This is a genomic window from Acinetobacter sp. FL (assembly GCF_040744925.1).
GTDB lineage: Bacteria > Pseudomonadota > Gammaproteobacteria > Pseudomonadales > Moraxellaceae > Acinetobacter > Acinetobacter radioresistens.
In genome coordinates this window covers 115,344-173,014 of sequence record NZ_CP160437.1, presented here as the reverse complement: position 1 = coordinate 173,014, position 57,671 = coordinate 115,344, and the positions used below count along the sequence as shown (strand labels likewise).

Here is a 57,671-nt window from a genome sequence, read left to right as displayed (position 1 = left end):
TTTATTAGCTTTTTTATTTTTTGTGATGTATGGCATTGGACAGATTGCTGTACAGCGGTTTCGCCTTTTGGAAAACCTGAATTTTTATCAGTCCATTGAGCTTAACCAGCTACAGAATATTAACCGGGCTATTTTGGAGCAAATTGAGGTAGGCTATTTAGTTTTAGATGAGCAGCAGCAGGTGATTTTAAATAATCCGGCAGCCTGTTCATTACTAGGTATTCCACCGATTTTTACTGATGAAAAGTATTTTCTACGTAAACTCCAGCCAGACCTGTATACGCTTATCCGGTTTAGTGACTTAAAAGATGGTGAAAGGTTCCTGTTTGAATCACAGCTTTCACCTTTCAGTGTCGATATACAGGTTCAGAAACTTCTTGTGCCTCATCAAGCTTTAACCCTGTTGATATTGCAGGATGCCCAGAAAATCAAGCAGCAGGTACAACAATTAAAGCTGATGGCACTGGGACAGCTTTCGGCCAGTATTGCCCATGAAATTCGTAATCCTTTGGCAGCTATTGTTCAGGCTAATGAATTATTAGCTGACAGCCAGCCAGAACAGTTGCAGATGCTCACAGGCATGATTGACCGGCAGTCACAACGTATTGACAAGATTATCCATGATACCTTGAATATGGCACGTAACAGTCCGACTGAGCCTGCTAAAATCAGGTTATCAGGTTTTCTTGCCCAAGTTTTAAATGAAGACCTGATCGATATAAAACAGGCTGTACAGCTACAGATTGAGCAGGATATCTGGATTTATTTTGATGAGCTCCAGCTACGTCAAGTGCTTATTAATCTGATCCGTAATGCATTAAGGCATAATTCAGCAGAGCAGTCTTTTATAATTATACGGGTACATGGCACAGAAGAACGCGGCTGGATTGATGTCATTGATTTTGGTCAAGGCGTAGCAGAGCGCGATATTTCACAATTGTTTAAACCCTTTTTTAGTACCGAAATCAATGGAACTGGTTTAGGATTATATTTATCTCACAGTTTTTGTGAGGCTAATCATGCAAAACTTACTTATGTCAAGCAACAACAAGGCGCATGTTTTCGAATCGAATGCTCCATTATTTATTAGAATTAACCAGGTTTTTCGAACATCATGACAAATCAGCAGGCACTTATATTATTGGTCGATGATGAGGAGGACCTTTGTACTTTAATGCAAATGTCTTTGGCCAAAATCAATATCAGAACCCACATTGCACATGGACTGGAGCAGGCAAAAAAACTTTTTCAGCAACATGCTTATGATGCCTGCCTGACTGATCTGAATTTGCCAGATGGCAATGGGCTGGAATTAGTCCAGTATGTTTCACAACTTTATCCTTGTACACCGATCGCCGTTTTGACCGCCTATGGCAATATGGAAATTGCTATTTCAGCACTCAAGGCTGGCGCTTTTGATTTTGTCAGTAAACCTGTCAATCAGGCCCATCTACAGCAACTGGTTCAAAAAGCACTCAATACGCCTCAATCGGCTCAGCAACTGGTTCAAGATGCTTTGGAAAATCGGATGTTGATTGGCACTTCTTTGCCAATCCAGCAGCTCAAAATTGCCTTGAAAAAAATTGCCCGTTCACAGGCACCTGTTTTTATTACTGGTGAATCCGGTACAGGCAAGGAAGTAGTGGCTAATCTGGTGCATCGCTTAAGTAACCGCAGTGATGGTCCATTTATTGCTATTAACTGTGGCGCTATTCCAGGCGATCTCATGGAAAGTGAGCTGTTTGGACACAAAAAGGGAAGTTTTACCGGCGCAAGTCAGGACAAACAGGGACTAATTTATTCTGCCCATGGCGGTAGCTTGTTTCTGGATGAAATTGCTGAACTGCCTCTGGCCATGCAGGTTAAATTACTCCGTGCCGTACAGGAAAAGAAAATCCGTCCGATTGGTAGTGATCAGGAAATTGATGTCGATTTTCGTGTAATTAGTGCCAGTCATCAGGACCTGGAAATACTGGTACAGCAAGGTAAGTTCCGGCAGGATCTCTTCTTTCGGATTCATGTCATGGATATTGTTCTGCCCCCCCTGCGTGAACGTGAAGATGACATTCTTCTGCTGGCTAAACATTTTATTCAGGAAGTATGTAAGGAGTGGGATATTCCCAATAAAATTCTGACCGAGCGCGGCCAGCAATTTCTGATGCAGCAATATTTTCCGGGGAATGTGCGTGAACTGCGTAATATTATCGAACGTGCGATCACATTAAGTGATAATGAATATATTGATTTAGCCCAACTACAAAGTGCACCTTTGCGCAATGTCCAAAATTTTGTAGCAGGCCAAATTAATCATGAACCGCTAACGGACCAAGTTATTCCGTTTACCCCTCACAGGAAAATTCCTGCTGAAGGCCTGGAGCAGTATCTGGAAAATATTGAAAAAGAAGTTCTGCTCACTGCACTGAACCAGACACACTGGAACCGGACTTTGGCTGCTAAAAAACTTGGAATGAGTTTTCGCTCTTTACGTTATCGACTTAAAAAATTTGGGCTGGATACCGATGATGAGTAGTCAGGGATATTTCTTTAATAGTAATTCTGCCACATTGTCCAGATAAGTTTCTTCTTTAATACTTGGACTCATCGGAAATAGCTGATCCGGTTGAATACCACGGCCTTCAATCATGTTGCCGTCTGGAGTGTAATAATGTGACACCGTCATCTGTAGTGCTGCACCATTAGGTAATGGAAATAACTTCTGGACTACACCTTTACCATAGCTCTTTTCACCAATAACCCAGGCTCGTTTCTGAGCTTTTAGAGCTCCTGTAAACACCTCAGCCGCAGAAGCAGAACGGTTATTGATGAGAATACCCATTTTCAGGTTCTGGAACTCATTGCCCGGTAAAGCCTGAAACTGCTGGCTGCCTTCTGAACGACTTTTGGTTGAAACAATAACGCCCTGATTCAGGAATAGATCTGCAGTCTCAACCGCAGCCGAGAGCAATCCACCCGGGTTATTGCGCAAATCAATCAGGACTGTTTTCAAACGTGGCGACTGGTTCTCTTCAATAAGTGATTTAATCTGGTTAGCAGTATCCTGCTGGAATACATGTACCTTGAGTACCAGAACCTGCTGGTTATGAATCAATATCGGCTCAATATCGGCTTCAATCTTCTTGTTACGGACCAAACTGATCGGTGTGGCGTTATTGCCCAGCTGCATTTCTAGCGTTGAACCGACAGTACCATATAACAGGTTATTGACCTGGCTGTGGTTCAGACTCTTAAGTTCCTGGTTATCAATACGCGAGACGGATACACCGTTGCGTAATCCCAGTTTGGAAGAGTCCGAGCCATCTTTTAAATCACGGATCCGCCACTGGCGATCATGCGCATCATAATTTAAGTTAAAATCAACTGAAGCAATATCTCCTTCAGTATATTGAATCAGTTCACGGTAATCCTCTGCTGAAAGATAGCGTGAGTAACGGTCCAGCCCACTGACCAATCCTCTAATTGCCTGTTGAAACAGTTCATCATCAGTCTTATCGGAAACATAGTTATCTTTTACAATTCCGTAAATCTCGACAAACTGCTGAATGGACTCAACCGGAATCTCAGCAAAATCTTCTTGTGTCACGGGTGAATTTAACTCAGGCACAAATGCATCATTAGCCGTATTTGCAGCCAGAATAGTACTACTCCAACACCCTAATAGGCCGGCAATTACTGCCCTGTATTTCCAGTGCTGGAGCATATGATTCACCTATCGTTGTTTAAGAGGTACTTAACTGAACCAGATTACGTCCCTGCATTTCTGCCGGTACAGGTAATTTCATAAGATTCAGCAAAGTAGGTGCAACATCGGCAAGTACTCCCCCTTCGCTAATCTCTGCAGAGGTCGGTCCGACATAGATGAAAGGAACCAGTTCAGTGGTATGCTGGGTATGGACCTGGCCACTTTGGTAGTCTTGCATCTGTTCAACATTACCATGATCAGCTGTCACCAGCATGTGTCCATGCTTGGCCATTACTGCTTCATATACCCGGCCAAGACAAGTATCTACTGCTTCAACCGCTTTTACTGCGGCATCAAATATACCGGTATGGCCGACCATGTCACCATTTGCATAGTTTACTACCAGCAGATCATATTCACCTGAATGTATAGCCTTGACCAGTTCATCCGTGACTTCATAGGCACTCATTTCAGGCTTAAGGTCATAAGTTGCCACATTTGGAGAAGGTATCAGGATGCGCTTTTCACCCGGATATTCTTCTTCACGGCCGCCACTAAAAAAGAAAGTCACATGAGCATATTTTTCAGTTTCGGCAATACGGAGCTGGGTTTTGCCCAGATTGGACAGATACTCGCCCAGAGAGTTAACCAGAGCATCCGGCATATAGGCAACCGGCGCATCAATAGTGGCCTGATAACGGGTCAGCATCACAAATTTGGATAATACTGGCACGACCTTCCGTTCAAACCCCTGAAAATTCTTTTCCACGAAAGCACGGGTCAGTTCGCGTGCACGGTCTGCCCGGAAGTTCATAAAGACCACTGCATCACCATCCTGAATTTTTACAGGCTCACCAATACGAGTAGCTTTTACAAACTCATCTGTCTCATCTGCTGCATAGGCCTGCTCCAGTCCTTCAGTTGCAGTCATTGCTACGCGCAGTGCTTCACTTTCAGTTAACAGACGATAGGCCTGCTCTACACGATCCCAGCGGTTATCACGGTCCATAGCATAATAGCGGCCAATCAGGCTGGCAATACGCCCCTGACCCGGGTATTGGGCAAATAAGGCATCCAGCTTCTGCAAAGATGGCTCGGCACTTTTTGGTGGCGTGTCGCGGCCATCTAGAAACGCATGCAGATAGACCTGTGCACCACGTTTAAGCGCCAGTTCACACATGGCCATAATATGGTCCTGATGTGAATGCACTCCACCTTCGGATAGCAGCCCCATAATGTGTACTGCACCGTTAGCTGTCTTCGCTTTCTCTACGGCATCAACCAGCACTTCATGTTCAAAGAATGCTCCGGTACGGATTTCCTTGGTAATACGAGTAAAGTCCTGATATAGCACTCGACCAGCACCCAAATTCATATGGCCCACTTCTGAATTACCCATTTGTCCATCTGGAAGCCCCACGTCCTCTCCAGATCCAGAAATCAGGCCATGCGGATGCTTTTGCTTCATAGCGGTCAGAGTGGGTGTTTTTGCCGCAAGAAAGGCATTGTCCTTAACCGCTTCACGATGACCTATGCCATCCATGATGACCAGTACGTGTGGAATTTTGCCTGTTGTCGCATCCGTCATGTTTTTACACTCTTTTCTGTTTGCAAATTCATCAGGCTATCTTAACCAATTTTGGCTCAAGACTCTATGTAGTCGAGATGAGTTTAGACGATCCCGTCTATCAGTTCCTTCAATTGGTCTAGCGTGCCCGATATAACAAATAACTACCACCGATAAACATCAGCAGAATCGGGAAAAAGACAAACCAGACTGGAGAAGGTGAATAGACCAGACTGGCATAGCCAAGAAAATCCTGCAGATAGTAAAAGCCGAGACCGATAAACAGCGCAATAACCAGCCGGAAGCCCATCGATTGCTGACGTAAAGGACCGAAAATAAATGAGCAGGCAATCAGTACCAAGGTAATCAGGGCAAATGGTGAAGCCAGTTTCTGCCAGAAGGCCAATTGATAGGTTTTGGGTACTTGACTGTATTCCTCCATATAACGTATGAAGCTTATTAGTTGACTTGGAGATAAATCTTCTGGGTCTAGTGTTACCATATGGACATATTTAGGTTTTAACGCCAGTGCAAGAGGCTGCTGTTCAGCAATATGCTGTACTGCATTCCCGGCTTCCAGAATGTCTACCTGTACAGAATTCTGTAAACGCCATTGGCCATCTTGTTCAAACTGGCCAGAGTCAGCATTCAGTAAAGCCTGCAAGCGGTAATCCTGATCGAAGTCGACTACCTGTACATTACGCAGATTTCCTTGCGAGTTAGCATAATCAATATAAATAAAGCGCTGGCCTTCCCGGCTCCAGTAGCCTTTGACTTCGCCCAGCTGTGCAACTGAACGGTGACTTTTTACACTTTCGGCACGCTCATTAGTTACAGGAATAACCCATTCACTCAAGGCAAAAGATAAAATCACCAGTAATAAGGCTGAACGCATTACCCAGCCAACAATCCGCCAGAGACTGATACCGGCGGCACGCATGATAATTAATTCACTGTTTGAAGCTAGCGTCCCTAAACCTAAAACTGCACCGATCAATGCCGAAATCGGTAGAATTTCATAAATATAACGTGGTGCGCTCCATAACACATACAATAGTGCCTGCCAGGCATTATAGCCTTCTTTCAGATTTCCAAGCTCCCCCAGATAGGTAAACAGGACCTGCAAAATAGATAGCACGACGGTTGCCCCCAGCATGGCGAGCGCTGTGGTTTTGGTAACATGTTTTGCAACAATTCTACGTGCCAGCATTAGGATCTTACTCGCTTGATCTGTTTCTTAAGTTTAGGGGCCAGTTTCTGCTTTCTGGAAAAGAGAGCGCCAGCAACAGCATATACTAGCAAAACTGCCGGATAGGCCCAGATTCCGATTTCATCCTTACTGGCCCGGGTTTTAATGGCCATCAGCGCTACAATTAGACTGGCAAAAATAAGCAAAGCCGGAAATAACTTCATGTAGCGTCCCTGGCGTGGGCTAACCTCAGAAAGCGCCATCGCCAGAATTAATGCGACCATAATGGCAAACGGTACAAATATCCGCCACCCCAGTTCACTTGCCACCACCGGGTCAGCCCGCTGCTCCCAGAGTTTACTGGTGGTAAGTGCAGCAACATCATCACTTTCAAAATTTGCAGTCTTGTCATTTTCCAAACGTAACCGGTAACTTTCAAACTCTGCCTGTGAATAGCGCGGTTGACCCGGATAAATCTCGTAACGGCGACCCTGCACCAGATCAACAACATTGGCGCTGTCATCCATCATTTCTACCCGGGTAGCTTCCTTGGCCAGAATCATGACATCAGGTTTACCCGGCTTTTCTGCCCGTTGATAAAAAAATATCTCTTTTAGGTTTTTATGATCTTCTGAAAGTGAACCGGCATAAATCGTATAAGGACCTGAAGAAATAAATTCTTTAGGCCTGACCAGATCAAAACCGGTACGCACAGCCTGACTGGTGGTCAGCTGCTCAAACTGGCGGATTCCCCATGGCGACATCCACAGCATCAATATGCTCTGTACCAGCATATAAACCAGTGTCAGGGGAATTAGAAGACGTGCTAGCCGGTTACGGCTAATACCACTTCCGTTCAGCACTGCCATTTCATGGTCAACATAAAGACGGCCAAAAATCAGCATTAAACCGATAAAAAATCCCAGTGGAAGAATCAGGGTCAAGAATTCCGGTAAACGGTAGCCAATAATACTCAGCAGAATACTGGCATCAAGCCGTCCTTGCGCTGCGACGCCGAAATACTTGATCAGACGCCCGCCCATCATGATCAGGGTCAATAAGGCAATGACCACCAGTGAAGTCGAAACTACTTGCTTGACGAGATAACGCCGGATAATCAAAGTTAATCTTCCAAAAAGGCCAATCGGAACTAGCGCTAGTTTACCCGAATGTTAAAAATATAAAACCTGTCACGGACTTGCTCATTGAAACGCTATCAAAGGAAATGTTTCAATGGTTTAATAAATCAAGCTATTGAATAGGCATGAAAGACATATGAAACTGACAATTAATACCTCTTCCTCTACTCTGACTTCCAGTCAACATCTGATCATTCTGACTGATGCTGAAAACCTTGAACAGCCTGCCACAGCCTACCAGTTCAATGAACTAAAGGCTTTAATAGACGCGACACAGTTCAAGGGTAGTTTGAATGAATGCCTGCCATTAATCGCTCAGACTTCAGCTCATCAGAATGCTGTACTGCTGGGGCTCGATAAGGTAAGTGAGTTCAAAACAGCCAAGTTAGCAAAAATCGCACAAACTGTTATTAAATCTACACAAAAAAAATTCAAGCACATCACTATTGATATTTCAGCACTACCTGATGAATTTCACTACCTTTTTGCTCTTGGACTGACTCAGGCGGCTTATCAGTTTGATGAATTTAAATCAAAGAAAAATGAGTTCCTGCTGGAACATATTGAACTGGTTGCACCTCAGAGCAGTCTGAGCCAGCAACAGTTAACGCTTTTACATGCCGTACAGTCGGGACAAAATTTTGCTCGGGATTTAGGTAACCGTCCGGGCAATATCTGCTTTCCTGAATATCTGGCTGAACAGGCACAGGCACTGGCGGCTCAATATCCTGATCTGTTAAAAGTTACTGTACTTAATGAACAGCAGATGGCTGATCTGGGCATGAATGCTTTTCTGGCTGTAAGTAAAGGTTCAGACCGTCCGGGCCGTGTCATCACATTGGAATATAAAGTGAAAACCGAAGAGGCACCAGTAGTGCTGGTGGGTAAAGGTGTTACCTTTGATACGGGCGGTATTTCACTTAAACCTGGTTTAGGTATGGATGAAATGAAATTTGATATGTGTGGTGCCGCTTCGGTATTAGGGACCATACGTGCACTGTGTGAAGCAAAACTGCCAATTCATGTTATTGGAGCAGTTGCGGCTGCTGAGAATATGCCTTCCGGACACGCTACCCGTCCGGGTGATATCGTTACCACCATGAGTGGCCAGACTGTCGAAATCCTGAATACTGATGCTGAAGGCCGTCTTGTACTCTGCGATACCCTCACTTATGTAAAACGTTTTAATCCTGCACTGGTGATTGATATTGCTACTTTAACCGGGGCATGTGTTGTAGCGCTGGGTAAAGTACTTTCTGGCCTGTTTACACCAGATGATGAACTGGCAGCCGAAATTACCCGTGCCGGAGAGCAGAGCCATGACCGTGTATGGCGTATGCCGGTTCTGGACGATTACCAGGAACAGCTTGACTCGCCATTTGCAGATATGGGCAATATTGGCGGGCCACAGGCCGGTTCAGTGACTGCAGCCTGCTTTTTGCAGCGCTTTACCACAGATTACCGCTGGGCACATCTTGATGTTGCCGGTACTGCGTGGTTATCTGGAGCAGCAAAAGGCGCAACTGGCCGCCCTGTTCCAATGCTGATGCAATTTTTAGCAAACCGTGCAGCGGCTAATGGCTAAGGTCAGTTTTTATCTGTTTGAAAAAAGTCAGGAACGGCAAGTAGAAAGTGCTTGCCGTTTATGCCGTAAGATCTTGCGGCAGCCTGCCAGAATCTGGCTATATTGCCCCGATCCAAGTATGCAGCAGCAGCTGGATGAAGCATTATGGAGTTTCGATACAGCCAGTTTTATTGGTCATGGCATTGACCAGGTTAATGCATCGGTGTGTATTTCTGCCGAGCTGCCTGCTGAATTAGACTGGCTGGTGTTTAATTTTTCTGACAAAGCGCTTGGTCCAGTTGAAGAATTTGGACATATAATTGAAATTATTGAAAACAATGAAACTGCCAAGCAAACTGGTCGGGAAAAATATAAAACTTACCGGCAACTGGGTATTCAACCCCGCACATTTAAACTGTAAATCAGCTTTATACCATATACATGAAATGATCTAGAGGAGAATCAGGTGGCCCTTAATATTGGTCAAGACTTTAAAAAGCGCTGGCTGGATACTCCGGAACCTGTCCGGCAAGTATATGAAGATGACCTCAAGCGAATCTGTGAATTACTGCGACCAGAAACTTCTATCCAGAACTGGCAGGCAAGAGAGCAGAGAGCTCAGCTTGAATCACAGCAGAGAATTGAAACTGCTTACGCTGAACTCAAAGCAGAACTGCTGGAACAGGCCCGTATTCGCAAACAACGGGCTCTAGAAAAATCTCTGGCGAAAAAACGCGCCGACCAGGCTGCTTATAATGCCGGGCTATATGAAGATGAAGCTCGTCAGTTTCATCAACAGACTGAGCAGCTGTATATTTTGAACCAGATGCTGAGTCAGGAAACACTGGAGTACAGTTCACGTTATCATAAAAATCCTGAGCTTCCAGCCATTGATTACGCCCAGAAATATTTTCTGAAAGTTCAGGATGAACAAATTCTCACTGAACTTGAAAGTGTACGCCTGCGTTTAGAGCTTGAAGCAGATACCCAGATCGAACAGGCGGTGAGTGCCTTTCGTGCCAGGTTACAGGCAGCAGCTCATGAAGAGATCGAATACATCCTGAAAAATACAAAGTTTAAAACATCTATCCAAGATTAGATGCTTAAAACCGGTAAGGCTGGTGAGCTCTCATAAAACTGGCATAGCAACAAGGTAATGCAATAGATATATACTGCCGGAATCGTGCTCATTACAGCAGTAGGACCAGTTATCAGATGCTCAGAAAGATTTATAGATGCACTCAACCAGCCCGCTCTCTGCTCATATTTCACAAATTTCTATGGGTGAACAGTGGACTGTCTCCGCACAGGATTGATTGATCAGCCGTGCAGATTTTCTCTCTATATCTGTATTTTTATCTCATGCATCTGAAACAGGCTGATTTAGACTGAAAGAAACTACCATTTTAAAAAGCCCAGCAATATATCCTGTACTCACTATGATCAAATTTTAATATAAAAAACCGGTCATAATGGCCGGTTTTTTATATTAAAAGCAAATTATTAAGCTTATTTCAAGAAACCATTTTCTGCCAGAAATGCCATACTGATAGAAGACTCAGGTTTCTGTTCAGCAGCTTTATCACCTAGCAACAAACGTTCAATGTAGCGTGCCAACACATCTACTTCCAGATTAACTTTGCTGCCTGTTTTCCAGGTACTGATATTGGTGCGCTCGGCAGTATGCGGTATCAGATTCAAGCTTAAGATATTACCACGCAGATGATTAATGGTCAGGCTGATACCGTCTACAGTGATCGAGCCTTTTTCGGCCAGATACTTGGCAATTTCTTTTGGAGCAGTCACTTCATAGTAAACAGAACGTGCATCTTCACGGACCAGGGTAATTTCACCAACCGCATCAACATGGCCACTGACAATATGGCCACCGAAACGCGTAGTCGGTAGCATAGCCTTTTCAACATTGACCGGTTGTCCGACTTTCCATTGCCCTAATGTAGTACGGTTTAAACTTTCTCGTGAAACATCCGCTGCATACCAGTTCTCGCCCCATTCAATCACGGTCAGACAGATACCATTGGTCGCGATCGAGTCTCCCAAATTTACATCAGACATATCAAGGTCAGTCTGAATCCGTAACCGTACATCTCCGCCTACGCTCTGCAGGCTCTGTACTTTTCCAAGACTTTCAATAATGCCTGTAAACATAGATCTCTTCTCTTAAATAATTTACCACAGGGCTAATTGCGTACTGACGCCGGAGGTATCTACACCACCAAGTTCAGCAAAATGATAAAGCTGGCTGAGCAGCTGACGTAAAGGCGGACCGGATTTGGCATGGGTATCGGTAATGACAATAAACTCAAGTACACGTGCCCGCTCTGACTGACGCTGCTTGCTGACCCGATAACGTGGTACATCCTGCGTGAGCAGTGTCACTTTGCCACGCTCCAGATTAGCCTTCAGCAAATCCTTGGCTTCTATATTACCATCAGTTGAATAACTGGTCAGAATATAGCGTGCATTAATCGTTGACAGCAGCTTTTCATAAGCTTTTTTAGCATGTTTGGATGAATTGTATGGACTTGGACGTTCTTTGCGCCAGGCACGGTCAATCCCACTTTTATAGCCTTTGGTATCCGGGCTCGGCAAGTCCACCTGGTCCCATAAAGTTAATGCATTTAATACATGATAGTTACTGCTATAGGCATGCTGGTTATAAGGCGGATCCAGATAGGCGACATCGACCTCGAAGCTACTCATCTGATTAGCCAGATGCTGGGCATCTACACACCACATTTCAGCAGCCGGCTTGTTCGGCTCACCTACTTCGCAGAAACGGCCAGGCGTTAGCCACAATAATGATTCAATTCGTTCCAGGGCTGTTTGGGTCTTTCCTCCCCAGCCCTGATGAAAACTTTTAAATACACCACTGGTATTACTGACAAAACTGGCAGAATAAAGTAAGGGCGCAAGCAGGGCACTCATCTCAACATCATCAATTGCACCTTGTGCCTGCCAGGTTGCAATCTGCTGGCGAATAGCGTCAATACGCATACCGTTGCGACGCTTAAAGAACAGTCTATCACGAGTCGGATCATAAACTTCGTCATTACGCGGACACAGATTATGGGTCACCCAGCCTTTGACTTCAGGCAAACGGTTTAAATAATCAATTGCTTTTTGATAGCCGCCCAGCTCTTTAAAAGCAGGCGCCTCTACACAGGACAAGATTGCATGATTCAGTGCATGACTATAAGGTTCCCAGTCATTGGCAATCACACGATAGCCATTTTGACGGGCCAGACGTGAAACCACTCCGCTACCAGCGAAGAAATCAGCAAAAATCGGGGCACGTTTATTGCCCTGATTCAGGGTACCAGTAATTTCAAGTGCTTCTAAAATCAGGTGGAGTAGTCGGCGCTTGTTACCCAGATAAGGAACCAGCTGATGAAAAAGATATTCATCTGTCGTGCGGGCGGCATGACGACGCTTGTGATAAACCGAAGACTCTGAATTCATACTGTCTCTTGAGTAGGGATTAACCTTAAGCGGAGATCATCACCTACAATTGTAGCATCTTCCAGCTTAAAACGAAGTTGCTCAGCCATACTGATAAATTCAGCATTAAACATCGCACGGGCAGATTGCCCCAAAAAAGTGGGTGCAACATAGCTGATCATCTCATCAACCAGTTTTTCCTGCAAGAAGGCAGAAGAAAGCGTTGCTCCCGCTTCAACCAGCACATCAAAAATCTGATACTGGTTACATAAGGTCTGTAATAACCCTTTTAAAGGCTGTAACGGTAATTGTATCACGCCTAAGTCGGCAAGTTCCTGCCGGAAGGGTCCCATTACCATAAGTTGTTCCGGACTAGCCAATATTCTGGCCGTTAACGGTAACTGCCCCTGACGGTCCAGTACCAGCCGTTTGGGCTGCACAACGGTCTGCAAATCAGTTCCGGGTAAACAACGTACATTCAGCTGGCAGTCATCAGCCAGCACTGTCTGTATACCGGTAATCACTACTCCTGAAATTGCACGCCAATGTTGCACATCCTGCCGGGCAGCTTTACCTGTGATCCATTTTGACTCACCTGAAGCCATTGCTGTACGACCATCGAGACTGGAAGCTACTTTGAGGCGTACATAAGGCATGCCTACAGCCATGGCTTTCAAAAAGCCGCAATTAAGCTGTACCGCTTCATTTTCACAGATACCACTCTCCACATCGATACCAGCTTGTTTTAAAATGGCTATACCCTTACCTGCGACCAGCGGGTTCGGATCAGGGCAGGCAATTACTACTTTTTTTAATTGATGTTTGACCAATGCTTCTGCACATGGAGGAGTACGGCCATAATGTGCACAGGGTTCCAACGTGACATATGCAGTTGCGTCTTGAGCCTGCTCACCCGCCTGACGCAACGCAAATACCTCGGCATGAGGCTGTCCCGCGCGTGGATGATAGCCTTCACCAATAATTTGGCCATCCTTGACAATTACACAGCCAACATTCGGATTGGGCTTGGTTGAATACTGACCGAGACGCGCAAGCTCAATGGCACGCCGCATATAAAAATAGTCTTGGTCAAGTCCGCTATTCACTACCTTTCTCCGCTTCTGTTAACGTTGCTGCATCTGTTCAATTTGGCGCCGAAATGCCTCAACATCCTGAAAGTCCTGATATACCGATGCAAACCTTACATAGGCTACATGGTCCAGTGCAAACAGAGACTGCATGACGATTTCACCGATAGTCTGCGATTTAACATCACGTTCACCCAAGCGACGGATTTGAAGCTGAATATCGCTCAGTACCGTTTCAATCTGCTCTTGAGTCACCGGGCGTTTTTGCAGGGCATGCATCAGGGAACGACGAAGCTTGGCCTCATCAAACGGTTCATTTTTTCCATTGGATTTAATGACACGCGGCATGACGACTTCATAACTTTCGAACGTCGTAAAGCGCTCACCGCAATTGATGCACTCTCTTCGCCGGCGGATCTGGCAGCCCTCGGCAGCAAGACGCGAATCAATGACTTTACTGTCTGCGGCATTACAAAATGGACAATGCATAGACTTGAATAGAAATGATCAACTTAACCTAGTGTAGCAAAAATTCTGCATGTTGCTGCACTTTCGCCAGTTCTGCCATAAAAAAACAGCCCCGTAGGGCTGCCTGTCATTATGTTTCCGCTTATTCGATACGTTCACCATGCTGGCTTAAATCCAGCCCCATACGTTCATCGTCAGAAGAGACACGCAGGCCAATCACCAGATCAATAATTTTTAGAATCACGAAGGTCAAGATGCCGCTATAAGCAATAGTCGCCAGCACACCCTCTACCTGTACCCACAACTGTTTCACCATGTCGGTAGGAACTGCATCACCCATAATCAGTTCACTGGCAAATACACCGGTTAAAATTGCCCCGACAATACCGCCTACTCCATGCAGGCCAAAGGCATCCAGCGAGTCATCGGCTTTGAGTAACCGTTTAAGAGCTGTAGTACCCCAGAAACATGATACGCCACCAATCAGCCCCATAATTAATGCGCCACTTACTGTCACAAAACCTGCGGCCGGAGTAATGACCACCAGACCAGCTACCGCTCCTGAAACAGCACCCAGTACTGAGGCCTTGCCACGTACAAATTTTTCTGCCACCAGCCAGGCGATTGTAGCTGCGGCTGCTGCCACCTGAGTCACGATCATAGCGTAGCTTGCTGCTCCATTTGCACCCAGTGCAGAGCCGGCATTGAAACCAAACCAGCCTACCCACAACAGGCTGGCGCCCAGAATAGTGAGAGTCAGATTATGTGGCGCCATAGATTCACGGCCCAATCCCATCCGTTTACCCAGCATATAGGCAGCCACCAGACCTGCTACACCAGCATTGATATGAACTACAGTACCACCAGCAAAGTCCAGCGCACCATCATTGGCTAACCAGCCACCACCCCATACCCAATGGGTAATTGGGGCATAGACCAGCACCACCCAGAATGCAACAAAAGTAATAAATGCGCCAAATTTCATCCGCTCGGCAATCGAACCGCTGATGATAGCTACCGTAATAATGGCAAAGGTCATCTGGAATACAATAAACAGAATTTCCGGGATGGTGCCTTGCACAGCAGACGGCCCGATTCCCATAAGCATGAGCTTGTCCAGTCCACCAACAAAGGCATTACCTTCGCTGAATGCCAGACTATAACCAATCACAATCCAGACTATACTTACTACGGCAGTAGCCACAAAGCTGTGTGCCATTGTACTTAAAACATTTTTCTTGCGGACCATACCGCCATAGAACAGAGCCAAGCCTGGAATTGTCATTAGCAGAACGAGTGCAGTAGAGATAAGCACCCAAGCGGTATCACCTGAATCGGCCTGCGCCTCTTCTTCGGCAGGAGCTATATTAGCCGGCTGTTCGGCCGGAGTTATTATTGTAGAGTCAGATGAAGTTGAAACCACAGTTTCAGTAACGGCGGAATCAGCTGGTGTTGGTTCGGCCCAAGCCGCTGATCCACCTAAAAGTGCGCCCGACAGACTGAGCGCAAGCAGCATTTTTTTCATTTGTGTCCCCCAACCTTTATTTCTGAGTTATCAGTTACTCAGCAAACTTTATGCCAACTTAGACAGCATCTGGTCCTGTTTCGCCAGTACGAATACGGATGACCTGTTCCAGATTGGTCACAAAAATTTTCCCGTCGCCAATTTTTCCTGTGCTGGCAACACGGGTAATAGATTCAATCACTGAATCCACCAGATCATCACTGATCGCAATTTCGATTTTTACTTTTGGCAGGAAATCAACAACATATTCTGCACCACGGTATAGTTCAGTGTGGCCTTTTTGACGTCCAAAGCCTTTGACTTCAGTGACAGTAATACCTTGAACACCGATGTCAGACAGGGCTTCACGCACGTCATCCAATTTAAATGGTTTTACAATTGCAGTTACGAGCTTCATTTCAGTTTCCTTCGGCTTGTTTCACCAGTAAGGTTTTATGTTCAATTTTCATGCCAAGAATCTCTAAAGGTTGGGGAAAATAGAAGTTTTTGGCATGAGACGTACGCTTGATTATACTTGATCAGCTTGAGTAAACTTTAAAAAATAAACATTTTTATATGTAATTTTAACTCGTTCAATATATAAAATTTTATATGTACTCAACAGGCTAGGGTATACCCCTCAGCAGTGTTAAAGTATGCCCATATTTATAATTTTCTGGATTCCCTATGATTGAAACCCTATTACAGGCCATTCTTGAGCAGATAGACCAACCTAAAAAAGATATTGAGAAAAATCTAAGGGCTTTATTAAATGAAGCTGTAGAAAAAATGGATCTGGTTTCTAAACAGGAAATGGAACGGCAGCGTGTTGCCCTACAAAATGCCAATTTGCGTCTCGAACAGCTTACGCAACAGGTCAATATGCTGGAAGAGACTTTAAAGAACAAAAAATAAGCACTTTAACAGTGCACTTGAAGACCATAATCAACAAAAATAAGATCATAACGGAACAATAAAATGTCTTTTGCCAAAATTTACACCCGGGGGGTGCTGGGGCTACATGCGCCTTCTATTGAAGTTGAAGTTCATGTGAGTCAGGGGCTTCCCTCCCTGACTATTGTAGGCCTTCCTGAAGCTGCGGTACGTGAAAGTAAAGATCGGGTTCGCTCGGCGATCATTAATAGCGGCTTTCAGTTTCCCACCAAACGCCTTACTATTAACTTGGCTCCTGCCGATTTGCCCAAAGATGGATCACGTCTGGATCTACCGATTGCCTTGGGGATTTTGGTTGCTTCGGGCCAGCTCCCTGAACAAAGTACAGAACAGATTGAATTTATTGGTGAACTGGCTCTAGATGGCTGCTTGCGTCCGGTAAGCGGCACACTGGCAATTGCCATGGCGTGTCAAAAAGTACAGCATCAGCTGATACTGGCAGAAGCAAATGCAATGGAAGCAGCGCAGCTCCCTGACTTTCAGGTCTACGGAGCACAGCACCTAAAACAGGTTTGCCAGCATTTACTACAGCAACAGCCATTATTACCGGTTAAAGGTAAACTATCTGAAGCTGCTCAAGATTATAAACTGGATTTGGCAGATATTAAGGGGCAACTGCGCCCACGGCGTGCTTTGGAAATTGCAGCAGCAGGCGGTCACTCTCTACTTTTTAAGGGCCCTCCTGGAACTGGAAAGACCCTGCTGGCTTCAAGGTTACCCAGCATTTTACCTCCGCCCAATGCCCAGGAAAATCTTGAAGTTGCCAGTATCTATTCAATTGCCAATGTTCAGCATCCCTTTGGACAACGGCCTTTTCGGGCTCCACACCATACTGCATCTGCTATTGCGCTGGTCGGCGGCGGCTCGCAACCCAAGCCTGGTGAGATCACTCTGGCACATTTAGGTGTTTTATTTCTAGATGAGCTTCCTGAATTTGACCGCAAAGTACTGGAGGTTTTACGTCAGCCACTCGAGTCTAAGGAAATTGTTATTTCTCGGGCTTCCCGGCAAATGACTTTTCCGGCCAACTTCCAGTTGGTAGCAGCTATGAATCCTTGTCCATGTGGCTATGCATTTAATCAGGATAACCGTTGCCAGTGTTCAGCGGATGCAATTAAGCGCTATCAGAACCGTATTTCCGGTCCATTGCTGGACCGGATTGATCTGCATATTGATGTGCCACCCTTGCAGGCGCATGAACTCCAGCAAACTACACCTGCTGAGAATTCAGACACAGTCAGGAAACGTGTCATTTTAGCTTATGAACAGCAGCTCCAACGCCAGAGTTGCCTTAACCAGCTGCTTTCCCCTAAACAGCTCGAACTGCATGCACAGCTGGACCAAAGCTCACTACGTATAATTGAAATGGCACAGCAACGACTCAATCTCTCTGCCCGTGCTTATCACCGGGTTTTACGTGTAGCCAGAACCATTGCTGATCTGGCACTTTCCAAAGAAATCCAGACAAGTCATTTAAGTGAAGCGCTTTCTTACCGCAGTCAGTCCTGAACTAAAAAAGCCAAGACAGATTCAGATCAGCTTGGCTTTTACTTCTGAGAATGCTTAAAAACTGTATTTTAAGCCAAGTACCACTTTATTCTTTTGTTTATCATCCATACGGTCATATCCACCAATAATATAATCCAGACTCATATTGGCTCCGGTATCTCCTAAAGGGTGACTTAAACCGACAGTAAAATGTCTGAAATTGAAATCTTCTGTCGTCGTAATAAATTCGTCATCATCACCATAGTAATAAGCGCCCAGAGCAAAATTTGCAGTAAAAGCTTGTGGTAAAGCCCGACTGTAAGTGGCTAGCAGATAGGTATCACCCTGATTACCCCAAGTGGTATTTTGGGTCAGCGTCTGGGCAGTAATACCAAAATCTTTATAATTTAAGCCAAGCAGTGTTTCAAAGCCGTCAGAGTCAACATCTGAGTTATAGTAATAATAGTAAGTACCGCCTATCGTGAAGCCGGTATCTTCATTGATTGAACCTTTATAACCCAGATAAAAATCATGCTCAAAAGAGTCACCACCCTCATAGCTTTCGGTCAGTGGATCGTAATCAGCCAAAGAATAGTCCAGACTGGAACCCCAATACCCCGCATAAAACCCAGATGGATGGCTATAATCCAGCCCACCTTGTATAGTTGCACCCGAGTTCTCAGGAACATTCGTCAGACCACGCAGGTTATAGCTGGAAAATACTCCGATATTTCCGGTAACCTCTCCCGGAAAAGGAAAAGGCCGGGTTTCTTCTGCGAGACTTAAGCCAGAAACTCCACTGATAACTGTAAAAAGAGCAGCTTTAAGAATATTTTTTGACATCTTGTATCCCCTTTAGAGAGTGGCGTATATTGTTTGGTTTGTTTTTAAAATTCACGCCTAAGACTTAGCAATAGTTATGCCAATTTATTGTTTTTAAGATGATCAAATAATAATAAATTAAAGTTTGCTATTCGACTGGGTCCTACTTAAAAAATCGAATAAATGTCTAAATAACAAAATCTACTTCAGTGGGCCTTATTATTTTTAATAATGTAAACAGAATACTGTGACTTTGGTTGTGAATTTTAATTCAGATAAAGCGATACACTTTTTATTCAAGACCATAATTCAAGTTAATAATAATGATTATTATTATATAAAAATACTTTTATTTAATTCTTTTCTTAAAATAATATTCTGATATTGAAAGTAAATTTTAAAATAAAACATCTTATAATGAGTTTTTTAAAAGATTACTTAAAGAATTATAAATGTAAATATTGCATAACTTTAGTGTAATAAAGATAATAAAAACGTTATTTTTTTATAAAATTTATATAAAATCTAACCTAATTTTGTGTTTTTTCTAAACAAAATAGTAATTTATCTTATTTATGAGGCTCCAATGCTAAAAGTCCAAAAACTTACTTTAGCAGTTCTAATTCATGCTATTGGCCTAACCTCAGTCTACGCTAGCGAACAAAGTGAAGCGAAAGGATTTGTCGAAGATGCTGAAGGATCAGTTTTATTCCGCAACGGTTATCTTTACCGTGATAAAAAAAATGGTGTTCATGACACAAGTTCATGGGCACAAACAGCCATTTTTAATTTAGAGTCTGGTTTTACTAAAGGTATCGTTGGCTTCGGGGTAGGAGCTGTCGGTGATTTATCATTTAAAATCGGGGATAATAAAAACTCTGCTAACAATATGATTCCTCGTGACAGTAATGGGGAACCTTATGACCACTGGGCTCGTGGTGGCGCAACTGTGAAAGCTCGTATGTCTAACACCACAGTCCGCTATGGTACTCAAGTTCTGGATTTGCCAGTACTGGCAAGTAACACTGCACGTTTGGTCCCTGAATACTTTACAGGTGTACTGGCAAACAGCAGTGAAATTGAAAATCTGGAACTGATTGCCGGTAAATTTACTAAAGACCAGATGTCGGATCAGATTTCTACAGACGGAAATAACCTTGATCGTGCAGTAGTTTGGGGCGCCAAGTACAAGTTTAATGACCAGATAAATACTTCATATTACGGTTTAGACTCTAAGGATAAATTAGAGCGTCACTATGTAAATGCTAATTACAAGTTGCCTTTAGCTAATGACAGTTCTATTACTTATGACTTCAGTGGTTATCACACTGAATGGGATAGAGATGCAGTAACTGGTTATACGACAGCAAGTAATCCGGCAGACCGTTCAAATAATATTTGGGCAATTTCTGGAACTTATAACCAGAACGCGCATACGGTAATGCTCGCCTATCAGCAAAATACAGGCAATACTGGTTATGACTATGCTTATAATGCTGATGGTTTCCAAAGTATCTATTTGCCAAACTCATACCTTTCTGACTTCATTGGAAACCATGAAAAGTCAGCTCAAGTTCAATACAATCTTAACTTCAATGACTACGGTATACCGGGATTAAACTGGACGACTGCATTTGTTTACGGCTGGGATATCAAAACTCCAACTACGGATGATGCTCAAGAACGTGAATTCTTCAATCAGGTAAAATATACCGTTCAATCTGGTTTTGCTAAAGATGCAAGCCTTCGTATCCGTAACTCGTACTATCGAGCAAGTGATGCATACCAAGGTATGTACATTGGTGATACTAATGAATGGCGTATATTCTTAGATGTTCCTGTGAAATTATTTTAATTTTTAGAACTATTTAAGTGAAAAAAACCTGCACATTATGCAGGTTTTTTATTGCGTACTTAATTATCAGAATAAGAACGCCGCGCCTAAGACAAATTATTTATTTGCTTCAGCATAGGCAGCAATTGAGCTCAACACTTCTTGTTTAGCTACATCTGCACCTTCCCAACCACTTAACTTAACCCACTTACCTGGTTCAAGATCTTTATAGTGCTGGAAGAAATGTTCAATTTGGCTGATCAATAAAGGTGGCAGATCGGTATATTCTTGAACGTCTTTATAAATTGGCGTTAACTTTTCGTGTGGTACAGCAACAAGTTTGGCATCTACACCGCCGTCATCTTCCATGTTCAATTTACCGACTGGACGGCAACGAATAACTGAACCTGGCTCAACCGGATATGGCGTAACAACCAATACATCTAGTGGGTCACCATCCAACGATAAAGTATTTGGCACATAACCATAGTTCGCTGGATAGAACATGGCGGTACCCATAAAACGGTCTACAAATAGTGCATCAGAGTCTTTATCAATTTCATATTTGATCGGTGCTGCATTTGCAGGAATTTCAATAATTACATAGATGTCATTTGGTGCATCTTTACCCGCTGGGATATTGCTGTAGCTCATAGCCGTACTCTTTAACAGTGAAGTCTTCAGATCCTGTCACTATTACGGACAGGATCAAACCGATGAAATTATAACGCCAGCTCACTAAAAATGAAGATTTATCTGAGCAATGCTTTAATCAACTAATCTTGATGGTAATAATCAGCAGAAATATTGGACAAAGTAGTGAAAGGCACCAGATGATCGAGCGTAACATGGCCAGATTGGCCAGGTAACAAATACCATAGATGACCCGTAACACCAGATAGGCCAAACCTAAGGTCATAATAATGCCCTGTGGTACGACCATGTACTCTGCCATTAACACTGCCGCAATAAAAAGCGGTAAACTCTCAAAACTGTTCTGCTGTGCCGCATTGGCCCTGGCAGCAACACCTTTGGTCTGGGCAAGAAATTCACGTGGATTCTGGTTATCTCTGGCTTTAAATCCACCAGCCATCTTGGCAATGCCTGTAAATACATAGGGCAACAGACAAGCTGCTAAAATGATATAAATGATCCCGCTTATGCCATGCATGAATATTGTTCTCATCAATTCCCAGTGAAAGATATATCATAGCATGGTGTTTTAGCGACAAATTTTGTTAAATATAGTGTTTTTATAAATCTGATGAGTGAACACGGCATGTTAGCACCTGATGAAAAAGATATGTTTGAAGTGCTGGAGAAACAGCAGCAGCATCAGCGTCAAGTTGACCGCGTTTTTAAGATCGTACTGCCTATTACTGCATTTTTACTGAGTGTTATCTGTGCCAATATGAACTGGGCATCCTGGCTGGGTACTTTTATTATCCTGACTATAGCCTTTTATGCAGTTGGTATTAAACGTTTACCACTCTGGCACTGGCTGGTCATTGTACTCATCTACTGTCTGATTGATAACTTTCTGACCTATAAAACTCTTCATATTTCAGGTTTAAGTCGTCAGTTTGGTACGATGTTTATTTTTCTCGGTATAGTGGGTATTGGACGGCCTTATTTTGACCGGTGGTTAATGAAAAAATAATTTTAGGACAATAAAAAAGCGCCCGAAGGCGCTTTTATTTTAAGCAGTTTTTCGTAAATCTTTACGCAGGATTTTACCAACATTTGATTTTGGCAATTCTTCCATAAACTCCACATAACGCGGGCGTTTATAACCGGTCAGATTTTCTTTAGCAAATGCCAGAACTTCTTCAGTTGTTAAGGAAGGATCTTTTTTAACCACAAACAGTTTAGGCACTTCACCTGATTTCTCGTCTGCTACACCAATAGCAGCCACTTCCAGTACTTTAGGATGTTTAGCAATCACTTCTTCAATTTCAGATGGATAAACATTAAAGCCAGAAACCAGAATCATATCCTTTTTACGGTCTACAATTTTTACATAGCCCCGGTCATTCATGATGCCGATATCACCGGTACGGAAAAAGCCGTCTTTAGTCATGACTTTTTCAGTTTCTTCCGGACGATTCCAGTAGCCTTTCATTACCTGTGGACCACGGATCGAGATTTCTCCCTGCTCACCCAAAGCAACTTCATTACCATCATCATCCAGAATAGCCACTTCTGTTAATGGCAGTGGGATACCAATCGTGCCGCTAAATTCTGTAGAGGCTGGTGGATTAGCAGTTGCCACTGGCGAGGTTTCAGACAGGCCATAACCTTCAATGATAGTAGTTCCGGTAACCCGTTTCCAGGCTTCAGCCGTAGATGGCAGTACAGCCATACCGCCCCCCATAGCCATTTTCATTTTGCTATGGTCAAGCTGCTTGAACTCTTCGTTATGCACCAGTGCATTGAACAGTGTGTTAACCGCCGGGAAGAATGATGGCTGATATTTACGCAGCTCTTTAATAACGCCTGGTAGATCACGCGGGTTAGGAATCAGAACGTTTGCTTGGCCTTTATACATGCCATACAGGGCACAAACCATAAATGCAAAGATATGATAAAGCGGTAGCGCACAGAAAATACGGTCATTTTTGTCCCCATCTGTTGCACCAAATTTGCTCTGAAAAATACCGTCACATTGCAACATGTTGGCAACCAGATTCCGATGTGTCAGTTCGGCGCCTTTGGATACCCCTGTAGTTCCGCCCGTATACTGAAGAACAGCAGTATCACTTAAGGTCAGATTGGGGCGCTTATAATTGCTTGGATTAGCTTTTACCAGTGCTGCATTAAACTTGATGTGCCCCGGAATATTCCATTCTGGAATCTGCTTGCGTACTTTGCGCAGGACAAAGTTTACCAGTGTGCCTTTCAAGGTACCCAGCATGTCGCCTACCGAAGCAACCACCACATGCTTGACTGGTGTTTTACCGATAATTGCCTGATAGACAGAAGCAAAGTTTTCTACAATAACCAATACTTCAGAACCTGAATCATTCAGCTGATGTTCAAGTTCACGCGCTGTATAAAGCGGGTTGACGTTGACTAATATGAGGCCGGCACGGAATACACCGAGTGCAACAACAGGATATTGCAGGACATTTGGCATCATAACCGCAACACGTGTGCCTTTTGCTAACCCCAAGCTTTGCAAATAGGCAGCAAACTTGCGGCTTGCTTCCTCAAGTTCATTAAAGGACATGGCTTTATCCATAAAGATAAAGGCGTCACGTGTACCAAACTTTTGGAAATTACGTTCGAAAATATCGACCAGCGAGGTATCTTCTGGGGGTAATTCTACAGTTTCCGGTATCCCTGTCTTTTGGTATTCAGCGAACCAAATCTTTTCCATAATGCCATTTTCTCCAATCAATATCCTTAGTCAAATATTTTTCAATGACGAGCCTATTTTTTAACTTGTTTATGCTCGATCATCGCATCCATCTTCACGAATACATTCACATATATAACGTATTTATGAACATGGATGCTAGTATTATCTTTGAATCAGGAGTCTATTTACTTTTTGATATCCTCTTGGCAGAAGTTGCCCTTTAGACGCTCTTTTTCCTAAGTATTTATCTAAATCGCCCGGTTTTATATTAAGAATTTTCTGACCTGCAATTACCTGAATTATTTCATTTAAATTCAAAGTTGTCATAGATAATAGCTGCTCGTCCTGCTCAAGTTGTATCAACTTGTTTCCTTTACCCTTGTTGAGACTTGGCAATTCTGACACGGGTAACACCAGCAAGCGGCCTGTATCAGTTAATAAGGCCAGATGAGAGCAATCTGGATTTATCAGTAACGGTAAAGCTTTGCCACCTTCAGGAATACTGAGAAATGCCTTACCGGCTTTGGCATTAGTATCTAGCTGTTTTGCCTGGGTTTTAAAACCATAACCCTTAGAACTAATCGCAATAATTTCCTGATCATCTTCTTCAACCAGTATCTGAATAAAGGAAACGCCATTCGCTGGAGAAAGTTTAGAACTGAGCGGTTCTCCCAGACCTCTTGCAGAAGGCAAACTGTTGATAGCCAGTGCATAACTCCGGCCGGTTTCATCCAGAATATAAACACGCTGGTTACTTTTACCAGAAGCATGACTTAAATACTGATCTCCAGCACGATAGTTAAGCTTTTCTGCATCGACATCTGCACCTTTAGCAGAGCGAATCCAGCCTGCTTCTGATAGAATTACAGTGACTGGTTCTGCCGGAATCAGGTCCTGCTCACGCATCTGAACCGCACCTTCACGCTCCACAATAGGAGAACGGCGCTCATCCCCAAATTTTTTGGCGTCTTCTTTTAATTCACCAATAATCAGATTCTTTAATGACTCAGGATTAGCCAGCTGTTCACGAATAAGAGCAGCACGTGCTGAAAGCTCATCTTGTTCCTGACGGATTTCCATTTCCTGAAGCTTGGCCAAGTGCCGCAGTTTTAATTCAAGAATTGCCTCAGCCTGGGTTTCATCAATTTTAAAGGTCTGAATCAGTACGGCCTTAGGATGATCTTCTTCACGAATAATGCGGATTACAGTATCAATATCCAGATAGGCAATTAAAAGTCCGGCCAATATATGCAGACGTTTTTCAATCTTGTTGAGATGATACTGCAGTCGGCGGGTAACTGTCTCTTTACGGATTCCAATCCATTCCAGCAGGATTTTCCGGATAGATTTAACCTGTGGACGCCCATCGGCACCAATCATGTTCAGATTGACGCGGTAACTACTTTCCAAATCCGTAGTAGCAAACAGATGGCTCATCACGGTGTCGGCATCTACCCGGTTAGAGCGCAGGACAATGACCAGGCGGGTCGGATTGACATGATCAGACTCATCCCGAAGATCACTAACTAATGGCAGCTTTTTGGCCTGCATCTGGTCAGCAATCTGGGTAATAATTTTGGAGCCTGAAACCTGATAAGGCAGCTCGGTAATAATAATTTCATTTTTTTCGACCGTATACACTGCACGCATACGATAACTGCCACGCCCGGTAGACTGGATTTTTAGCAGTTCATCTTTTGAGGTGATAATTTCAGCTTTAGTCGGCAGGTCAGGCCCTGGAATATACTCGGCCAGTTTGGCCTCGCTGGTATTCGGATTACGGATTAATGCAATAGTTCCCTTAATGACTTCACGCAGGTTATGCGGCGGAATATCTGTTGCCATACCAACCGCGATGCCTGTAGTACCATTCATAAGAATATTAGGTACGCGGGCAGGCAAGGTTACCGGTTCTTTAAGCGAGCCATCAAAGTTATCCTGCCATTCTACTGTGCCCTGCCCAAGTTCAGATAATAATACTTCACTATACTGGGACAGCTTCGCTTCGGTATAACGCATGGCTGCAAATGATTTTGGATCATCCGGTGAACCCCAGTTACCTTGGCCTTCAATAAACGGATAACGGTAGCTGAACGGTTGTGCCATCAATACCATAGCTTCATAACAGGCCGAGTCACCATGCGGATGATATTTACCCAGCACATCACCCACTGTACGCGCGGATTTTTTTGGCTTGCCACTGTGTTTCAGACCAAGTTCACTCATAGCATAAACGATACGGCGTTGAACAGGTTTAAGGCCATCACTAATATGCGGCAAGGCACGATCCATGATTACATACATGGCATAGTTCAGGTAAGCCTGTTCGGTAAATTCTGCTACTGAGCGGTTTTCTGTCGCATGATGCGCAAGGCTTGTCATAACAACCTATAATCCTAAATCAATCGTTTTTATCTGGGTTCTTATGCTATGCCGCACCTGCCAGATACACAAGAGTATGCCGGAATACAGTGCGACAATTTATGTCTTATGATGTGAAACTAAACGTTTTAAAATTTTTAGGCAACCGGAAAACCATGAGATAGCCCAACTTTACAGGCCAATTGACTCCAGTGTTTTACCCTTGGTTTCTTCACCCAGAATAATGATCACCAGCGCTACAGTAACCAGGACCAATGTAAACATCAGGAACACATGGTTAAAGCCATGGTCTGCTACCATCATTTGTGTCACTACCAGTGGCGCCAGTATGCCGCCCATGCGGCCAACGGCTGAAGCCCAGCCTGAACCAAAAGCCCGGATATTGGCCGGATACTGTTCCGGGGTATATGTATAGAGTACGCCCCATGCGCCGAGGTTGAAGAAAGACATCAGACAGCCCCAGAACATGATCATACTGACACTAGAAGCCTGACCGAAGAAATAGGCCGAGACTGCACAAAACCCAATAAAACCCGCCAGAGTGATTTTACGGCCTAATTTCTCGACCAGCCAGGCTGCCACAATATAACCTGGAAGCTGGGCCAGAATCATAATCAGGACATATTCAAAGGACTGGACAATACTATAACCCTGTTTAACCAGCAGGCTAGGTAACCAGGTAAAAATTCCATAATAAGAGTAGACAATCCCAAACCAGATTAGCCATAACATCAGACTGCGACGCGCAAACTGCCCTGACCAGAGCTGTTTGAACGAAACACTTTTCTGGCTAGCAACCGGTTGAACCTCTAGTGTTTCTATTACCTCTACACCACACTGGCGTTCCAGTTGCTGTACTAATATATGCGCCTCATTAATCCGGCCACGGTTAATCAGATAAGGGACAGACTCCGGTACTTTTTTAAGAATAATAAAAATATATAAAGCAGGCAGTCCACCAATTAAGAAAGCCACATGCCAGCCAAAGCTGGGAATAATAAAATAGGATATCAGAGCTGCTACCAGCCAACCTAAACCCCAAAAGCTTTCCAGCAGTACAATAAAACGGCCACGCACATGTGCCGGTACATATTCACTGACCAGTGTTACTGCAACCGGTAACTGCCCTCCCAGCCCCAAGCCCACAATAAAACGAAAAATCAGCAACCAGGTAAGATTCGGTGCTACAGCACAAAGTGCGGTAGCCACGCTATAAACTCCCAGCGTAGTCGCGAATACTGTACGTCGTCCGAAACGGTCAGCCAGCCCTCCTGAAAAGACAGCACCAATAGCCATTCCTACAAAGCCGATACTGACAATCCAGCCACTCTGTATCGGTGTCAGTGCCCAGTCCTTGACCAGAGTTGCCATGATAAAAGCAATAATTCCGGTATCCATGGCATCAAACATCCAGCCCAGACCCACTACCCATAACAGGGTATAATGAAATCTGCCAATCGGCAGGCGCTGTACTCGTGAGACTAAATCCATGCTGCAGTACTCTGGTAATTCAAGTTTTGATTGATGGTCAGGACAAATCTTTAGAGGATGCTGAACTATCATCTTCATCTTTATAAATAAATTTTGGCATTTCCAGACCAAAATAAATAGCAATCAACCGCAAGGTAAAGCCAAATACCAGAGTTGCAATCACTGTCAGTTCAAGCGATAAACCCAGATTCAGACAGCTCCAGTAGCAGATCACTGCCACAAAAGAGATACTGGCATACAGTTCACGGCGGAATACTAGAGGCACGTCGTTACATAGAATATCTCGCAAAATACCACCAGAGACCCCGGTAAGCACTCCTGCAACTGCCGAAACCACGAAACCATGTCCCATTTGCAGGGCAATCTGACAGCCAATAATAGTAAAACCAATAAGGCCCAAGGCATCCAGAACCAGAAAGATATTCCGTAAATGACGCATCCATTTAGCAATCAAAATAGTAAAAAAAGCTGCTGCACAGGTCAGCACCAAATATTCAGGATGTTTCACCCAAGTGAGAGGATAATGACCCAATAGCACATCCCGGACCGAACCTCCTCCTAATGCAGTCACGCAGGCAATCAGCACTACACCAAACCAGTCCATGCTGCGTCGCCCGGCAGATAAAGCGCCAGTCATGGCTTCGGCTGTAATTGCAATAATATAAATTATAGTGAGAAGCATTGCCCTGTGTTCCGTCCAGGCTAAAAATAGCGCTATTTTAAGTTAAAGTTGCCAGAAAAGGGGCACAGCATTGCTTAAATTTTTTACCTGAACCACAAATACATGGCTGTTTCATGGTAACCGGCATATCAACCGTCGGGTCCAGAAAAAACCATTGTCCAGCCTGCTGCACAAAATACGATATTTCATGATGAAGTTGTGGCTGCTCGCCATCATGATAATGAGCTCTAAATTCGACTTCAGCATGATGTTTGGTCAGCTTTTCTTTAAAGTTGATTACTTCAAGCCCTAACCAGCGATTTGTCTTACTCCACTGCTGTATAGCAGGCACTTCGAGATAAGGCTGTTGACCAAAAGCTGTAGTTTTTACGATATAGCCAATCTGCTGCAAAGCAAAAGCACTGTAGCGCGAACGCATGAGCTGTTCAGCATGTACCGCTCGGGTTTTGCCACTATGCAGAGGTTCACAGCAATCTTTATATAAGCCTTTACCGCATGGACAGGATGCGCCTGACATAAGCTGAATCCAAAAAATAGCCCTTATGAAGGGGCTATTGTAGCGAATTTTCTAATACAGCTTCTAACGATATTCTTCATCAGATGCCGGCTGGTAACTGGTCATAATATGGATTTTCTCAATTTTATGACCGTCCATGGTGACCACTTCAAAGATATGCCCATCTGCCTGTAGCTTTTCACCATTTACAGGTAAGTGGCCCAAGTGATACAACATATAACCCGATAACGTTGAATACTGCTCACTTTCGTCAACCAAATTACGGCCTAGCAATAAGGATACATGTCGAATATCGGTTGAGCCTTCCAGCATCAGTGAACCATCCTCAAGGCTCTCTGCAGCCGCTTCCAGCTCATCTTCATCCGGAAATTCACCGGCGATGGCTTCAAGTACATCAATCGGTGTAGCGATACCTTCAATAGAACCATATTCATTTAAAACAATTGCCATCTGTAAGGGTGCCTGACGTAACTGTTCCATCACCATCAGTACCTGAGCATTTTCATGCACAATCACCGGTTCACGCAGATGTTTTTCGAAATTTAGAGTCCCGGTTTCAATGTATTCATTCAGGACTTTATGGGTCAATGCAATACCGGCAATATTATCAAGCTCTCCATGCGCCACAATCAGGCGGGAATGCGTCATGCTTAAGAGACGCTCTTTAATGACTTCAGCATCTTCATCCAGATCAATCCATTCAAGCTCTGGTCGTGGAGTCATTACAGATTTGACCGGCCTTTCGGCAAGTCCAAGTACGCCCTGCACCATTACACTGTGGTATACACCATTTTTTTCATCAAAGACTTCATCGGCAAAGGCGCGTGTTGCCAGCACATCTTCCGGCTCGTTTGATGGTGACTCATTACTATTGCTGGTATTTTTACCGCCTAGCATCCGCATCACTGCTGAGGCAGTGCGATAACGTAAATCGGTGGTGGTTACCAGCTTTTCCTGGTTACGACGCATGGTCTGGTTGACCATTTCTACCAGCACCGAGAAGCCAATTGCAGCATACAGGTAGCCTTTTGGAATATGGAAGCCAAAGCCTTCAACCACCAGCGAGAAGCCGATCATCATCAAAAAGCCTAGACACAGGATCACTACGGTCGGGTGGCGATTGACAAACTCCATGAGTGGTTTAGATGCCCACAACATGATTCCCACAGCAATAATGACTGCAATCATCATGACCGAAAGTTCTTTCACCATGCCTACTGCCGTGATCACGCTGTCAAGCGAGAATACCGCATCAAGCACAACAATCTGGACAATAACCATCCAGAAGGCCGCATGTACCGGATTTTCTTCTTTATGTGCATGATTACTTTCAATCCGCTCATGCAGTTCCATTGTCCCCTTAAAGAGCAAGAATACCCCACCGAACAGCAGGATCAGGTCACGGCCGGAAAACGGATGATCAAAAATATGGAAGAGAGGATCAGTTAAGGTGACCACCCAGGCAATAGAAGCAAGCAGGACCAGCCGCATCCCCAGAGCCAGGATCAGACCCAAAATACGTGCGGTATTTCGCTGATGTGGCGGCAGTTTTTCAGCCAGAATGGCAATAAATACCAAGTTATCAATACCCAGTACAATTTCCAGAACGACCAGAGTAACCAGGCCTACCCAAGCAGAAGGATCAGACATCCATTCAAAAATCATTGAACATGCTCCTGCTGGCGACTTACACTTTCTCTTGGAGAACTGTTACTGAAGTCCCGGATTCGGGTCACTATTTTTTCTTTATAAAAGTCAGGATATTCGGAGCGACTACAACCACTGCCCATGTTGATCAATATGTTGTTTAACAGATTTTCAGTATAGGCAAGATTTTTTAGAAATTCATCTTTTTTTGTTTTTCAATCTTGTGCTCTTCACCAACTTGATACAAACCCTATCTAAAACCATTATAGCCTTCTACTGAAGATGTCATATTTTTTACTTAAGCTAGAGCTAGAGCGAGAAAAAAGAACATGCTAAGGTAAAAATATAATGATGAATAGTGTACTAGAAATGAGAAATAGCCCAGTTAATCCTGAACCAAGAACAACTCAGCATTTGGTAGCTTTATATTGTGGTTCGCGTCCGGGCAATAATACAATTTACCGTGAAAAAGCAATTGAACTTTCCCAAGGCTTGGCACAACATGGGTTTGGCATCGTTTATGGCGGTGCCAGTATCGGCCTGATGGGTCAAGTGGCTGACAGCGTATTGGAAGCTGGCGGTGAAGTCGTAGGGGTAATTCCAGAATTTATGCTGGATTATGAAATTGCCCATAACCAGCTGACAGAGCTGCATATTGTTGCAAGCATGCATGAACGTAAAGCACTCATGGCAGAACGAGCCAGTGCTTTTGTTGCCCTGCCGGGTGGTTTGGGTACCTTTGAAGAGATTCTGGAAATTGCCACTTGGGGGCAGCTGAATCAGCACCAGAAGCCGATGATTTTATATAATGTAAATGGTTTTTATAATGCACTGATCAACCAGCTGGATCATGCAGTACAAGAAGGTTTTCTGCCTGCTCAGCATCGCGCCAAAATTGTAGTGTGTGAACACAGTAAAGCCATCTTTAATGCAATGAAGAACCTGAACAGTCCAAGCCGCTTTGCAATTTAGTCAACTAACTGTAAAAAACGGGCTTAGGCCCGTTTTTTTAATATTATGTCCCCGAAATCAGCTGATAGAGCCAAGGTAAGGTGGTTGCCAAAAGTACGCTTACAGCCAGTCCGAAGAGCAACTTCATAGCATCTTTACTGACATTGCGTGAAGTCCGGTGCCGGTTTACTTCAACCAGGTGCATTGACATGGCAAACTCACGCCCGGCCAGGAGACCCAAAAAGACCCAAGTAGTACTCATCGGAATATTGCTCCATTCCTTGAACACCAGCAGAATAAAGGCATAGATAAAATCAATAATGGTGGCTGAGCGAATATCTGCTACACCTGTTTTGGTATCAATAATATTCTGGATTTTCCCGCCGCGCTGGTAAAAAATCACGCCCAGTAAAATAATAAAGACCGAAATGGCAAATATCATAAAACCAAAAGGAACCACACGGGGAACATAGACAAAAATATTGGCCAGATCCTGAATCAGCCATTGGCTCCATAAAAATGCAGTCGAGACCCATTGCAGACCAATCCAGAATTTGGGGGTAGGATGATGCCGGGTTTGACTAAAATAAACAGAGATTCTTTTAATAACAAAACGATAAACCAAAATTGCCACAATAAAAGCCACTGCATAACCCATCATTGATTTGGTCAGCATTGAACCCAGACTGCTTGGTGAGAAAATAGTAAGAACCAGAAAAGTAGTACTGACCGGAATACCGTAGCGCGTGAGCAGAATCAGTAATATGGGAGGAACTATATATAACCAGGTAATTCCTTCTTCAGGAAAAGGAATGGTTTCCAGACGTCCATAAGAAGCATCGCCGATACCCGAAGTCCACCAGCCATACATCAGCACTACCGCTAGAATACTGCTGGTATATAGCCATAGTACCCACCAGGGACGATGGGCATTGGATGAAATAAACGTACCTAAGGTTTGTGGCACATCATTTCCGACAATTGAATAAGCTGCTAGACAGAAGCCTACAATCATAAAAATTTCGATTGTCATAGAGGTCAGGATTCTCTTGAAGAATAAGTATCACGACTGCCCCAAGCGGTCGGCTGTGACAAGATTATGACATTTTTATTGCAGATTCATGACATTCTGATGACGAGAATTTTTTGAAAGGTCTGCCTTTAAAGAATAAATAAAATATTTTAATGTGGGGCTTATTTGCAAATCAATCATTACTGAGAAAGTACAGAGCACTACAGGACTTTTATTCTAGATTCGATAAACTATCAAAAAAATATCATTATTTATAATATTATGGCTGTTACCGCTGAGCATCAACCTGTACAAGCTGAATACCGTCTTTTAGTTTTTCTGGTATCAATCGGCTTCTTCATGCAAGGTCTGGACACCACCATTGTCAATACAGCAATTGCGGCAATGGCCGAGCAGCTGAATGAAGACCCGCTCAAGATGCATAGTGTAGTGGTGGCCTATGTGCTGGCCTCGGCAGCCTGTATTCCACTAAGTGGCTGGTTGGCTGACCGTTTTGGTGTGCGCAATACCTATCTTTCAGCCATTGTAATTTTTACCCTAGCTTCACTGGGCTGTGGTCTGTCTGAAAACTTGAACCAGCTGTTGTTTTTCCGGGTAATTCAGGGCGCTGGTGCTGCTTTGCTTTTGCCCATTGGCCGGCTATCTATGCTGAAAATTATTCCGCGCACACAATTCCTCTCAGCCATGAGCCTGATGAGCTTGGCAGGGCTGCTCGGGCCATTGATGGGCCCTACTCTCGGTGGCTGGTTTGTTGAAGCATTTTCATGGCACTGGATTTTTCTGATTAATGTTCCGATTGGACTGCTCGGCTGTATCATGACCTTTAAAGCCATGCCGAATGTCACCGAAGCCAATGTCAGTTCATTTGACTTTAGTGGTTTTATTCTGCTTGTGCTAAGTATGGTCGGTATATCACTGTCTATTGAAGTGATTTCTAATGAAAACTATTCCAATACCTTAGGCTGGACATTATTTGCTGTAGGAGCCATCGCTATGATGGCATATGCTACGCATGCACACTGGCATCAGAATGCCCTGTTCCGTAGCAGCCTGTTCCGAAAAAATCCTGTATTTTCAATTGGAATATTAGGTAACTTTTTTGCACGGCTCGGTGGAAATTCAATTCCCTTTGTATTGCCCTTAATGTTACAGGTTGCATTTGATATCAGTCCGCTACAGACCGGTTTGATGATGATTCCACTGGTTTTGGGTTCCCTGATTTCTAAACCACTGATCAGGCCGCTGATTTCAAGATTTGGTTATCGCCGTTTTCTTATTACCAATACCTGTCTGGTCGGTTTAACTATTGCCAGTTTTGCCTTGACTACTGCCGATACACCCATCTGGTTAAGAACTTTACATTTTCTGGTGATGGGCCTGCTTAACTCCCTGCAGTTTGTATCAATGAATACCCTGACCCTAAAAGATTTGCCCCAGCAGGATGCCAGTAAAGGTAATAGCTTTCTTTCCATGATTCAGATGGTCTCTATGAGTATCGGGGTAGCGCTGGCTGGTACACTGATTAATATTTTTAGTAATTACTATGGTCCAGTTGATGTTAGCAAGGCCTTTCATTCTGCCTTGATCTGCCTGGGTCTGATCAATATCTTGGCAATGCTGATCTTTTGGCGTGTTCCAGATGAAAAGCAGATACAGCCGGAGTCCTGAATTTGACTCGAACTTTTAGTAGAAGCAGTTTATGCTTAAGCCTTCTGCCTATTACCTGCTAAGTTATGCCTCAGACTATTTCGCCAAAAATTGCCTGGTCATGGATGCTGGCCGTTGTTGGAAGCCTGCTGCTACTGGGTTTAGTACTGCTGAGTGTATTTAGCAACCGGCCACAGGCGGGAGAAGAATTCCCTGTTCAGGGTTTTGATGTTTCGCATCATCAGGGTGATATTGACTGGAAGCAAATTTCTCCCAAGCGCTATCAGTTTGTCTATTTAAAGGCGACAGAAGGAGGAGATTTTCAGGACCGTAAATTCCAGCACAACTGGCTGGCTGCACGCGAACAAGGCTTACGCGTAGGCGCCTATCATTTTTACCGCCTATGCCGTAATGGCGCAGTACAGGCCGATAATTTTATACAGACTGTACCGCATAAAGCAGACGCGCTTGCTCCGGTAATTGATCTTGAATACGATAGTAACTGTATTAATACCTATACCAAGGAGCAGTTACTTAAAGAAATCCAGCTGATGCATGACCGCCTGAAAACTCACTATGGCAAGCCGCCCATATTTTATGTATCCAAAAACTTTTATCATCTGGTACTAACCGACAGTTTTCCACATACCCCACTCTGGATTCGTGATTATGATGGAATGCCCGAGCTGAAGGATAAACGTGCCTGGAGCTTTTGGCAGTACAGCCGTCAGGGGAAAATTAAGGGAATTCCCAAACCGGTAGATTTGAATGCCTACCGGGGCAGTCCCGCAGAATGGCAGCGTTATCTGAAAAATATCGGTCTGAGTCCTGAACTCTGATGCGCAAGATTATTCATATCGATATGGATGCATTCTATGCGTCAGTTGAGCTGCGGGAGCGGCCGGAACTAGTACATTTGCCTGTGGTCATTGCCTCCCACCACCCCCGTGCTGTAGTGGCGGCCGCTTCTTATCCAGCCCGCAGTTTTGGTCTGCGTTCAGCCATGTCGATGACTCAAGCAAGAAAATTATGTCCTGATGTGTATGTGATTGAGCCGGACTTTGCTAAATATCGGGCTATTTCAGCCCAGATACATCACATTTTTCAGCAATACACTACGGTAATTGAACCGGTTTCACTAGATGAAGCTTATCTGGATGTCACTGAAAATCTGAAAAACCTGCCTAGTGCTACGGCTGTAGCAATGCAGATTCGTGAAGATATTTTTAAAACACTTCATCTGACTGCTTCAGCTGGCGTCGCTCCTAACAAATTTCTGGCTAAAATTGCTTCCGACTGGCACAAGCCTAATGGCATTTGTGTAATTAAACCTCATCAGGTTCAGGCTTTTATTCAAGACCTGCCCCTAAAGAAAATCCCGGGCGTTGGTAAAGTCATGCAGCAAAAACTGCAGCAGTTAAAGCTAGATACCTTGGGAGACTTACAGCAGGTTGAAGAAAGTCTTCTTATTCAGCATTTTGGTAAATATGGCCGGCAGCTTTATCTCTATGGCCAAGGGATTGACCATCGTCCGGTAGAGGCCAATCGACAGCGCCAACAGATTTCCAAGGAAATTACCTTTGATCGAGACTTAAGTTTGCAGGAATGTAATTCTTACTGGCCAATACTGGTTGAAAAAGTCTGGCAATCCCTCATCAATAAGAATCTGGTTGCCTGCGGGATCAGTTTAAAACTGCGACTTAAAAACTTTCAGACCCTGCAACACAGTAAAAGCTTCCGCCTGCCACTACGCTCTGTACTAGAGTTTGCCCAAGCCGTAGAGCTGCTGCTACAAGAAATGCATATTGGTGAAAATTCACTGTTCCGTCTGGTTGGTGTAGGCGTATACCAGCTGCAACAAGCACAACAGGAAAACCAATTGAGTTTATGGTGAGGTCCATTTCTGGTTACTCTTTCATCAACCGGAGAAAAATCCAGCAACTTGTGCTCGCTTTTTCTATAGATTAAGGTACTCTAGACAGTGCAGTACATTTATCCATGTACTTTGAGATGCTAGAAATCACCTTTACTTTTAGCATGCTGTCCTGTGATTGGCGTGACGATCAAATCCGAATGTTACAGGGCAACTCGACAGTCAGGGTATAACATATAAAACTGCACAATATTTTCTTATTAATTCCTCTCATTCATTTTTTGTTTTTAATAATTCGATTTTAGTTTACTTTTCATTTCCAATTTTACTGAGAAATAGCTGCATGTTATGGTAACTCATCATTCATGAATTAAATGTCGAGTAAAACATGCCTGTACAACGTCTGCATACCACTCCACGCTTTAGTGAGGTGACTATTAGTGGCCAACTGGTACATTTGGCCGGTCAGCTGGCTGAAGATACCCGTCTAGATATACAGGGACAAACACGCCAAACACTAGAGCTGATTGACAAGCTACTGGCTGAGGCAGGTACAGACAAATCTCATATTATGTCAGTACTTATATTTCTCAAAGATATTGAGCAGGATTATGCTGCCATGAATGAGGTATGGGATGCTTGGGTACCAGAGGGTGCCGCTCCACCACGAACCTGTGTTGAAGCTAAACTTTATGCTCCAGATGTATTGGTTGAAATGACTGTTACGGCAGTTTTACCCTAACCTCATGATCAGCAGAACAGGCACCTGACGTCTGTCGGGTGTCTTAATACAGTTTTATAGAATTTATTAAAAATAACAGCTTAATTTTACTAATACTGTCTTACACAGTCTCGGTAGTGCATAATATTTTCAAACTGGGGAGAGCGGGAGGAAGCTACTCCTGCTAGCGGCAGCTTTCCCAAAAAATCAGAACGAAGCTGCTCATATTCAGGTACACCTTTATAACGCACCACTTTATAACCTGCCGTTTCAAGTAAACTACACTGATAATGCTGATATTTTAATTTTTTTAAACTCAATGCATCATCAATTTCAATAATTGCAAAAATTTGGCTTTCTCGATCTAAAATCACAAAGTCAGCAATCATATGCTGATATTTTATACGGGTATGATTATATTTAGTGGTGAGTAATGTATCGAAAGAAACTTGAGCCAGAATATAGTAGTCTGGTAATACCTGTTGCAGGCGGTTAAAAGTCAACTGTTGGGCAGGACTGAAAATTGCACGGCGTTTGAGCGCACTATCATATTTGTCACGGGGCTTGAGTCTGTTAAAGAGCATGACTGCTACAACACACAGTGCAATAAGGCCTGCTATAATCAGGTAAAACATAATAATATTAATCCTTTAATCTATTTTTATAATCAGCTCGGTTTATAACCGCTTTATTCTAGTTAAAAATTTAAAACTCACCGGTCCAACTTAAATGATTTTGGCAGTAAGAGCAAGTCAGTTGGTCATATTCCTGCCTATCTGTTTTATCTTAAATACATATAAACAGTAGGCAATCTATTTATACAGTTTTTTCTTTACCGAATGTTATCCGTATCGGAATTATCGAGTGTAAAAATAAAGGCACCGAAGTGCCTTGATCAATTAATGGGGAGTTTTGAATTTACCTTTACGCTTATTCTTGGTCAATTCAAAAGGGCGCTTCTCACCTGTTTCACGTGGCGGTAAACCTGTATGCTGGGTCAGCATCTGCCCTTTTTTCGGCCGCTGGTTCTGCCCCTGATTTTGTCCTTGTCCTCTCACACCGGTAACACGTTTTTGTGAATCTCCAGCTACTGTCGAGTTCTTTTTGCGCGCCGATTTATATTCGCCCTCAGTCCCTTGCGGCTGATAGGTTGGAATCAGATGCTGTTTGGAATTACCAATCAGATCCTGACGCCCCATTTCTTTTAAAGCTTCACGAAGCATTGGCCAGTTATTTGGATCATGATAACGCAAGAAAGCCTTGTGTAAGCGGCGACGCTTTTCACCTTTTACAATATCAACATCTTCAGTATAACGTGCCACTTTTGCCAGTGGATTCTTACTGGTGTGATACATGGTCGTTGCCGTCGCCATAGGTGACGGATAGAAAGTCTGGACCTGATCGGCACGGAAACCATTCTTTTTCAGCCAGACCGCCAGGTTCATCATGTCATAGTCAGTTGTACCCGGATGCGCAGCGATAAAGTAAGGTATCAGGTACTGTTCTTTACCTGCCTCTTTACTAAAGCGGTCAAACATCTGTTTAAAGCGGTCATAAGTACCAATACCAGGTTTCATCATCTTCGATAATGGACCTCTCTCAGTATGCTCTGGTGCGATTTTCAGATAGCCGCCCACATGGTGCTGTACCAGCTCTTTCACATATTCGGGATTGAGTACGGCAAGGTCATAGCGCAGTCCCGAACCGATAAGAATTTTTTTAATTCCTTTAATCGCCCGTGCTTTGCGGTAAAGCTGAGTCAATGGAGCATGGTCAGTATGCAGATTCTGACAAACGCCCGGATAGACACATGAAGGTTTACGGCAGTTTTTCTCAATTTCAGGGTCTTTACAGTGCAAACGGTACATATTTGCAGTAGGGCCACCTAAATCTGAAATAATACCTGTGAAGCCCGGCGCGGTATCCCGAATCTTTTCAACCTCACGCAGAATTGATTCTTCCGAACGGTTTTGAATAATCCGTCCTTCATGCTCTGTAATTGAGCAGAACGTACAACCTCCAAAACAGCCACGCATGATGTTTACCGAAAACTTGATCATATCAAAAGCCGGGAAGCGTGCATCGGCATAGGATGGATGTGGCAGACGTGCATATGGCAGGTCAAATACATAATCCATTTCTTCAGTAGTCAATGGAATCGGCGGCGGATTTAGCCATACGTCACGCTCACCATGCCGCTGCACTAGTGCACGCGCATTGCCAGGATTAGTTTCCAAGTGCAGAATCCGGTTAGCATGGGCATACAGCACCTGATCATTTGCAACTTGTTCAAATGAAGGCAAGCGAATTACTGCCAGCTCACGTGGAGGTAACTTGTGTTTAATGGCTTTGGATGCTGGCTGCAATTGCACAATTTGTGTATCCGGTTCAAGCTGGTCCCCTTCACGCACGATCGGATTATGAACAATTTCTTTCTGGAAATTCTGATATTGGGTTAGTGAATTCCCCTTATCTTTTTCAATTTCACAGCCATCAATATCTTCAGTCATTACATACGGGTTAATGACAGGATCAACACGACCCACCGTATCTACGTCATTCGAGGCAATTTCGATAAACTGGGCCTTGGAGGCACGATTATGTTTATTAATAATAAATGCTGTACCACGAACATCAGTAATCTCGTGAATCTTTTCGCCTTTGGCTAGACGATGCATTACTTCGATAATTGAACGCTCACCATTGCCGTACATGAGCAGGTCAGCTTTCGAATCCATTAAGATAGAGCGACGGACTTTATCTGACCAGTAATCATAATGTGCAATGCGGCGTAGTGACCCCTCAATTCCGCCTAACAGGACCGGAACATCTGGAAAAGCTTCACGGCAGCGCTGGCAATAAACAGTTGCTGCACGGTCTGGACGTTTGTTAGGTACATTGTCTGGAGAATAGGCGTCATCTGAACGGATTTTACGGTCAGCCGTATAGCGGTTGATCATGGAATCCATATTACCTGCTGTTACACCCCAGGCAACATTCGGTTTACCCAACGCGCGGAAGGCATCGACATTGGTCCAGTCTGGCTGCGCAATAATACCAACCCGAAAACCTTGTGCCTCTAATACGCGTCCGATAATTCCGGACACAAATGAAGGATGATCAATATAGGCATCGCCACAAACTAAAATAAAGTCGCAGCTATCCCAGCCGAGTTGATCCATTTCCTCGCGTGACATCGGCAAAAATGGCGCAGGTTCAAAACATGACGCCCAATATTTGTCGTAATCAAACAACGCTTTTGGCGCAGTCTGAGCGGTATAAGCAGTAGACATGGCTAGCAATTCTCGGCTGGCAGATGGAAGATCAAAAAAAAGATCAAAGATGAAAGCCGATCATTTTAACATGAAACCTGTTCATCTTTCTTGACTATAAGAATTGTATAAACAGGGAGATACAATTTCTATCGGCTAATCTTTGTACAAAAACGATTTTTTGAAATTAAAATACTCATACCCGCAGTTTTAATAAGAATAATAAAAGAGGGTCAGCTGCGGTTTAAACGTAATGAGATGATGAGACCGAGACCGAGAAACAGGGTAATTATCACCGTTAAACCACCCCAGCCCCAGTTCTCCCAAACCAGCCCGCCACTACTGCCTAATACGCTTGAACCCAAATAGTAGCAGAACAGGTAAAGTGAAGAGCCGACTGCTCGATACTGTAAAGCCTGTACAGATACCCAGCTACTGGCTGTAGAATGTGCTGCAAAGAAAGAAAAGGTAAAAATCAGCAGACCCAGCAATATGCACCAGATTGAGGGAATCAGCATAATCCATAACCCCAAGATCATACAGATAAACATGGCTGGTAAAACTTTACCCCGACCATATCTACGACCCCAACCTGCGGCCCGCGGTGAACTATAGATGCCTGAAAGATAGGCAATTGAAATCAGGCCAATCCAGGCCTGAGAGAGTTCAAACGGTTTTTCCAGTAAATGATAGCTAATATAATTAAAGACCGTTACAAAACAGCCCATCAATAAAAAGCCTTCTGCAAACAGGAGCCTAAGTCTTGAGTCTGACAAATTTTTGGTGAATGACTGCTTAAACCTCGAAAAATTGATCGGATAAGGCTTGAAGTGCCGTGAAGCGGGCAAGGCAATATAAAATACAATAGCAATGATAAGGTTAAGCACACCAATGATCATTGTGGCAGTTTGCCAAGAAATAAAATCTAGTAGTACACCTGCAATGAGACGACCACTCATGCCACCAATTGCTGTCCCTGAAATATATAGCCCCATGGCAAAGCCGACATCTTTTTGTGCAATTTCTTCACCGATATAAGTCATGGCTACTGAAGCAACACCACTTACAGCCAGGCCAATTAACATTCGGGTACTTAAAAAAACTTCCCAGTAAGGCAGAAAGGAACTGACCAGCAACAATATTGAGGTCGAAAATAGGGAAATTGCCATAACCTGCTTACGACCATAACGGTCTGAAATCAGTCCGGCAAACAACAGGCCAAGTGCCAGTGCAATAGTGGAGAATGAGAGCGGGAAACTGCTATGGGTTGGACTGATAGCAAAGAACTTGGCAAGGAAAGGCATCATTGGCTGTACACAGTACAATGATGAAAATATGGCAAAGCCTGCCAGAAACAATGAAAGTAGAATAGCAAAAAAAGGTCGCGTCCCATACTCGATATAAGACTGCGACTCTACAGATTCAGACATAAAAGCTCCTTATGCCTGATGAGTATACGCCTGTTTAAATCAGTTTAAAGTGACTTGATTTTCACATAGACGAGCTTTACATATTTTTTCCAGACTAATATAAAGCTTTCGGCAACCGGATCTGGATAATTTCATTATCATCGGCAAGTTTAGCATTACGACCGCTCGAACCCGGAAAATTGTTATCATTTAACACGGTCAGGGTACGGCCATCTTCAATAACGACATCTTCAATAGTTTCAAATGGGAAAGCAAACTGTGTGCCTGTACCAATGTCTCCATCACGTACCAAAGTATAAAGCTGGTTCGGGTTTGCAATCTTAATTAAGTCCAGCAGTTCTTCACGCTCAATTACCTTGCCGGACTCACCCAGCTTGATCCTGATCAGCTTCTTATAGCCACCGAGATTATTCTGGCTGGCATCGCGCTCAATAATGATGCCTTCCTGATTATTAAAGAGCTGAAAGTCTCCAATCGCTGAAGCCTTGCTATCCAGCGCGAACAGATAATATTTTCCGGTATAGTATTTAGTCTTTAGATCAAACTGGGAAATAATCAATTGGCCGCTGGCATCACCTTTTAATGGTTTTTCCAGTAATGGATAAAGATATTGGCCATCCTTAGAAAGTGCCATACCTTCAAATCCGCCACTTTGCTGAATCAGTGGTTCGATATAGTTAATTCCTGCCTTGTTGAGCTGATTCTGTGGTGATCGTAGCTCCTGTCCTTTAATTAAAGGATGCGGAAGAGGAATAGGGGCATCAAGCAGTACGCCTTCTGCAGAAAAATGCAGTAAATAAGGTCCGAACTCATCACCAATCCAGTAAGTCCCATCGGCTACTCGTTGCATTGATTCCGGATCAAAATCCGCCCCAGTTAAAAGACGATCTGGTGTATTGTTATTTACAATTTCAAAAGGAACCAACTTATTCGGATCACGTAGCTGGATAAAATCCTGAACAGACACCTGCCCTGTTCCCTTGGTCTTGGTTTTAAAATCAGGCTTAATTTTATAAATTCTTAGCAAATAGTCAGCTGAATTATTTTGAGTCCCAAAACCATTATCTGACATGGCCATATAACTGCCATCATTATTTTTAACTGCAGCTGAGAAACCCTGTACAGGCTGCCCTTTAAAGGGCGGATAAATTTCATTAGCCCCCGATACGGCAGCGCCTGAGTCGGGGCCTTCTGCATAAGTTGAAACTGGAAGTTTGGCAAATGAGATCAGGGTGGGTACTGTAAGGGTTTCTGGTGAAGAGAACTGATCATGATCATCATCATTACAGGCGCTTAAACTGAGAGCTGTAAAACAAAGCAGAGATAGAAGTTTCTTATTCATCATATGTACTTATAAAAATTTTTATTCAATTAAAGCAATCAATTATGAAAATCTAACGACAATAAGATGAAAAGTTAATGACGATCTTATTACAGAAAATGAAATAGAGAAAATTATCTCCAGTCACATAAAAACTTGAGTATCTTTAAAATAATAAATTTCTGTCGTCTCTGGCTTAGAGGGAATAAGGCTTTCTACCGCTATAGTCTTTATCAGCTTTAAACTGATATAAAAATATATAGAGACAGAATATCTCTAATGTATAAAACAACAGTTATAAAGTAATAGACAGGAAACTTTTCCGGTTGTACCGAATGAGACTATCTAAACAGATAGGTAGAGCGGCCCGGTCAGGATGATCGGGCCGCTCTATTTTATTCTAAATATTTAATAAAAATAAAAAGCCTCAGTTGAGGCTTTTTAATCACAGTTTTAGAGCTCTACAATGCGACGCGGTTTTTTAACCGGAATAACAGGCTCCGTTACCTCATCACTCATCGGTACAACTTTAATTAAAGCCACTGCTATTGCTCCAATGACTGCCGGTATAGCAACTGCAAGAAAATTCATTTTATGTGGTAATTCCATACCCAATAGGAAACCAATCAAAATCGGACCAACAATTGCACCAATCCGCCCAACTGCTGAAGCCCAGCCGATTCCAGTCGAACGTACTGCTAACGGATAGTACTGAGCAACATAACTATAGAGAAGAATACTGCTGCCAATTGCTGAAGCGCCCGCTAAAGCTACCAGTAAATAAATTACAGCTGGTGGTGAATTAAATCCTAATCCAACCAAAGCCAGTGCCCCCATCAAGAACATTCCAATGATTACCGGTTTCAGATGGAATTTATCTGCCAGAATCCCCCCGCCAATCGTACCAATTACTGCCCCAATGTTCATAGACATCAGAAATATTAAACTGCTTCCCAGAGAGTAACCAGCAGCCATCATTAGTTTCGGTAACCAGCTACCTAATGCATATACCATAAGCAGGCACATGAAAAAACAGCTCCAGAACAGTAGTGTACTCATACCACGTCCCTGTCTAAATAAAGCTGCAACTGAGGCATCTGGAACTTTAACTTCATTTAAGACCAGCTGGGTCTGTAAGGTCATACTTTCCTGAGGCATAATCTTTTGAACAATCTTACGGGCTTTATCCTGCTGTTGTTTTTTAACCAGAAAAGTTAAAGATTCAGGCAAAAACTTCCATATGATTGGTAAAATCAGTAAAGGAATACCTGCAATATAGAACATGATCTCCCAACCAAAGGTCGGCGTAAACTGAGCCCCCAATAATGCTGCCATAATACCGCCCATGGCATAGCCACTGAACATGGTAGTAACCAGAGTACTTCTTAATTTTTGAGGCGCATATTCTGATGTAAGCGCAACCAAGTTAGGCAGCACTCCGCCTATACCCAGCCCGGCAATAAAACGTAAAATACCAAATTCAGTCGGGTTTGAAGCAAAACCACCTAAAAAAGTAAATCCGCTAAATAAAGTGACACAAATCAAAATAACTTTTTTTCGGCCAATCTTATCGGCTAGCATTCCAAACAGCATTGCACCAAACATCATCCCAGCTAGAGCAGTACTGGCCAGCATGCCTGCCTGTACAGCAGTCATATTCCACTCTTGCATTAATAAAGGTAGAGCAACACCATTAATTGCCAGATCATAACCATCAAAAATGACAATAAATAGGCACCACAATACTATAGTCATATGAAAGGGCTTAAATTTTGCATGATCAATAACCGTATTGACATTTATTATGTTAGTTGACATTAGTTCTCACCTCCACTGTGAGTTTATAATTTCAACTAAAATGAATTATGATTCACTTTTTGTCTAAAACCCTAAAGGTATAAATACATACCCTAAAGGCATTAAAACGAAGATATGATATAAAATGTCAGCTTGACTTGAATAAAAAATCAACATTTAAATCAAAAAATTTGGAAAACTGTCCAGTCTATTTTTAAATTTATAAATTTTAACAGTTACTTAAGGATAGAAGCCAAATTTATAAGACTAAAGAGATATTGAACTGAAAAATGATATCTCAAATTAACTATTATTTTATATAAAACCCTCCGCATAAAAAAAAGCCCCCTCGATGAGGGGGCTTTTTAGAATAATGAGCTGGCGATGACTTACTCTCACATGGGTAACCCCACACTACCATCAGCGCTAAGAGGTTTCACTTCTGAGTTCGGGAAGGGATCAGGTGGTTCACTCTTGCTATGGTCGCCAGCACAACTGTTGATGGACTTGTTCGGGTCTGATTTAACTGCGGTGCAGTATATGCCGTACTTTGGTCCAAATGAGTTATTAACAGAGGGCAGATCTGGGTCTGAATTGTATGTTCCAGCATCAGGCTGAATCAAGGGATATTGCATATTTATGAATCGATTGATGCTTTGTATACAACTGTTTGGGTGTTGTATAGTCAAGCCTCACGAGCAATTAGTATTGGTCAGCTTCACATATCACTATGCTTCCACATCCAACCTATCAACGTCCTGGTCTTGAACGGCTCTTTAGGTGACATAAAGTCACGGGGAAATCTTATCTTGAGGTAGGCTTCCCGCTTAGATGCTTTCAGCGGTTATCCCTTCCGAACATAGCTACCCGGCGATGCGACTGGCGTCACAACCGGTACACCAGAGGTTCGTCCACTCTGGTCCTCTCGTACTAGGAGCAGATCCTCTCAAATTTCCAGCGCCCACGGTAGATAGGGACCGAACTGTCTCACGACGTTCTAAACCCAGCTCGCGTACCTCTTTAAATGGCGAACAGCCATACCCTTGGGACCTGCTTCAGCCCCAGGATGAGATGAGCCGACATCGAGGTGCCAAACACCGCCGTCGATATGAACTCTTGGGCGGTATCAGCCTGTTATCCCCAGAGTACCTTTTATCCGTTGAGCGATGGCCCTTCCATACAGAACCACCGGATCACTAAGACCTACTTTCGTACCTGCTCGACTTGTGGGTCTCGCAGTTAAGCGCGCTTTTGCCTTTATACTCTACGCGTGATTTCCGACCACGCTGAGCGCACCTTCGTACTCCTCCGTTACTCTTTAGGAGGAGACCGCCCCAGTCAAACTACCCACCAGACACGGTCCTCGACCCAGATTATGGGTCAGAGTTAGAACCTCAACATTACCAGGGTGGTATTTCAAGGATGGCTCCATAGGAACTGGCGTCCCTACTTCAAAGCCTCCCACCTATCCTACACAAGTAAGGTCAAAGTTCAGTGTCAAGCTGCAGTAAAGGTTCACGGGGTCTTTCCGTCTAGCCGCGGGTACACTGCATCTTCACAGCGATTTCGATTTCACTGAGCCTCTGCTGGAGACAGCGCCGCCATCATTATGCCATTCGTGCAGGTCGGAACTTACCCGACAAGGAATTTCGCTACCTTAGGACCGTTATAGTTACGGCCGCCGTTTACTGGGGCTTCGATCAAGAGCTTCGCTTACGCTAACCCCATCAATTAACCTTCCAGCACCGGGCAGGCATCACACCCTATACGTCCACTTTCGTGTTTGCAGAGTGCTATGTTTTTAATAAACAGTTGCAGCGGCCTGGTTTCTGCGGCTGCCGACAGCTCAAGGAGCAAGTCCTATCACCATCAGCAGCGTACCTTCTCCCGAAGTTACGGTACCATTTTGCCTAGTTCCTTCAGCAGAGTTCTCTCAAGCGCCTTGGTCTACTCGACCTGACCACCTGTGTCGGTTTCGGGTACGATTCCTGTGTAACTGAAGCTTAGAGACTTTTCTTGGAAGTATGGTATCGGCCACTTCGCCAGTAAACTGGCTTGCTATCGACTCTCAGCATAGAGCACCCCGGATTTGCCTAAGATGCATGCCTACTGTCTTCCACCTGGACAACCAACGCCAGGCTGACCTAACCTTCTCCGTCCTCTCATCGCATTACACAGAAGTATTGGAATATTAACCAATTTCCCATCGACTACGCCTTTCGGCCTCGCCTTAGGGGTCGACTCACCCAGCCCCGATTAACGTTGGACTGGAACCCTTGGTCTTTCGGCGAACGGGTTTTTCACCCGTTTTGTCGTTACTCACGTCAGCATTCGCACTTCTGATACCTCCAGCAGACTTCTCAATCCACCTTCATCGGCTTACAGAACGCTCCCCTACCACGCACATAAATGTGCATCCGCAGCTTCGGCACATAGTTTTAGCCCCGTTACATCTTCCGCGCAGGCCGACTCGACTAGTGAGCTATTACGCTTTCTTTAAAGGGTGGCTGCTTCTAAGCCAACCTCCTAGCTGTCTATGCCTTCCCACATCGTTTCCCACTTAACTATGATTTTGGGGCCTTAGCTGGCGGTCTGGATTGTTTTCCTCTTGACTACGGACGTTAGCACCCGCAGTCTGTCTCCCGGATAGTACTCATTGGTATTCGGAGTTTGCATCGGTTTGGTAAGTCGGGATGACCCCCTAGCCGAAACAGTGCTCTACCCCCAATGGTATTCGTCCGAGGCGCTACCTAAATAGCTTTCGGGGAGAACCAGCTATCACCGAGTTTGATTAGCCTTTCACCCCTATCCACAAGTCATCCCCCGGCTTTTCAACGACGGTGGGTTCGGTCCTCCAGTTAGTGTTACCCAACCTTCAACCTGCTCATGGATAGATCACCCGGTTTCGGGTCTATACCCAGCGACTAGACGCCCTATTAAGACTCGATTTCTCTACGGCTCCCCTATTCGGTTAACCTCGCCACTGAATATAAGTCGCTGACCCATTATACAAAAGGTACGCAGTCACACCACGAAGGTGCTCCCACTGCTTGTATGCATGCGGTTTCAGGATCTATTTCACTCCCCTCACAGGGGTTCTTTTCGCCTTTCCCTCACGGTACTGGTTCACTATCGGTCAGTCAGGAGTATTTAGCCTTGGAGGATGGTCCCCCCATATTCAGACAAGGTTTCACGTGCCTCGCCCTACTCGTCATCATTATGTGTGCCCTTTCGTGTACGGGACTATCACCCTCTACGGTTGCACTTCCCAGAGCATTCCTCTAAAACACACATAACTTAATGGGCTGATCCCCGTTCGCTCGCCGCTACTGAGGGAATCTCAATTGATTTCTTTTCCTGAGGGTACTGAGATGTTTCACTTCCCCTCGTTCGCCTTGCATGACTATGTATTCATCATGCAATACCTACCTTATGGTAAGTGGGTTTCCCCATTCAGACATCTCCGGATCACAGGATATTTGCCGCCTCCCCGAAGCTTTTCGCAGGCTATCACGTCTTTCATCGCCTCTGACTGCCAAGGCATCCACCACATGCACTTAATTACTTGACTATACAACCCCAAACAGTCGACGTTACCTACAAGGAGCAACTTCAACATTACAGTTTAGAGCACTGTGCATTTAAGCACTGTACAGCTTCAATCTAAATTCATATACCAAAACGCTTGATTCAGTTAATTTGCTAGTTCTCAGTTCAATCTACGTTAGTCAACAGGTTGCCCTGTAACGTCTATTGAATGAGTTGAACAATTTATTTCAGACTCAAATTTGCCAATCTGTTAATGATTCACTGCATCCTCGTCGGATTGCAGTCAACTGTGATAAATCACAGAAGTTAATAAGATGTGCTTTACGCTAAGTTCTCATTAAATTCTGTAATCTCTAGCTTCGAATCAAATCATGTTTGATTCGTGGTGGAGACTAGGAGAGTCGAACTCCTGACCTCCTGCGTGCAAAGCAGGCGCTCTACCAACTAAGCTAAGTCCCCAGCTTATCAATAAGTCAACATATCTGTTTTTCTGCATTACTGCTTTCGTCAGTAGTGGTGGGTCTGACAAGACTTGAACTTGTGACCCCACGCTTATCAAGCGTGTGCTCTAACCAACTGAGCTACAGACCCTCAGATACATCGTCATGAAGAACAACTTGTTGTGGATTCTTACCAATCGTCAATCTTTCGTTAAGGAGGTGATCCAGCCGCAGGTTCCCCTACGGCTACCTTGTTACGACTTCACCCCAGTCATCGGCCACACCGTGGTAAGCGTCCTCCTTGCGGTTAGACTACCTACTTCTGGTGCAACAAACTCCCATGGTGTGACGGGCGGTGTGTACAAGGCCCGGGAACGTATTCACCGCGGCATTCTGATCCGCGATTACTAGCGATTCCGACTTCATGGAGTCGAGTTGCAGACTCCAATCCGGACTACGATCGGCTTTTTGAGATTAGCATCACATCGCTGTGTAGCAACCCTTTGTACCGACCATTGTAGCACGTGTGTAGCCCTGGCCGTAAGGGCCATGATGACTTGACGTCGTCCCCGCCTTCCTCCAGTTTGTCACTGGCAGTATCCTTAAAGTTCCCACCCGAAGTGCTGGCAAATAAGGAAAAGGGTTGCGCTCGTTGCGGGACTTAACCCAACATCTCACGACACGAGCTGACGACAGCCATGCAGCACCTGTATCAGAGTTCCCGAAGGCACCAATCCATCTCTGGAAAGTTCTCTGTATGTCAAGGCCAGGTAAGGTTCTTCGCGTTGCATCGAATTAAACCACATGCTCCACCGCTTGTGCGGGCCCCCGTCAATTCATTTGAGTTTTAGTCTTGCGACCGTACTCCCCAGGCGGTCTACTTATCGCGTTAGCTGCGCCACTAAAGCCTCAAGGGCCCCAACGGCTAGTAGACATCGTTTACGGCATGGACTACCAGGGTATCTAATCCTGTTTGCTCCCCATGCTTTCGTACCTCAGCGTCAGTATTAGGCCAGATGGCTGCCTTCGCCATCGGTATTCCTCCAGATCTCTACGCATTTCACCGCTACACCTGGAATTCTACCATCCTCTCCCATACTCTAGCCAACCAGTATCGAATGCAATTCCCAAGTTAAGCTCGGGGATTTCACATTTGACTTAATTGGCCGCCTACGCACGCTTTACGCCCAGTAAATCCGATTAACGCTCGCACCCTCTGTATTACCGCGGCTGCTGGCACAGAGTTAGCCGGTGCTTATTCTGCGAGTAACGTCCACTATCCTAAAGTATTAATCCAGGTAGCCTCCTCCTCGCTTAAAGTGCTTTACAACCAAAAGGCCTTCTTCACACACGCGGCATGGCTGGATCAGGGTTCCCCCCATTGTCCAATATTCCCCACTGCTGCCTCCCGTAGGAGTCTGGGCCGTGTCTCAGTCCCAGTGTGGCGGATCATCCTCTCAGACCCGCTACAGATCGTCGCCTTGGTAGGCCTTTACCCTACCAACTAGCTAATCCGACTTAGGCTCATCTATTAGCGCAAGGCCCGAAGGTCCCCTGCTTTCTCCCGTAGGACGTATGCGGTATTAGCGCTCCTTTCGGAACGTTGTCCCCCACTAATAGGCAGATTCCTAAGCATTACTCACCCGTCCGCCGCTGAATCCGGTAGCAAGCTACCTTCATCCGCTCGACTTGCATGTGTTAAGCCTGCCGCCAGCGTTCAATCTGAGCCATGATCAAACTCTTCAGTTAAAATCATTTGTACCTTATTTATAGACAAGGTACCAATTCTGGCTCATTAATCTTCTGACTAAAAATTTACTCAAATAAACTTCGAGAAATTTCTACCATTCAATCAATGAAAATTATTTCGATCGATCAACCAGTAAAAATCCACACAAGTTGTTCTTCATATTCTCTTAATGATCTTCTTACTGCTTCGTCAGCAGCAAGCTAGGTCGGCTATATTACGCTTTCTTTTCAGAAAGTCAACTGGTAATTCAGATTATTTTAAACCTATCTAACAAAACCTGACTTAATTATATTTAACTAAGTTGCTGTTTTATCAGAAGTTTTAATCTTCATCACCGCCGATGGATGTGCATTCTACAGCATTTCAGTATCGTTGCAACACTTCTAAAAAACATTTTTTATCGTGTGTTTATTTTTCAAACCAATAAAAAAATAAGTTATTGTTATTTAATAATAATTTATTTTGATTATTCTTTTATTTTATAAAGACTCCTATTTACAATTTAGCTAAATTAATATTAAATTATTGTTTTATATAAATTTTATTTAAAAAATTACTTTCAATATCAAGCTTATCGTTCAATATTAATTCTATTTTTGTCTTCCTATTCGCCAAAGTGCTGTTCAAACATACAAAATACGCTATAAAGCTCAATTTCTTACTATTCAAGTTTTATAATAGCCTTTCCTAAAGTATCTTTGCTTACCTCCAAATAGTAAAAAGCCATTGTTTTACAGCAATGGCTTTTTTGTCTTCATTTACTTTTATAAATGCGAAATGATTAGAACTTTATACTCACACGTGCCCAATAATTGCGGCCCATATTATTAAACTGTTCATGGCTGGCAAAACCAAAGCCTGAACTTCCAGCCCGATTTAAATGCTCGGTATAAGTTTTATTGAGCACATTATCTATACCTAAAGCCAGATCGACATGCTGCATCAGGCTATAAGAGCTATTTAATGACAATGTGCTGAAACCTTTACTTTTTTGCAGATCATATCCTACGATGTTCCCTTGGTTCAGGCTAATCCGGTCCTGCTGCGCCACCATCCGCCAGAGTAAGCCCAAAGTATATTTATCCTGAACATAGCGAAGGTTAAAGCGTCCTTCTAAAGGAGCTATCTGAGGCAATGGGGTATGATCTGTAGTATTTTTACCCCAAGCATACATGGTACTTAAATCAGCCTGTACTGCATCAGTAAGCTGATAACCAACTCCTGCTTCAGCCCCTGCAATCACTGCATCAATATTTTTTGCTCCTGCACTAAAGTTTGAACCATGCCCATGTGCGCCAGCAGCTGGATGGTCATGATAGCTAATTAAAATATAATCATTAATTAGACCGGTATAAGCAGAAAGCCATGAGCTGAAAGCACCATGCTGATGCTGATAGCCCAGATCCAGTTGCAAGGTTTTTTCAGTATCCAAATCATTAAAGGTTGGTTTGCCCATACCCGTGTTACCGTGAGCAGTACTGAACAGCTCCCAGTAATCCGGTGCACGCTGGACATAGCCCAGACCGATATAAGTTTTAGCATCATGCTCTGGATGCTGGCCTTCCAGCCGGACAAAAGCACTTGGTAGAGTTTCCTTGCGGTTCTCATCAAGTTTTAATGCATCTATCTTGATCTGATCAATCCGTGCACCGGTAACCAGCTTGTAATGTTCATTGAAGGGATAACTCAGCTCACTAAACGCACCATAAGACTGAAACTTCATATTGGTCGTCAATGGCATATTCATCATCATGGAGGTCATGCCGCCTGCATGATGATTGTGCTGAGAATCTATACCGCTGATGATATTTGCCTGATTCCATGCCGTAGTGACTGCAAGGCGAGTATTCAGAGTACGGCGAGTCACCTGCATCTCTTGCGGATCCGGCATCAGCATGGTCATACCACTATGGGTCATTTCAACCAATGGAGGCATACGCAAACTGAAGTTATCCATAATATGGTCGTTATAGCTATAATTTACCTGCCCTTCAATTTTCTTAATCACATCATTAATATTATTCTTTTCAAAACGCAGGCCTAAACTTTCCCTTGCAAACTGGGAACCGTCCATATCACGGCCGGCATATAAAGCCTCGCCATCTGATTTTCCAGCTGTCAATTCAAGCCAGGTCTGTTCATCTGGTGTCCAGCCCAGGGCCAAATCTGTATTCCAGCGCTCCCATGCGGAAGGTACAGTATTACCATCCCCATCTTTATAGCTGTCTGACTTTGAGCGGTTAGCATTTAAACGAATGTATTTATTTTCGTCACCAACTGCTGCCTCTACATTGTGATCAAGGCGGCCAAATGAACCCAGCATGGTACTGGCCTGACCCTGATAATGCTGATCTTCATTAAAACGGACTGGCTTACGCTCAAAAATTACAGTGGCTGCTGAACCGGTCTGTGCATATTGTACGGTCTGCGGCCCTTTAATGACCGAAATTTGGTCATAACTTTCCGGCTGAATATAAGAAGTTGGTGCATCCATACGTGACGGACAGGCTCCCAGATTTTCCGTACCGTCAGTCAGAATCTTGATGCGTGAGCCAAACATGCCCCGAAAGGTCACATCGCCATTGGTTCCCCCATTTTTGATGGCACTAAAGCCAACAATACTTTGCAGATAATCTGCACCATCTGTCGCAGGTACAGGCTGAATGGGCTTTTTAGGATCAGCTTGCACAATCAGTCCACTAGCCTCATTACCCTGCTGGGCAGTTATTATAATAGGGGCCAGAGTCTGCACACTGGTCTCGGTTTCGGCAAATAATGTACCTGAATAGCAGGCAATGAAAATTGCAGCCGATAAAGGCTGTAAAAAGAATTTTGGCCGAGCCATATCAATCTCTCTAAAAATACAGATAAACAGTGACCTGGACCAGTGAGGCCCAGAGAAAAAGTTGTTTATGCAGAGATTGGAGGAGCTCGCCCCTGAGGTAATAAAAATAGCCGCTGGAGTACAAACCAGACATGACTGAATGTCTTCTGGAAAGCGAGCAGCCGAACCTGAATACGATCCAGGACTTCTTTTATATCCAGTTCAGGCGGCAATACCAGATTGCCATAGACAGTACAATACTGGCATTGATGATTAGCATCATGGTGATGGTGTTCAGAAGCTGAATCTTTCTGAAGATTATGCTGATGACTATGAGATGCAGCTGAATGCTCAGCATGAGGTACGGTATGGTTCAGTAACAATGCACGGGTAATCGTTTCACAGACAGGCGCAACCTGATACTGCTTGGGCAGCAGAGGCTGTAAAAATACCGCGATCTGTAAACATACTGCTATGACTGACAGCAGTAACCCATGACGCATCAACAAATTTTGAATCTCAAAATTTTACTGGAGCCCCAGTATAGCAAAGCCCAAATTAAATTGGGCCTTATTAAAAGATTATTCAGACAGTTCAACCACTAGCGTCTTGCTGCAACCTTTTCCTTCTGTCTTGAACGTACCAGTTTTTCAACTTTTTCACGGGCACGCTGCCGTTTAAGAGGAGAAAGGTAATCTACAAAAAGCTTACCGTTCAGATGGTCCATTTCATGCTGGATACACACAGCCAGCAATCCGTCAGCTTCGATCTCGAAGGCATTACCTTCAAGGTTAAGGGCCTCAATTTTGACACGTGACGGACGCTCAACTTTGTCGTATATTTGTGGCACAGATAAACATCCTTCTTCATAAGGCTGGGTATCTTCAGTAAGCGGTGTAATTTTAGGGTTAATAAAAACCATTGGCTGATTCTTTTCTTCAGATAAATCCATCACGATTAACTGAATATGGCGGTCAACCTGTGTTGCAGCCAAGCCAATGCCCGGCGCTTCGTACATGGTTTCAAACATATCTGCAGCAAGCTGGCGAATTTCATCTGTCACTTCTTCGACTGGCTTGGCAAGGGTACGAAGACGCGGGTCTGGGAAACTTAAAATAGGTAATAAGGCCATACAGTCGTCCTCTTTTGTTGCCAGTATTGCAAAACCAAATAAATGAAGGAAAACTTCATTAAAAAATGTGTGTAAGGTCGTTATTATAACGCAACTACAGACATAATTTTTAGGAATTATGATAATGAAAAAAGTTTTCAAAGGCAGCGCACTTCGTGCCTTGGGGTTTAAAAAGCAGTTTATTGCTCTCGCAATCTGTTCAAGTTTGGGAATAATCATGCCTGGTATGGCTGAAGCAGCCAGCCGTAATATAAATCCGCCCTCTTTAAAAGCCAGTGCTCCTAATGTTTATGTGGTCAAAAAAGGGGATACTTTATGGGATATCGCCGGAAAATTCTTGAGTAAGCCGTGGCGCTGGCCAGAAATCTGGGCCAGCAACAAACATGTCAAGAATCCACACTGGATTTATCCGGGCGACCGTTTATTGCTGTGTACTCTAGACGGACGACCGCTGATCGGTAAAGATGAAGGTGACGGCTGTGAAGGTATTATTCGCCGTTATGGTGGCCAGACCAGTATGCAGCCACAAGTTCGTGTTGAATCCCTAAATAATGCTATTCCAGTTATTCCGCTTGAACATATTCGGGTCTGGCTGGAACGCACCCTGATAATGTCACCAGATTCAGTGGTCAATACCCCCTATATTTTAGGCACGGCTGATAACCGGGTATTGGCTGCTGCCGGCCAAACCGTTTACGCACGCGGTAATGGCCTGCAAGTTGGTCAGCGTTATGCAGTTTATCGTGAGGGTGAGCCTTACATATTCACCGATGCTAATGGCAAGTCATATAATGCCGGTGTAGAGCTGCTTCAGGTGGCTTCCGGCGTAGCTGTGCAGAATGAACAGGATATTACTACGCTAGAATTAACGCAAAGTTATAATGGGGAAGTCCGTCGCGGGGATCGGGTCATGCCAGAATATGATTCTATGTTGCCTACCCTGTTCTATCCAACAATTGACCATCAGGTGACTGAAGGCGGTCAGGTGATTCGGGTGATGGGATCAATCGGTACGGCAGCCAGACACAGTGTGGTGACTGTTAACCGGGGCAATATTCATGGGGTTCAGTCCGGTCAGGTATTCAGTGTCTATCAGCAGGGTGAAGTTGTACGTGATCCGAAAACCCGCGAACAAATCAAACTGCCAAGTCAAAGAGTTGGTAATATTATGATTTTCCGTACTTTTGACCAGTTAAGCTATGCTTATGTACTGGACAGCGCCCTACCTATCAAAGTAGGTTCCGGCATTCAGGCGCCGCCAATGGCAGAGTAAGGCTGGAGCATTATTATGATTGCCGAATTATCGCAGCTTCATTATCACAGTCTGAAGCTGTGGTATTTGGTCCAGCATTCAGTTTCAAGTTTTAACCAGCTGGTTGAGTATTTTGGCAGTGCTGAACAGGCAACCACTCCGGCAGCAGTAGCGCGCTGGGGCAATTTAAAACTGCATGCCAATCATTCCAAGCGGGCACAGGAATTTTATAGCGCAACCGGTCAGGCTGAGTTTGAACAACTGACCCAACGGGTACTGGCAAGTTGCGATTTTATTTTAGTGCCGGAAGATATACTGTATCCGCAGCAGCTGCACCCTTATACAGATAAGCCTCCGATCCTGTTTGGCCAAGGTTCTGCTCAAGCCTTAAGTCAACCCCAGATCGCGATTGTAGGCAGTCGCAAACCAAGCCCGCATGGCCGGCAAGTAGCCTACGACTTTGCGTATTATCTGAGTGAAAAAGGGTTTTATATTACCAGTGGACTTGCCTTGGGAATTGATGAGGCAGCACATCAAGGGGCATTGCAGCATCAGCGCACTATTGCTGTAGTCGGAACCGGACTGGATCTGGTCTATCCAGCCCATAACCGTAAGCTTCAAGAACACATACTTCAATACGGCGGTACAATTGTCAGTGAGTTTTTACCGGGAACCCAACCACTCAAGCATCATTTTCCACGCCGTAACCGTATTGTTAGTGGTTTGAGTCTAGGTGTACTGGTGGCAGAAGCCGCTTTAGAAAGTGGTTCATTGATTACTGCACAGCGTGCCGCCGATCAGGGCAAGATTATTTTTGCCATTCCCGGCCATATCTACAGCGAGCATCATCAAGGCTGTCATCAACTCATCCGTGAAGGCTCCATACTGGTAGATCATCCGGAACAGCTGATTGAAGATCTGGCTTTACCGACCCAGTGGCACAGCCAGCAACAAAAGGTAAGCAGTGTACCCGAGCCGGCACAGGTACCTGAATATCTATTTGAACTGTACCAACAACTAGACTGGGTAGGACTGGATCTAGACCAGATTGCTCTTAAATTGCCATTACCTGCGGCTGAATTGACCGGACATCTGATGGAACTTGAGTTACTTGGACTATGTGTTCAGCAATCTGGGCGCTATCTGCGTTGCCGTCCGGGCTTTTAAGGTTCACAATAACCCTGTTTTCAGCTCTAAGGTAAATAGAATATATGATCACCACCTCTGTGACAGAAGCAGCAGAATGTCTCAGCCAGGGCAAAGTTTTAGCCTACCCCACCGAAGCTGTTTGGGGGCTCGGCTGTGATCCATATAATGAAGCGGCCTTCCATGAAATATTGCGCCTGAAACAACGTCCTATTGAAAAAGGAGTTATTTTGCTGGCTGGCCAGCTCTCGCAGGTTGAACACTTATTAGTGTCATTAAACCAGGAGGGTCAACAGCAAGTTATCCAGCAATGGACCCAGCGCTCAGTGACCGAGCGGGCAACTACCTGGCTGCTTCCAGCGGATGAGCAGATTCCTGTATGGATACGTGGCCAGCATCCTAAAGTTGCAGTACGGGTCACCAATCACCCGCTATGTGTAGCCCTCTGTAATGCTTTTAACAGTTTTATTGTTTCTACCAGTGCTAACCCTGCAGGTCTAGAACCGGCACGCACCTTGCAGGAAGCCAGCCAGTATTTTGGTTCTGAGCTGAATTATCTCAATGGGGACCTCGGTTTAAGCCAGCAACCTAGCCGTATTATTGATGCGATTACAGGTGAAATTATTAGAGCCTGAGATAAGACCCAAGCTTTTTTAAGAACTGTGCAAGCTTTC

At 44.2% G+C, this 57,671-nt stretch carries 45 protein-coding genes, 2 tRNA genes and 3 rRNA genes (1 of these 50 only partly in view); 17 read left to right on the top strand and 33 right to left on the bottom strand.

Features of this window, described 5'->3' with window-relative positions; all coding sequences use genetic code 11:
• Together ABZP31_RS00795 and ABZP31_RS00790 are read left to right on the top strand one after the other, a co-directional pair.
• Window positions 1–1,090, top strand: partial view of a PAS domain-containing sensor histidine kinase gene (locus tag ABZP31_RS00795; RefSeq protein ID WP_005405790.1) — the 3' portion only. The gene continues 476 nt to the left of window position 1, outside the view; the window shows 1,090 of its 1,566 coding nt (coding positions 477–1,566); its start codon lies beyond the left edge, outside the window; its stop codon occupies window positions 1,088–1,090.
• Window positions 1,091–1,114: 24 nt separating this feature from the next.
• Window positions 1,115–2,530 carry a sigma-54 dependent transcriptional regulator gene (locus tag ABZP31_RS00790; protein WP_248135015.1) on the top strand — a complete coding sequence of 472 codons (1,416 nt, stop codon included), beginning with the start codon at window positions 1,115–1,117 and terminating at the stop codon, window positions 2,528–2,530.
• Here ABZP31_RS00790 and ABZP31_RS00785 read toward each other — a convergent pair whose 3' ends face one another.
• From ABZP31_RS00785 to lptF, 4 genes are all read right to left on the bottom strand, one after another.
• Window positions 2,531–3,718, bottom strand: a complete 1,188-nt coding sequence (locus ABZP31_RS00785) for a S41 family peptidase (protein WP_034685836.1) — start codon at window positions 3,716–3,718, stop codon at window positions 2,531–2,533.
• 19 nt (window positions 3,719–3,737) lie between these two features.
• Window positions 3,738–5,288 (bottom strand): 2,3-bisphosphoglycerate-independent phosphoglycerate mutase, encoded by a 1,551-nt coding sequence (gene gpmI, locus ABZP31_RS00780; RefSeq protein WP_034685834.1) that lies wholly within the window; start codon window positions 5,286–5,288, stop codon window positions 3,738–3,740.
• Between the two features lie 118 nt (window positions 5,289–5,406).
• Window positions 5,407–6,477: an LPS export ABC transporter permease LptG gene (gene lptG, locus ABZP31_RS00775; RefSeq protein WP_034685833.1), complete on the bottom strand. Its 1,071-nt coding sequence runs from the start codon at window positions 6,475–6,477 to the stop codon at window positions 5,407–5,409.
• Entirely contained in the window at window positions 6,477–7,577 is a 1,101-nt protein-coding gene (gene lptF, locus ABZP31_RS00770; RefSeq protein ID WP_034685830.1) for an LPS export ABC transporter permease LptF, read from the bottom strand. The genes lptG and lptF overlap by 1 nt, the downstream gene beginning before the upstream one ends.
• 154 nt (window positions 7,578–7,731) lie before the next feature.
• On the opposite strand from lptF, the gene ABZP31_RS00765 reads away from it, so the two are divergent.
• Genes ABZP31_RS00765 through ABZP31_RS00755 form a run of 3 tightly spaced genes read left to right on the top strand, consistent with a single transcriptional unit; the run spans window position 7,732 to window position 10,258 of the window.
• Window positions 7,732–9,180 carry a leucyl aminopeptidase gene (locus ABZP31_RS00765; RefSeq protein WP_005022952.1) on the top strand — a complete coding sequence of 483 codons (1,449 nt, stop codon included), beginning with the start codon at window positions 7,732–7,734 and terminating at the stop codon, window positions 9,178–9,180.
• Window positions 9,173–9,580: a DNA polymerase III subunit chi gene (locus tag ABZP31_RS00760; protein WP_034671028.1), complete on the top strand. Its 408-nt coding sequence runs from the start codon at window positions 9,173–9,175 to the stop codon at window positions 9,578–9,580. The genes ABZP31_RS00765 and ABZP31_RS00760 overlap by 8 nt, the downstream gene beginning before the upstream one ends.
• Before the next feature lie 45 nt (window positions 9,581–9,625).
• Window positions 9,626–10,258, top strand: coding sequence for a hypothetical protein (locus ABZP31_RS00755; RefSeq protein ID WP_111280134.1), 633 nt, complete (start codon window positions 9,626–9,628; stop codon window positions 10,256–10,258).
• 410 nt (window positions 10,259–10,668) lie between these two features.
• Here ABZP31_RS00755 and ABZP31_RS00750 read toward each other — a convergent pair whose 3' ends face one another.
• The 6 genes from ABZP31_RS00750 to glnK form a co-directional block, all read right to left on the bottom strand.
• The gene (locus tag ABZP31_RS00750) at window positions 10,669–11,328 is read right to left on the bottom strand and encodes a riboflavin synthase (RefSeq protein WP_005017171.1); all 660 of its coding nucleotides are present in this window, start codon (window positions 11,326–11,328) and stop codon (window positions 10,669–10,671) included.
• Window positions 11,329–11,349: 21 nt separating this feature from the next.
• Window positions 11,350–12,642: a DNA adenine methylase gene (locus ABZP31_RS00745; RefSeq protein WP_005017173.1), complete on the bottom strand. Its 1,293-nt coding sequence runs from the start codon at window positions 12,640–12,642 to the stop codon at window positions 11,350–11,352.
• On the bottom strand, window positions 12,639–13,694 hold the full coding sequence (gene ribD, locus ABZP31_RS00740; protein WP_051005726.1) for a bifunctional diaminohydroxyphosphoribosylaminopyrimidine deaminase/5-amino-6-(5-phosphoribosylamino)uracil reductase RibD: 1,056 nt from the start codon (window positions 13,692–13,694) through the stop codon (window positions 12,639–12,641). Before ribD ends, ABZP31_RS00745 begins: the two co-directional genes overlap by 4 nt.
• A gap of 51 nt (window positions 13,695–13,745) precedes the next feature.
• Window positions 13,746–14,198 (bottom strand): transcriptional regulator NrdR, encoded by a 453-nt coding sequence (nrdR, locus tag ABZP31_RS00735; protein ID WP_005017176.1) that lies wholly within the window; start codon window positions 14,196–14,198, stop codon window positions 13,746–13,748.
• Window positions 14,199–14,319: 121 nt separating this feature from the next.
• On the bottom strand, window positions 14,320–15,702 hold the full coding sequence (locus ABZP31_RS00730) for an ammonium transporter (RefSeq protein ID WP_026444025.1): 1,383 nt from the start codon (window positions 15,700–15,702) through the stop codon (window positions 14,320–14,322).
• Between the two features lie 58 nt (window positions 15,703–15,760).
• A complete protein-coding gene (glnK, locus tag ABZP31_RS00725; protein WP_005017180.1) occupies window positions 15,761–16,099 on the bottom strand; it encodes a P-II family nitrogen regulator in 339 nt (112 codons plus the stop codon).
• A gap of 269 nt (window positions 16,100–16,368) precedes the next feature.
• Here glnK and ABZP31_RS00720 point away from each other — a divergent pair, with 269 nt between their 5' ends.
• Both ABZP31_RS00720 and ABZP31_RS00715 read left to right on the top strand, forming a co-directional pair.
• Window positions 16,369–16,596 (top strand): accessory factor UbiK family protein, encoded by a 228-nt coding sequence (locus tag ABZP31_RS00720; protein ID WP_005017183.1) that lies wholly within the window; start codon window positions 16,369–16,371, stop codon window positions 16,594–16,596.
• 63 nt (window positions 16,597–16,659) lie between these two features.
• The gene (locus tag ABZP31_RS00715; protein ID WP_026444024.1) at window positions 16,660–18,144 is read left to right on the top strand and encodes a YifB family Mg chelatase-like AAA ATPase; all 1,485 of its coding nucleotides are present in this window, start codon (window positions 16,660–16,662) and stop codon (window positions 18,142–18,144) included.
• Window positions 18,145–18,198: 54 nt separating this feature from the next.
• Here ABZP31_RS00715 and ABZP31_RS00710 read toward each other — a convergent pair whose 3' ends face one another.
• Window positions 18,199–18,966: a TorF family putative porin gene (locus ABZP31_RS00710; protein WP_005405856.1), complete on the bottom strand. Its 768-nt coding sequence runs from the start codon at window positions 18,964–18,966 to the stop codon at window positions 18,199–18,201.
• 565 nt (window positions 18,967–19,531) lie between these two features.
• On the opposite strand from ABZP31_RS00710, the gene ABZP31_RS00705 reads away from it, so the two are divergent.
• Window positions 19,532–20,800, top strand: coding sequence for an OprD family outer membrane porin (locus ABZP31_RS00705; protein ID WP_034671029.1), 1,269 nt, complete (start codon window positions 19,532–19,534; stop codon window positions 20,798–20,800).
• Between the two features lie 96 nt (window positions 20,801–20,896).
• Here ABZP31_RS00705 and ppa read toward each other — a convergent pair whose 3' ends face one another.
• Window positions 20,897–21,433, bottom strand: coding sequence for an inorganic diphosphatase (gene ppa, locus ABZP31_RS00700; RefSeq protein ID WP_005017195.1), 537 nt, complete (start codon window positions 21,431–21,433; stop codon window positions 20,897–20,899).
• Window positions 21,434–21,551: 118 nt separating this feature from the next.
• A complete protein-coding gene (locus ABZP31_RS00695; protein WP_005022923.1) occupies window positions 21,552–21,950 on the bottom strand; it encodes an MAPEG family protein in 399 nt (132 codons plus the stop codon).
• A gap of 108 nt (window positions 21,951–22,058) precedes the next feature.
• Here ABZP31_RS00695 and ABZP31_RS00690 point away from each other — a divergent pair, with 108 nt between their 5' ends.
• On the top strand, window positions 22,059–22,439 hold the full coding sequence (locus ABZP31_RS00690; protein ID WP_005017201.1) for a membrane protein: 381 nt from the start codon (window positions 22,059–22,061) through the stop codon (window positions 22,437–22,439).
• Between the two features lie 39 nt (window positions 22,440–22,478).
• Here ABZP31_RS00690 and ABZP31_RS00685 read toward each other — a convergent pair whose 3' ends face one another.
• The 6 genes from ABZP31_RS00685 to ABZP31_RS00660 all read right to left on the bottom strand — a co-directional run bounded on the left by ABZP31_RS00685 (window position 22,479) and on the right by ABZP31_RS00660 (window position 30,877).
• Window positions 22,479–24,158 carry a long-chain-fatty-acid--CoA ligase gene (locus tag ABZP31_RS00685; protein ID WP_248135013.1) on the bottom strand — a complete coding sequence of 560 codons (1,680 nt, stop codon included), beginning with the start codon at window positions 24,156–24,158 and terminating at the stop codon, window positions 22,479–22,481.
• A 144-nt stretch (window positions 24,159–24,302) separates the two neighbouring features.
• A complete protein-coding gene (parC, locus tag ABZP31_RS00680; RefSeq protein ID WP_248135011.1) occupies window positions 24,303–26,522 on the bottom strand; it encodes a DNA topoisomerase IV subunit A in 2,220 nt (739 codons plus the stop codon).
• A 171-nt stretch (window positions 26,523–26,693) separates the two neighbouring features.
• Complete coding sequence (locus ABZP31_RS00675) at window positions 26,694–28,013, bottom strand: MFS transporter (RefSeq protein ID WP_174498856.1); 1,320 nt, start codon at window positions 28,011–28,013, stop codon at window positions 26,694–26,696.
• A gap of 37 nt (window positions 28,014–28,050) precedes the next feature.
• Window positions 28,051–28,695, bottom strand: coding sequence for a trimeric intracellular cation channel family protein (locus tag ABZP31_RS00670; RefSeq protein ID WP_005017209.1), 645 nt, complete (start codon window positions 28,693–28,695; stop codon window positions 28,051–28,053).
• A gap of 37 nt (window positions 28,696–28,732) precedes the next feature.
• Window positions 28,733–29,212 carry a YchJ family protein gene (locus ABZP31_RS00665; protein WP_005405692.1) on the bottom strand — a complete coding sequence of 160 codons (480 nt, stop codon included), beginning with the start codon at window positions 29,210–29,212 and terminating at the stop codon, window positions 28,733–28,735.
• A 63-nt stretch (window positions 29,213–29,275) separates the two neighbouring features.
• Window positions 29,276–30,877 carry a TerC family protein gene (locus ABZP31_RS00660; protein WP_248135009.1) on the bottom strand — a complete coding sequence of 534 codons (1,602 nt, stop codon included), beginning with the start codon at window positions 30,875–30,877 and terminating at the stop codon, window positions 29,276–29,278.
• A gap of 330 nt (window positions 30,878–31,207) precedes the next feature.
• On the opposite strand from ABZP31_RS00660, the gene ABZP31_RS00655 reads away from it, so the two are divergent.
• Window positions 31,208–31,831, top strand: a complete 624-nt coding sequence (locus tag ABZP31_RS00655; protein ID WP_248135007.1) for a TIGR00730 family Rossman fold protein — start codon at window positions 31,208–31,210, stop codon at window positions 31,829–31,831.
• Between the two features lie 43 nt (window positions 31,832–31,874).
• Here ABZP31_RS00655 and ABZP31_RS00650 read toward each other — a convergent pair whose 3' ends face one another.
• Window positions 31,875–32,843: a hypothetical protein gene (locus ABZP31_RS00650; protein WP_248123227.1), complete on the bottom strand. Its 969-nt coding sequence runs from the start codon at window positions 32,841–32,843 to the stop codon at window positions 31,875–31,877.
• Between the two features lie 261 nt (window positions 32,844–33,104).
• On the opposite strand from ABZP31_RS00650, the gene mdtD reads away from it, so the two are divergent.
• The 4 genes from mdtD to ABZP31_RS00630 all read left to right on the top strand — a co-directional run bounded on the left by mdtD (window position 33,105) and on the right by ABZP31_RS00630 (window position 37,105).
• The gene (mdtD, locus tag ABZP31_RS00645) at window positions 33,105–34,511 is read left to right on the top strand and encodes a multidrug transporter subunit MdtD (RefSeq protein ID WP_075041198.1); all 1,407 of its coding nucleotides are present in this window, start codon (window positions 33,105–33,107) and stop codon (window positions 34,509–34,511) included.
• A gap of 65 nt (window positions 34,512–34,576) precedes the next feature.
• A complete protein-coding gene (locus ABZP31_RS00640) occupies window positions 34,577–35,329 on the top strand; it encodes a GH25 family lysozyme (protein WP_005017227.1) in 753 nt (250 codons plus the stop codon).
• Complete coding sequence (gene dinB, locus ABZP31_RS00635; RefSeq protein ID WP_005022900.1) at window positions 35,329–36,384, top strand: DNA polymerase IV; 1,056 nt, start codon at window positions 35,329–35,331, stop codon at window positions 36,382–36,384. The genes ABZP31_RS00640 and dinB overlap by 1 nt, the downstream gene beginning before the upstream one ends.
• Window positions 36,385–36,751: 367 nt before the next feature.
• Window positions 36,752–37,105: a RidA family protein gene (locus ABZP31_RS00630; protein ID WP_005022898.1), complete on the top strand. Its 354-nt coding sequence runs from the start codon at window positions 36,752–36,754 to the stop codon at window positions 37,103–37,105.
• An 89-nt stretch (window positions 37,106–37,194) separates the two neighbouring features.
• On the opposite strand, the gene ABZP31_RS00625 is transcribed toward ABZP31_RS00630, so the two are convergent.
• The 13 genes from ABZP31_RS00625 to def form a co-directional block, all read right to left on the bottom strand.
• Window positions 37,195–37,719 carry a DUF2726 domain-containing protein gene (locus tag ABZP31_RS00625; protein WP_005022895.1) on the bottom strand — a complete coding sequence of 175 codons (525 nt, stop codon included), beginning with the start codon at window positions 37,717–37,719 and terminating at the stop codon, window positions 37,195–37,197.
• Window positions 37,720–37,983: 264 nt separating this feature from the next.
• The gene (locus ABZP31_RS00620) at window positions 37,984–40,377 is read right to left on the bottom strand and encodes a YgiQ family radical SAM protein (protein WP_248135005.1); all 2,394 of its coding nucleotides are present in this window, start codon (window positions 40,375–40,377) and stop codon (window positions 37,984–37,986) included.
• A gap of 212 nt (window positions 40,378–40,589) precedes the next feature.
• Window positions 40,590–41,786: an MFS transporter gene (locus tag ABZP31_RS00615; RefSeq protein WP_017400637.1), complete on the bottom strand. Its 1,197-nt coding sequence runs from the start codon at window positions 41,784–41,786 to the stop codon at window positions 40,590–40,592.
• A 94-nt stretch (window positions 41,787–41,880) separates the two neighbouring features.
• Complete coding sequence (locus ABZP31_RS00610; RefSeq protein WP_248135003.1) at window positions 41,881–43,131, bottom strand: esterase-like activity of phytase family protein; 1,251 nt, start codon at window positions 43,129–43,131, stop codon at window positions 41,881–41,883.
• 429 nt (window positions 43,132–43,560) lie between these two features.
• Entirely contained in the window at window positions 43,561–44,925 is a 1,365-nt protein-coding gene (locus ABZP31_RS00605) for an MFS transporter (protein ID WP_005022885.1), read from the bottom strand.
• A 355-nt stretch (window positions 44,926–45,280) separates the two neighbouring features.
• Window positions 45,281–45,395: ribosomal RNA gene (gene rrf / locus ABZP31_RS00600) — 5S ribosomal RNA — on the bottom strand.
• A gap of 190 nt (window positions 45,396–45,585) precedes the next feature.
• Window positions 45,586–48,475 (bottom strand): 23S ribosomal RNA (locus tag ABZP31_RS00595).
• Between the two features lie 361 nt (window positions 48,476–48,836).
• Window positions 48,837–48,912 (bottom strand) — tRNA-Ala (locus tag ABZP31_RS00590).
• Window positions 48,913–48,967: 55 nt separating this feature from the next.
• A tRNA-Ile gene (locus tag ABZP31_RS00585) sits at window positions 48,968–49,044 on the bottom strand.
• A gap of 61 nt (window positions 49,045–49,105) precedes the next feature.
• Window positions 49,106–50,642 (bottom strand): 16S ribosomal RNA (locus ABZP31_RS00580).
• The 16S, 23S and 5S rRNA genes sit together here with 2 tRNA genes alongside, the layout of an rRNA operon.
• A gap of 782 nt (window positions 50,643–51,424) precedes the next feature.
• Window positions 51,425–53,488: a TonB-dependent copper receptor gene (locus tag ABZP31_RS00575; RefSeq protein ID WP_248135388.1), complete on the bottom strand. Its 2,064-nt coding sequence runs from the start codon at window positions 53,486–53,488 to the stop codon at window positions 51,425–51,427.
• Between the two features lie 65 nt (window positions 53,489–53,553).
• Window positions 53,554–53,970, bottom strand: coding sequence for a DUF2946 family protein (locus tag ABZP31_RS00570; protein WP_171070521.1), 417 nt, complete (start codon window positions 53,968–53,970; stop codon window positions 53,554–53,556).
• A gap of 98 nt (window positions 53,971–54,068) precedes the next feature.
• Entirely contained in the window at window positions 54,069–54,599 is a 531-nt protein-coding gene (gene def, locus ABZP31_RS00565; RefSeq protein WP_005017251.1) for a peptide deformylase, read from the bottom strand.
• Between the two features lie 124 nt (window positions 54,600–54,723).
• On the opposite strand from def, the gene ABZP31_RS00560 reads away from it, so the two are divergent.
• Genes ABZP31_RS00560 through ABZP31_RS00550 form a run of 3 tightly spaced genes read left to right on the top strand, consistent with a single transcriptional unit; the run spans window position 54,724 to window position 57,632 of the window.
• Window positions 54,724–55,872 (top strand): LysM peptidoglycan-binding domain-containing protein, encoded by a 1,149-nt coding sequence (locus ABZP31_RS00560; RefSeq protein WP_034671140.1) that lies wholly within the window; start codon window positions 54,724–54,726, stop codon window positions 55,870–55,872.
• Between the two features lie 15 nt (window positions 55,873–55,887).
• Window positions 55,888–57,018 carry a DNA-processing protein DprA gene (gene dprA / locus ABZP31_RS00555; protein WP_034671139.1) on the top strand — a complete coding sequence of 377 codons (1,131 nt, stop codon included), beginning with the start codon at window positions 55,888–55,890 and terminating at the stop codon, window positions 57,016–57,018.
• A gap of 44 nt (window positions 57,019–57,062) precedes the next feature.
• Complete coding sequence (locus ABZP31_RS00550; RefSeq protein WP_034671138.1) at window positions 57,063–57,632, top strand: Sua5/YciO/YrdC/YwlC family protein; 570 nt, start codon at window positions 57,063–57,065, stop codon at window positions 57,630–57,632.
• Window positions 57,633–57,671: the final 39 nt, after the last annotated feature.

What these genes read in the sequence shown, in the direction of transcription:
- ABZP31_RS00660 (WP_248135009.1), bottom strand. Translation starts at nt 30,877, where the DNA reads ATGATTTTTGAATGGATGTCTGATCCTTCTGCTTGGGTAGGCCTGGTT.
- ABZP31_RS00785 (WP_034685836.1), bottom strand. Translation starts at nt 3,718, where the DNA reads ATGCTCCAGCACTGGAAATACAGGGCAGTAATTGCCGGCCTATTAGGG.
- ABZP31_RS00605 (WP_005022885.1), bottom strand. Translation starts at nt 44,925, where the DNA reads ATGTCAACTAACATAATAAATGTCAATACGGTTATTGATCATGCAAAA.
- ppa (WP_005017195.1), bottom strand. Translation starts at nt 21,433, where the DNA reads ATGAGCTACAGCAATATCCCAGCGGGTAAAGATGCACCAAATGACATC.
- ABZP31_RS00765 (WP_005022952.1), top strand. Translation starts at nt 7,732, where the DNA reads ATGAAACTGACAATTAATACCTCTTCCTCTACTCTGACTTCCAGTCAA.
- nrdR (WP_005017176.1), bottom strand. Translation starts at nt 14,198, where the DNA reads ATGCATTGTCCATTTTGTAATGCCGCAGACAGTAAAGTCATTGATTCG.
- ABZP31_RS00695 (WP_005022923.1), bottom strand. Translation starts at nt 21,950, where the DNA reads ATGCATGGCATAAGCGGGATCATTTATATCATTTTAGCAGCTTGTCTG.
- mdtD (WP_075041198.1), top strand. Translation starts at nt 33,105, where the DNA reads ATGGCTGTTACCGCTGAGCATCAACCTGTACAAGCTGAATACCGTCTT.
- gpmI (WP_034685834.1), bottom strand. Translation starts at nt 5,288, where the DNA reads ATGACGGATGCGACAACAGGCAAAATTCCACACGTACTGGTCATCATG.
- ribD (WP_051005726.1), bottom strand. Translation starts at nt 13,694, where the DNA reads ATGCGGCGTGCCATTGAGCTTGCGCGTCTCGGTCAGTATTCAACCAAG.
- ABZP31_RS00550 (WP_034671138.1), top strand. Translation starts at nt 57,063, where the DNA reads ATGATCACCACCTCTGTGACAGAAGCAGCAGAATGTCTCAGCCAGGGC.
- ABZP31_RS00610 (WP_248135003.1), bottom strand. Translation starts at nt 43,131, where the DNA reads ATGATGAATAAGAAACTTCTATCTCTGCTTTGTTTTACAGCTCTCAGT.
- ABZP31_RS00625 (WP_005022895.1), bottom strand. Translation starts at nt 37,719, where the DNA reads ATGTTTTACCTGATTATAGCAGGCCTTATTGCACTGTGTGTTGTAGCA.
- ABZP31_RS00685 (WP_248135013.1), bottom strand. Translation starts at nt 24,158, where the DNA reads ATGGAAAAGATTTGGTTCGCTGAATACCAAAAGACAGGGATACCGGAA.
- ABZP31_RS00560 (WP_034671140.1), top strand. Translation starts at nt 54,724, where the DNA reads ATGAAAAAAGTTTTCAAAGGCAGCGCACTTCGTGCCTTGGGGTTTAAA.
- glnK (WP_005017180.1), bottom strand. Translation starts at nt 16,099, where the DNA reads ATGAAGCTCGTAACTGCAATTGTAAAACCATTTAAATTGGATGACGTG.
- ABZP31_RS00750 (WP_005017171.1), bottom strand. Translation starts at nt 11,328, where the DNA reads ATGTTTACAGGCATTATTGAAAGTCTTGGAAAAGTACAGAGCCTGCAG.
- ABZP31_RS00730 (WP_026444025.1), bottom strand. Translation starts at nt 15,702, where the DNA reads ATGAAAAAAATGCTGCTTGCGCTCAGTCTGTCGGGCGCACTTTTAGGT.
- ABZP31_RS00665 (WP_005405692.1), bottom strand. Translation starts at nt 29,212, where the DNA reads ATGTCAGGCGCATCCTGTCCATGCGGTAAAGGCTTATATAAAGATTGC.
- ABZP31_RS00620 (WP_248135005.1), bottom strand. Translation starts at nt 40,377, where the DNA reads ATGTCTACTGCTTATACCGCTCAGACTGCGCCAAAAGCGTTGTTTGAT.
- lptG (WP_034685833.1), bottom strand. Translation starts at nt 6,477, where the DNA reads ATGCTGGCACGTAGAATTGTTGCAAAACATGTTACCAAAACCACAGCG.
- ABZP31_RS00710 (WP_005405856.1), bottom strand. Translation starts at nt 18,966, where the DNA reads ATGTCAAAAAATATTCTTAAAGCTGCTCTTTTTACAGTTATCAGTGGA.
- ABZP31_RS00760 (WP_034671028.1), top strand. Translation starts at nt 9,173, where the DNA reads ATGGCTAAGGTCAGTTTTTATCTGTTTGAAAAAAGTCAGGAACGGCAA.
- ABZP31_RS00615 (WP_017400637.1), bottom strand. Translation starts at nt 41,786, where the DNA reads ATGTCTGAATCTGTAGAGTCGCAGTCTTATATCGAGTATGGGACGCGA.
- dprA (WP_034671139.1), top strand. Translation starts at nt 55,888, where the DNA reads ATGATTGCCGAATTATCGCAGCTTCATTATCACAGTCTGAAGCTGTGG.
- dinB (WP_005022900.1), top strand. Translation starts at nt 35,329, where the DNA reads ATGCGCAAGATTATTCATATCGATATGGATGCATTCTATGCGTCAGTT.
- ABZP31_RS00715 (WP_026444024.1), top strand. Translation starts at nt 16,660, where the DNA reads ATGTCTTTTGCCAAAATTTACACCCGGGGGGTGCTGGGGCTACATGCG.
- ABZP31_RS00705 (WP_034671029.1), top strand. Translation starts at nt 19,532, where the DNA reads ATGCTAAAAGTCCAAAAACTTACTTTAGCAGTTCTAATTCATGCTATT.
- ABZP31_RS00745 (WP_005017173.1), bottom strand. Translation starts at nt 12,642, where the DNA reads ATGAATTCAGAGTCTTCGGTTTATCACAAGCGTCGTCATGCCGCCCGC.
- ABZP31_RS00690 (WP_005017201.1), top strand. Translation starts at nt 22,059, where the DNA reads ATGTTAGCACCTGATGAAAAAGATATGTTTGAAGTGCTGGAGAAACAG.
- ABZP31_RS00570 (WP_171070521.1), bottom strand. Translation starts at nt 53,970, where the DNA reads ATGCGTCATGGGTTACTGCTGTCAGTCATAGCAGTATGTTTACAGATC.
- def (WP_005017251.1), bottom strand. Translation starts at nt 54,599, where the DNA reads ATGGCCTTATTACCTATTTTAAGTTTCCCAGACCCGCGTCTTCGTACC.
- ABZP31_RS00790 (WP_248135015.1), top strand. Translation starts at nt 1,115, where the DNA reads ATGACAAATCAGCAGGCACTTATATTATTGGTCGATGATGAGGAGGAC.
- parC (WP_248135011.1), bottom strand. Translation starts at nt 26,522, where the DNA reads ATGACAAGCCTTGCGCATCATGCGACAGAAAACCGCTCAGTAGCAGAA.
- ABZP31_RS00720 (WP_005017183.1), top strand. Translation starts at nt 16,369, where the DNA reads ATGATTGAAACCCTATTACAGGCCATTCTTGAGCAGATAGACCAACCT.
- ABZP31_RS00630 (WP_005022898.1), top strand. Translation starts at nt 36,752, where the DNA reads ATGCCTGTACAACGTCTGCATACCACTCCACGCTTTAGTGAGGTGACT.
- ABZP31_RS00675 (WP_174498856.1), bottom strand. Translation starts at nt 28,013, where the DNA reads ATGGATTTAGTCTCACGAGTACAGCGCCTGCCGATTGGCAGATTTCAT.
- ABZP31_RS00655 (WP_248135007.1), top strand. Translation starts at nt 31,208, where the DNA reads ATGATGAATAGTGTACTAGAAATGAGAAATAGCCCAGTTAATCCTGAA.
- ABZP31_RS00650 (WP_248123227.1), bottom strand. Translation starts at nt 32,843, where the DNA reads ATGACAATCGAAATTTTTATGATTGTAGGCTTCTGTCTAGCAGCTTAT.
- ABZP31_RS00575 (WP_248135388.1), bottom strand. Translation starts at nt 53,488, where the DNA reads ATGGCTCGGCCAAAATTCTTTTTACAGCCTTTATCGGCTGCAATTTTC.
- ABZP31_RS00670 (WP_005017209.1), bottom strand. Translation starts at nt 28,695, where the DNA reads ATGCTTCTCACTATAATTTATATTATTGCAATTACAGCCGAAGCCATG.
- ABZP31_RS00640 (WP_005017227.1), top strand. Translation starts at nt 34,577, where the DNA reads ATGCCTCAGACTATTTCGCCAAAAATTGCCTGGTCATGGATGCTGGCC.